Source organism: uncultured Bacteroides sp. (assembly GCF_910578895.1).
Classification (GTDB): domain Bacteria; phylum Bacteroidota; class Bacteroidia; order Bacteroidales; family Bacteroidaceae; genus Bacteroides.
The window spans coordinates 1-57,671 of the sequence record NZ_CAJTSC010000016.1; the positions used below are offsets into that span (position 1 = coordinate 1).

The window sequence follows — 57,671 nt, forward strand, 5'->3', positions numbered from 1 at the left end:
ATCTTGAAAGGTGATTCTCCAGCCTGCTCTTATCCGTTTGTCCGCTTCCGCCTGTCTGTTTACGCGGTTTCTCCGGTCGTGTTCCCCAGTATAACCGTTGGCTTTTAACTCCTGTCCCGAAAGGAGATAACTCCTTCCAACTCCCTTTAACTCTTGCAAATGAAAAAACGTGGCTGCAAGCGGAGAAGCCGTTTGTCAAGTAGGCGGAATCAGGACAGGTCCAATCCCGCCGTAAACACAATCCGTCCGGCAAATTAAGGATTACCAAGCATATCCCTTATGAATCGGCAGTAATCATCCCCCATTACTTGTTTCATCCGCCCCCGTTTGGACAGGAGCCCATGACAGGGTTGTTCCCAACAAGGTGGGGACAAATATGCCATGTAACCCGACCGAGTTCCGCGCGAACTTGGACGAAAAGCGATTAAAACAGAGATAATATAAAAGTTATGAACCTTTAAACAGTAGAGAAAAGCCTATGGAACAATGAAAGACCTTGGAGGAGAATAGCCTATTCTATTCCTTATTAACCCCTCTCTTGCCTATTTTTTTGAGAAAACTATTTTTAATTAACAAATCATCAATCACTTATGAATGAAGATTGCAGAAAAAGAGGATTATTGAACAAGAAAATCCTCACAGCGGTAGCAATCAGTTCCTTGCTTTTTGGCAGTGGAAATGTACTGGCTACTCAGACGGTTGTTGACGGCTCTTTGAGAGTGACGGAACAGTTGCAGACTCAAACGGTCAACGGTCTGGTTATGGATGTAAACGGTGAACCGGTTATCGGTGCCAGTGTGGTAGAAAAAGGTACGACCAATGGCGGCATAACTGACATAGACGGAAAATTCACACTGAATGTAAAGCCGGGAGCGGTTTTGCAAATCTCTTTTGTCGGTTACCGGACGCAAGAAATCAAGGCGGCGAAGTCGCTGAAGATTATATTGAAGGAGGACAGCGAATTGCTTTCGGAAGTAGTAGTTGTGGGTTACGGTACTCAAAAGAAAGCTAATCTGACAGGAGCCGTTGCAACGGTCGATGTGAATAAGACATTGGATAGCCGTCCTATCGCGGATATCGGCCGCGGTCTTCAAGGTTCGGTGCCGGGTGTCAATATTACAATCCCGACGGGTGAGGTCGGTTCGGACCCTTTGATTAAGATACGCGGTCAGATAGGTTCCATTTCGGGAAATAACTCTCCGCTGATTTTGCTGGATAATGTGGAAATCCCAAGTATCCAGATGGTGAACCCCAATGACGTGCAGTCTATCTCCGTGCTGAAAGACGCCGCTTCATCCTCTATCTATGGTTCGAAAGCCGCGTTTGGCGTTATCTTGATTACGACCAAGTCCGGAGCGCAGACAGATAAGTTCGAGGTGAGCTATTCCAATAACTTCTCCTGGCAAGATCCTGCCAAAAGCATTGAAATCGGTGGCATAGAGGCGTTGCAGTATACATTGGACGCTCAGATAAACAGAGGAGAGCCGATGCCGGCAGGCGGTTTCTGGCGCATCAGTCCCGAAAGTCTGGAGAAAGCCATAGAATGGCAGAAGACGTATGGCGGAAAGGTAAAATGGAACGACCCGGTGGTATACGGACGTGACTGGTATTATGATGGAAAGGATAAATACGGATACAGGCTTTACGATGCCGCCAAAGCGATGGTAAGGAACTGGGCGCCGACCATGAGCCATAACTTATCGGTGAATGGCAAGAGCGGAAAGACCAGCTATAACATCGGATTGGGCTATTTGGACCAGAGCGGTATGTCGAAGTCTGCCAAGGAAGATGACTTCAAGCGATATAACGCGTCGGTCAGCGTGACATCGGAAATCAATAAGTGGCTGACGGTGAGGGCCAGCTCCATCTATTCGGACCGCAACAAACGCTATCCGGGCATTGGAAACACGGCTGCCGACCCCTGGCTGTATATGTACCGCTGGAGCCCGTTGTTTCCGATGGGAGTGACGGAGCATGGCAACCCGCTGAAGGAACCGTCGTATGAAATGGCTGCGGCAAATACGGACAATCTGCAAAACAAATACTACAACGTCAATCTGGGCTTCACGTTGAATCTTACCAAGAACTGGGATTTCAAGTTCGATTATACGTATGACAGGCAGACTGCCGAAACGAACTCTTCCGTAACCCAATACGAGGCGGGAGGTACTTGGTATGCGCCCGTTGCCTGGGTGGAGAACGGCAGCCAGGTGTTTGTCAACGAACAGGGCGAGAGGGTGGATACCGATGGTATGCCGGCATATCGTTTCCCTGTGGAGAAGTATTATAACAGTTCCGGTCCCGGAGCGAGCCAGGTCGGTTATCAAAACAGGTCGGCGGACAATAATACATTCAATATGTATACCACTTACAATCTGCAATTGGGTGCCGACAAGGAGCATGCTTTCAAGTTCATGGTCGGAATGAACAGGGTCACCAGCAAATGGAGCATGCACAAGGGTTGGAAAACAAACCTTATCGACTTGGGCAACCCGCAGTTCCCGCTGGCGTCCGGCGACCAGTTCATCGAAGGAGACCGCAACTGGGAGGCGCAACTGGGTTTCTTCGGACGTCTTAATTATGCTTTCCAAGACCGGTATTTCGTTGAAGCGAATATACGCAGGGACGGTTCGTCCAAGTTTCCGAAACATCTGCAATGGAAATGGTTTCCCTCTTTCTCTGCCGGTTGGGTATTTACCAACGAGCGTTTCATGAAACCGGTTGAGGATATCCTGAGTTTCGGTAAGTTCAGGGCTTCATGGGGTAGCATCGGCGACCAGACGGTGTCCAATACTTTGTATAAATCCATCTTGGCAGACAGCCAGTCGTCATGGCTGGACGGCAACGGCAACAAGTTGCCTTTGTACGGCACTCCTTCTTTGGTAGACAGCGATATCAGCTGGCAAGAGATTGAGACGTTGGACTTCGGAGTCGACCTGCGCTTCTTTAACAATAAGCTCGGGGTGACCTTCGACTGGTATCGCCGGGACACGAAGAACATGATTATCGAAGGCGAAAGTCTGCCGGTCACTCTTGGCGCTGCTGCTCCCAAAGGTAATTACGGCAGTTTGAGAACCAAGGGATGGGAACTGTCTGCCGACTTCACCCACCGTTTCTCCAACGGATTGGGCATCAATGCCATGGCTTCTATCTCCGATGCGACTACTTATATCACCAAAGGTGCGGATTATCTGACTCCGTGGGAAGACCGTAAACTGGGAACCATTTATTCTACGGGAAGACGTTACGGTGATATCTACGGTTTTGTGACAGACCGGCTGTTCCAGAAAGAGGACTTTGTGTATGGCGCGGACGGGCAGATAGAGAAAGTCATTGTCGTTTATAACGGAACCGCCCATACCACCAACAAGCAGACTTCTCCTTATCCGGTATATCAGGTGCATTATGAAGATAACAATAAGTTGATTTTCGCGCCGGGCGACGTTAAGTTTGTGGATTTGGACGGAGACGGTTACATCACGCCGGGAACAAGCACGAACGGTAATCCAGGTGACCAGACCGTGATAGGAAATTCCACTCCCCGCTACGAATACAGCTTCCGCCTGGGAGCCGACTATAAGGGGATTGATTTCTCCATCTTCTTCCAGGGCATCGGCAAACGCCAGATTTGGGGTAGCGGACAGTTGGCAATTCCCGGATACAACGCTAAAGAGGGTGCCCTTCCGAAAACTTTCACCACAGACTACTGGACGGAAGAACGTACGGACGCTTTCTATCCGAGAGCATGGAACTTGGGCGGAGCCGACACGGGCTTCAGCATGCAGAAGCAGTCGCGCTATCTGCTGGATATGTCTTATCTGAGAATAAAGAATATAACATTGGGATATACGCTCCCGAAGAATATCCTGTCGAAAGTATATATCTCCAAAGCCCGCGTCTACATGTCGTTGGAGAACTTCTTTACATTTGACAAATTGAACGGATTGCCTATCGATCCGGAGGCTGTGTCGGGTTATTCAATGTTTACTTCCACTAATTATAACTTGGGACGTACGGGTACGGGTACACCTGTGTTCAAGACTTTGTCGTGCGGCGTTCAATTAACTTTCTAAAAAAGAGCAATTATGAGATTTAAGATATATATCATTTTAACCGGAATCATCTTCCTGTTTACGAATTGCAATGATGTGTTGGACCGTCCTTCACTGACTACATCGGAGGATGATGCTTATTGGACCAATGAGGATAGAGTACGCTTGTACGCCAATTCCTTTTATACCAATTTCTTTGTGGGATACGGGTTGAAATATGCAACGACGTATGCCCCCAATGTAAATTATACATTCAATGACGATGCGGTGAGGTTGTCCACCCAAACGCAGTTCGGGCGTACCGTTCCCACCTCGAAAGGCTCTACAAGCCTGGATATAATGTGGCAAAGCGAGTTTACGGGACCCACATGGAATTTCGCCTGGATAAGAAAGGCGAACATCATGATTGACCGCGTGACCGACAGGATGGGCGGCATCCTGACAGAGGAGCAGTACAATCACTGGATAGGCATAGGCCGCTTCTTCAGAGGATTGGAGTATGCCCGTCTGGTCAATGTGTTCGGCGATGTCCCTTACTACGATACTGAGGTGCTGAACACGGACAAGGATGCGTTGTATAAGGACCGCACCCCGAGAAACGAGGTGATGGACGCCGTTTATAACGATTTTGATTTTGCCATGAATAATGTCCGCCTGAGTGACGGGGATGCGCAGTATGTAAACCGTTATGTGGTGGCGGCGTTTGTTTCGAGATGGGCGTTGTTCGAAGCCAGCTGGCAAAAATACTATTATAAGAACGATGAACGTGCCAAGAAGTTCTTTGAACAGGCCGTTGCTGCGGCAGATTTGGTAATGGGAAGCGGGAAGTACGATATTGTGACGGATTTCCGCTCGTTGTTCGGTTCGACGAAAAGCACCAAAGACTGTATTTTGTATCGCACCTACGATGCGGATAAAGGTGTGACACACTCCATTGCATCGACCTGCAACATGAATGACCCTACGGATATTGGTCCGAACCTGGACCTGATCAAGGCATTTATCTGCACGGACGGTAAGGACTGGCAGACCTCTACAGTGGCAAATGCTTCCGATTTTACGTTGAGCAACCTCATCAAGACAAGGGATGCCCGGTTTGAAGCAAGCTTTTACAACAAACCGACTCCCAGAGCCAAAAGCTGCTATCTGTATGTGACTAAGTTCATTCCTCGGAGCGCATTGGACTATATTGAAAAAGGAGGATCGCCGGCACCGGAATTCCAGGGCGAGAAGAACGTGACGGGCTATCCGGTAATCCGTTATGCCGAGGTACTGCTGAATTGGATTGAGGCTAAGGCGGAACTTGCCACATTGGGCGGAGACGCGGTCGGACAGCCCGATATCGATGCGTCCATTAACAAAATCCGCAACAGACCGATTGCCGAAGAGGCAAAGGCATTGGGCGTTGTTAAGACCGCAGATATGTCGTTAGACGCTTTGCCCGACGACCCGAACAGGGATGTGACGGTATCTCCGCTGCTTTGGGAAATCAGACGGGAAAGAAGAATGGAGTTCGCTTTCGAGTTCTCGCGCATCATCGACCTGAGACGTTGGAAGAAACTGGAATACATGGATACCGATAAGAACCAGGACTTGCTGATGGGTACTTGGGTGAACTTCAAGGATGAGGTGCCGGAAGAGCTGAAACCGGAGAACGCCGGCAAAATCAGGGTAGTGGGCAAGGACGGAAACCTGACTGTTTATGATGGCAGTAACGCGGCTTCCGTAAAAGGTTTCTTCTATCCGGAGCAGAACAAGGGACGGTTGCCATTCTTGAATGTGCCCAACATAAATCCGTACCTTTCACCTATTGGAATTAACCAGATTGAAGATTATAAGAGTAGAGGGTATACGCTTACTCAGACAGAAGGGTGGCCGGCAAGTCTGAATTGACGGATGCACTCATGGGTTTATAAAAATGGTTTTAATTAAAACATGAGATTATGTATAAATTGATAAATAAATTAGGATTGATGGCTGTATTGTTAGGAATTGGTCTTGTCTCTTGCGACGAGGATTATCCTAAAAGTCATATAGCCCCTTATGATACGGAACTCCTTTCCATTAAGATAGTCAATGCCGGAGCGGAAGGCAAAACGGTGGTGGAAGGGACAATCGACGAAGCCAATAAGACAATCGGTTTCCCCCGGCTGGATGTTGAAACGGATTTCTCGGCTTTGAACTTTGAAGCGGAACTTTCTGAAGGTGCGGAACTTCAGACTCCCGTCATGGATTTTTCCATGGATGAGGAGACTTCCGAGAAGACCCTGATTCTTCGGATTGTAAATAATAACCGGTATAAGGAGTATTTTATAAAAGTCAGAAAAAGAGTTCCTGTGTATGGTGCCGATTTTGAGAAACCAACGGTGTATAATTTCTCGGGAGACAACATGTACAACGATTATAAGGATGCTGCGTCTACCCGTTGTGCTTCTTACGATGGTGAACATGTATTGGTTGTCAGCAGAGCTACAAAACCGCATCTTCTTAAGGTCGCCGATTTGAAGAAGGGAGAAATCAATCCGATTCAATTGGACTTGACCGGAGTTACCGGCGGTACTTTCCCTTATAATATGGGAGCATTGATTGACGGTCATATCTATCTTTCAAGCCTGTCGGGTGCTAAAGCGTCTCCTTTTAAAATCTATCATTGGGAAACGCCGGATTCGCAGCCGGAGACGATAGCAAATATCAGTGTCGGGGATATTGCCGGAGCCGGAAACAGACATGGTGACAACGCTTCTTATAATATTGACGGAAACGGTAACGGATTTATATTCTTTGGTGATAATGCCTCTACTGAGTTCATGAGAGTTCCTGTAAGTAATTATAATACCGTTGATGCCGGTGCCATTAAGGTATTACCGTCAAACGCCAATGCGACGATGGTGACAAATGTATACAGGATTGGGAACACGGACCAATATTTATGGTCGGGTGTCAGAACTCCTGTGACATTGGTCAATGAGTCTCTTGGCGGAATATATACGTCAGGCATAAAAGGGGAAGCGGTCGCTCCGAGAATAATCAGCTTCAATGAAGAACGCTACCTGTTGGTTTGTACGGCGGGGCAGGGAAGTGCCTCTACTGCCAGCATTGCCTTGGAAATTTATGATTTGAGCAAGGGGGCTACTGTGGAAGAGGCTTTGCAGAAGTTCGATGAAGGAGACAACCATAATCCTTTGTACCAATTTAAATTGGGCGGAAGCGGTAACGGAAACGCCCTGGCTCAGACGGATTATTATATCGAAAAAGATGAAAACGGGAAAGATGCCAAGCTTTGTGTATTCGCATCACGTACAGGGTCGGGATTTGTAATCTGCGAGTTCCCCATCAAGCAGGAAGAGCAGGACTGATTATCCCTCGTATCCGGGTTTGAATAACTGTATTATTAACTTGGAAGCCGTCTGATGAGTTTCAATTGGACGGCTTTCTTATTTTAAAGTGGAAATGAAATATTTGAAATATCTATGTTGGGCTCTTCTTCTTGCCTTTGTGGCTTCATGTAGCAAGGATGACATCATCCCGGAAGAAGGAGAGACAGACCCGCCACAAGGCGGAGGTGACCAAACCTTATCGGCGGTTTTGCCTAAAAAGGAACTGAGAGGGGTGTGGATGACTACCGTATGGGGGATTGATTGGCCTATGGGAGAATACAGTGCCGTTGCGCAGAAGAAACTGTATACCGATTATTTGGATTTGCTGGCAGACTACAATATGAATGCCGTATTTTTCCAGATCAGGGGCATGGCGGATGCTTTCTATGAATCGCAATACGAACCGTGGAGCAAGTATATCACAGGAAATGCCGGAACCAAACCGGCTTATGACGTCTTGAAGTTTCTTATTGAGGAGGCTCATAAACGCGACATCCAGTTTCATGCTTGGTTGAACCCGTACCGCATAGCTACACGTGCAAGCAAGAGTGCGTCTTTTCCGCAACTGGATGCTAAAATTCCTGCGGAATTGGTGAAAGACTATGAGAAGATAAGAGTGTATAATCCGGCTCTGCCGGAAGTGCAAACCCGGATTGCGGATATTGTCAAAGAGATTATCACCAAGTATGATGTCGACGGCATCCACATGGATGATTATTTCTATCCCTCATTAGAGCCTTCTGAAACAATGAATGATGCGGCGGAGTATCAGCAGTACGGGAAAGATGCATTCAAGAGTGTCGAGGAGTTCAGGCGCAACAATGTGAACTCCGTAGTGCGGAATATTCAGAAAACAATCATGGAGACCCGTCCGGAGGTGATTTTCTCTATCAGTCCTGCGGCTGACATAGAGCGCAACTACAATACGTTGTTTGCAGACGTGAAAACATGGGCGAAAGAAGGCTGGGTGGATGTGGTTATTCCGCAACTGTATTTTGCCACCGGTACTGAAGTCACCAGTTTTAACCTGCGGTTGGATTTGTGGTCTCAGTATACTTATGACAATCATTTGCTGATAGGATATGGGATTTACAAGTTCGGCGATCCTCAATACGGAAGTAAGTTCCAGTCGTCCGACGATTTAAAAAAACAGTTTGATTTGGCGGGTGCAAAGTTAAAGGTTAAAGGCAGCGTCTTATACAGCGCCAAGAGTTTGCTGGATAATAAAGTAGGTATTTCCGATGCGGTCGAAGGTATATATAAGCAACCTGTGCTGCTTCCTTATTTAGGAAGAGGCGTGGCGGAATTGCCTGCGACGCCGGTCAATGTCACTTTGAATGGCAGCAGTTTGTCTTGGGAAGCGGTTGCAGGCGTTACTCGTTATGCTATATATAAGGATAACGGGAAAGGCAAAGAAGCGTTGCTGGTAGGAACTACCCGGGAGACGTCCTTTAATTTGTCGGAAAAAGGAACTTATTTTATTACTTCCCTGGCTAAGAACAATGCCGAAAGTAAAGTTTCCGCTTCGGTAGTTTATTGATGCTTTTCCGGGAGAAAGAACAAGGGAAATGTCTCAAAGCTCTGGCGGAATGATACGGCTGCCGGGGTTTTGAGACACCTCCCTCGTAGGTTTATAGCGATATGACGCCGGTTAAAGCGCTTTTTCCTTAATCAGGTATTCTGCAATCTGTACTGCGTTCAATGCGGCGCCTTTCTTGATTTGGTCGCCTACAATCCAGAAAGTCAATCCGTTTTCGTTGCTGAGGTCTTTACGGATACGTCCCACGTATACGGGGTCTTTTCCGGCAAGGAACAACGGCATCGGATATTCTTTCTCTGCCGGATTATCCATTAACACAAGTCCCTCGCTTTTCGCAAAGGCTTCGCGTGCTTCCTCGACAGAGACAGGACGCTCAGTTTCCACCCAGATGCTTTCGGAGTGAGAACGTAGAGCCGGTACGCGGACACATGTTGCGCTGACTTTGATGTCGGAGTGCATAATCTTACGTGTTTCGTTGTACATCTTCATTTCTTCTTTGGTATAGCCGTTGTCGGTGAATACGTCAATCTGGGGAATGAGGTTGAAGGCAAGCTGATAGGCGAACTTCTCCACCGTCACGGGTTCGTTTGCCAACACCTGGCGGTATTGCTCGTACAACTCATCCATGGCGGCAGCACCTGCACCGCTGGCGGCCTGATACGTGGATACGTGTACGGTCTTTATGTGAGACAGCTGTTCGATGGCTTTCAATGCCACTACCATTTGGATGGTAGTACAATTGGGGTTGGCGATAACGCCGCGCGGACGGTCTTTGGCGTCGGCGGCATTTACTTCGGGCACCACCAAAGGTACATCGGCATCCATGCGGAAAGCACTTGAGTTGTCAATCATCACAGCACCGTGCTTGGTGATTGTTTCAAGATACTCTTTCGAGGTGCCTGCGCCTGCGGAAGTGAAAGCGATATCAACCCCTTTGAAGTCATCGTTGTGTTGCAAGAGTTTAACCTCGATCTGTTTACCGCGGAAGGTGTATTTGGTGCCGGCACTGCGTTTGGAACCGAACAATACCAACTCGTCCAACGGGAAATTCCTTTCATCGAGCACTCGCAGGAACTCTTGTCCTACGGCTCCGCTTGCTCCAACAATAGCTACTTTCATTTTTCTTTTGTTTTAATTTAGTTTATAAAATAGTTCTAATTTATCTATAAATGATAGAGTTGACTGCAAATTTATAACAAATTGCTGTATGGCGCCGCATAAAGTGAAAACTTTTTCGTTATTTTGCGGTTAAAATCTAAAACTCTCTACGTATGGACTGGTTCAATCTCAGTTTAACTCTCCCCGTAACAGACCCTACATGGATATTTCTCCTTGTACTCCTTATTATATTATTTGCCCCCATCTTATTGAACAAATTACGCATACCGCACATTATCGGCATGATTTTGGCGGGGCTGGTGATTGGCGAACATGGTTTCAATATCTTGGTGCGCGATAGCAGTTTCGAGTTGTTCGGTAAGGTCGGACTCTATTACATCATGTTTCTGGCGGGGCTGGAGATGAATATGGGAGACTTCAAGAAGAATCGTGGCAAGGCTGTGATGTTGGGACTGCTGGCATTTGTCATTCCGATAGGCATAGGGCTGGTTACCAATATGATGTTGCTGAAGTATAGCCTTGTGACGTCTGTATTGCTGGCGAGTATGTATGCTTCGCATACCTTGGTGGCTTATCCCATTGTGATTCGTTACGGAGTGTCCCGCCATCGTAGCGTCAGCATCGCCGTAGGCGGTACGGCTGTGACGGATACGCTTACGCTGCTGGTGTTGGCTGTGGTGGGCGGTCTGTTCAAGGGAGAATCCGGCGGATGGTTTTGGTTATGGCTGGTGATTAAGGTCGTGTTTCTCGGGGCTTTGATTATGTATTCGTTCCCGCGCATCGGACGTTGGTTCTTCCGTCGTTATGACGACAATGTGATGCAGTTTATCTTCGTGCTTGCCATGGTTTTCCTGGGTGCGGGCTTGATGGAGTTTGTGGGTATGGAAGGCATTTTGGGTGCGTTCTTGGCAGGACTGGTCTTGAACCGCCTGATACCGCATGTGTCGCCGTTGATGAATCACCTAGAGTTTGTGGGCAACGCCCTGTTCATACCTTATTTCCTGATAGGAGTGGGTATGCTGATTGATATTCACGTGATTTTTGGGCAGGGAGATGCTTTGAAGGTAGCTGCCGTTATGATTGTTGTGGCGTTGGTGGGCAAGTGGATTGCCTCTTGGCTGACACAGAAAATCTATAAAATGGCTGCCATAGAGCGTGAGCTGATGTTTGGCTTGAGCAATGCACAGGCCGCGGCTACGCTGGCTGCGGTGTTGGTGGGATATAATATCATCTTGCCCAATGGCGAGCGGTTGTTGAATGAAGATGTGCTGAATGGTACGGTATTGCTCATTCTCGTTACTTGTGTGGTGAGTTCCTTTATTACGGAAAGGGCGGCACGTAAAATAGCCATGTGCGAGGCGCATTTGGAAGAAGAGCGTACGGTTGAGGCGGAAAGAATTCTCATTCCGGTGGCAAATCCGGATACGATTGAATATCTGATGAATTTATCTTTATTGATACGTGATGCCAAACAGAAAGATAATCTGCTGGCATTGAATGTAATCAATGATAACAATACGTCCGAAGGGCTGGAACTTCGCGGCAAGCGGTATCTGGAGAAAGCGGCTATGATTACGGCTTCCGCCGATGTGCCGTTACGCCAGATTACCCGGTATGACTTGAATATTGCCGCAGGCATTATCCATACGGCGAAAGAATATGAGGTGACCGATGTGATTATCGGTTTGCACCGTAAGGTCAATATTGTGGATTCTTTCTTTGGTATGCTGGCAGAGAATTTGCTGAAAGGTCTGCACCGTGAAATTATGATTGCCAAGTTCCTGATTCCTATTAATACGATAAGGCGGATTATTGTGGCTGTCCCTCCTAAGGCGGAGTATGAGGCAGGCTTCCAGAAGTGGGTGGAGCATTTTTGCCGGATGGGCGGCACGTTGGGATGCCGGGTACATTTTTTTGCCAATGAGGAGACGACAGGCAGGTTGCAGGCATTGGTCAAGAAGAAGTACGGGCAGACATTGACGGACTTTTCCCGCTTGGACGATTGGGGAGACCTGTTGATTTTGACCGGACAGGTGAATTACGACCATTTGCTGGTGGTGATAAGTGCCCGCAGGGGGTCTATCTCTTACGACAGTGCTTTCGAGAAACTTCCGGCGCAGTTGGGTAGATACTTCTCCAACAATAGTCTGATCGTGCTTTATCCCGACCAGTTGGGCGAACCTCAGGATGCTGTATCGTTCTCTAATCCGCGTAATGAGGCGCAGCACTACGAGAAAGTAGGAAAATGGGTTTACAAGTGGCTTAACGCGGATTGAGGATTAGGTATAAGTTATTGGTTATGATGGAAGATTGGCAACAGAGGACCCGGCTTCTGCTGGGAGAAGAGAAAATGGAACGCCTGCGGCAAGCGCATGTGCTGGTGGTAGGTGTCGGCGGGGTAGGTGCTTATGCCGCCGAGATGATATGCCGTGCAGGTGTGGGACGGATGACGATTGTGGATGCGGATACGGTGCAGCCTACCAATATCAACCGTCAGTTGCCCGCCTTGCACTCTACAGTGGGAAAAGAGAAAACCGAGGTGCTGGCAGCACGCTTCAAGGACATTAATCCGGATATGCAACTGACGGTGTTGCCCGTATTCCTGAAAGACGGGAATATCCCTGAACTGCTTGATGCCGCCCGGTATGATTTTGTGGTGGATGCCATTGATACGTTGGCTCCCAAATGCCATTTGATAGCGGAAACACTGAAACGGCATATTAAGATTGTGTCGAGCATGGGTGCGGGAGCAAAGAGTGACATTACGCAGATACGTTTTGCCGATATATGGGATACATACCACTGCGGATTAAGTAAGGCTGTGAGAAAACGCTTGCAGAAGCTGGGTATTAAACGCAAGCTTCCGGTCGTGTTCAGTACCGAACAGGCAGACCCGAAAGCCGTGCTCCTTACGGAAGATGAACGGAATAAAAAGTCTACTTGCGGAACCGTAAGTTATATGCCGGCTGTATTCGGTTGCTACTTGGCGGAATATGTCATCAGGAGACTGTAATGGAATTGCCGGATAGTAAAGGCAAGTGAATAATTAATCATTAATCATTAATACTTAAATAGCAGCAATGATACGATTGGAAGGTATAACGAAGAGTTTCGGCGATTTGCAGGTGCTGAGAGGAGTAGACCTTGAGATAGGAAAAGGAGAAGTTGTCAGTATTGTAGGTCCCAGCGGTGCGGGCAAAACTACCTTGTTGCAGATTATGGGAACACTGGACGTGCCTGATAGCGGTTCGGTAACGATTGACGGTACATTGGTGAATCGCCTGAAAGAAAAAGAGCTCTCCGCTTTCCGTAATAAGCATATAGGCTTTGTTTTTCAATTCCATCAGCTGCTGCCCGAGTTCACTGCTTTGGAGAACATTATGATACCCGCTTTCATTGCCGGAACGGGGCAACAGGAAGCCAGAGCGGCGGCAACCGAAATATTGGATTTCATGGGGTTGGCGGAACGTGCTTCGCATAAACCCGGCGAGTTGTCCGGTGGCGAGAAGCAGCGGGTTGCAGTGGCACGTGCGCTGATTAACCATCCTGCGGTGGTGCTGGCGGATGAACCGTCCGGAAGTCTGGACACGCATAACAAGGAAGAGTTGCATCAACTGTTTTTTGATTTACGCAACCGCTTGGGGCAGACGTTTGTAATTGTGACGCACGATGAAGGATTGGCACAGATTACGGACCGTACCATCCATCTTAAAGACGGTGAGATTTGCAAAGGTTAGCAGCCTGTCCGGTTTTTATTCAAAGCAAACATAGTGGCTGAGCCGTTCCAAATCGTTTTCGGTGAACTCCTCGTAGAGGGCAAACGGTTTGAGATTGTGGAGCGTTCCTCTTTTTTTGCGGTATTGCACGAAAGCTTTTGCTTGGTAAAAGTTTATGTAAGGATGGCTGCGAAGTCGCTCTATGCCGGCATGATTCAGGTTGATACGCCGGATTTCTGAAGGTGCCACGGTGAACCATGCCTGCAACGGGCGGTAATCCAGATTAATGTCCTGCAATTGTTCTATTTGGTAAAAGCCGCCTAAACGTTGCCGATAGCCCACTATCAATCGGGCTATCCCGCTACCTATTCCCGGAATCTTTTTTAATTCGGTGGTGTCTGCATTGTTCAGACTGATCATCGTGCCTGCCGGATATTTGTAAATGCTGTCTTTCTTGGCTTGCGGAAGCGTGAGCAGGAATGCCGTTTGCCTGATTGTATCTTCCGTTGTAAAATAGATGTAGGGGGCAAGTGCCCGATATTGTTCTTCCGTCAGCCCGTATACTTTTTTAAAATCCTCTGTCTTGCGGAATTTTCCTCCTTTGCTTCGGTAACGTAGAATGTTTTTTGCCATCCATGCAGGAAGCCCTAACCGGCAGAAAGCAATGGAGTCGGCACGGTTAGGGTCGAAAGGAGCCAATACGACAGTTCTCTTTTTATATGTTTCGGCATAATGTAAGGAGTTGCGGGTGCTTTTCTCTTGCTCCTGTATGGAGCTGATGAAGTTGTCGTACTCTTTTAAGGCAAGGGCTTGCATCCGGATTTCTTCATCGGAAAGGGGCGTGCTGTTACGCAGGAAAGAATAAATATGTCCGGAGAGGAAGACGAGGATAATTGCGATGATGAGTGCAAGGATACCTCGTCTTTCTCCCCGGGAGAAGAATAAGAAATCTTTAAGCGGGTTCTTCATTATATGGACAGCCTATTTGAAAAGGCCTAATTCGTTGATGAAGATAAGTCCGATTCCTATTGGAGCGATGAATTTTAGAATGAATATCAGTAATCGGTATATATGTATGTTTAGAGCGCCGTTGTTGCTGACCTCTTCCCAAACAATCTTTTTGTCCAAAGACCAACCCATAAAGATGGAGATAAACAGGCCGCCCAAAGGCAACATGATTTTGGCAGTGACAAAATCGAACAAGTCGAATAGGGTGAGACCGAAAACCGTATAATCTTTTCCTGCTCCCAATGACAAGGAACATAATACTCCCAGTATGACGCAACCGCCTGTGACCAATCTCGCAGCCTTGGCACGTGTGAATTTGAACTCTTCATGCAGGTATGCCGTCACCACTTCGTGCAAGGAGATGGTGGAAGTCAATGCGGCAAGCGCCAACAGTACATAGAACATGATGGACAAGGCAATTGCCAGCCAGGGGATGTTGCCGAATGCCTGTTGGAATACATTGGGCAGCGTGATGAATAACAAACTTGGTCCTGCGTCCGGCTGGATGCCCACGGAGAAAGCGGCGGGGAAGATGATAAACCCGGCAAGAATGGCAACCAACGTATCGATGCCTGCCACATTGAGCGCGGTTTTAGGCAGGTTGGTATCATTACGGAAATAGGAAGCGTATGTGCAGAGACATCCCATCCCCAGGCTGAGCGAGAAGAATGCCTGCCCCATTGCGCCTAAAAATACGTTACCGTCTACTTTGCTGAAATCCGGTTTCAGCAGGAATTCGATGCCTGCGCTTGCACCCGGCAATGATACGGAGCAGATGGCAAGTACTATCAGCAGGATAAACAGCATGGGCATCATTATCTTGGCGGATTTCTCAATGCCTTTTTCCACTCCTTTCACAATGATGAAGTGAGTACCCAATAGGAATACTATCATCCAGATGACAGGACGCCACGGATGGCTGACAAAACTGTTGAAACCGGCGATGAATTCGGTGGCGGACTTACCGGCAAAACTGTTGGTAGCGGCTTCTCCTATGAATTCCAGTGTCCAGCCGGCCACTACCGAGTAGTAGCCCAAGATAAGAAATCCGGCTAATACGCCCATTCGTCCCACCCAACGCCATTGGGTCCCCGGAGCCAGTTTCTGATATGCCCCGGCTGTGTTGGCGCGTGAACGGCGTCCGATTAGAAATTCCGCTATCATGATAGGGATGCCCAATATCAGTACACACACCAGATAAATCAGAATAAAGGCGGCACCGCCATGATTACCCGTTTCGAAAGGAAATCTCCATATATTGCCCAAACCGACTGCCGAACCTGCTGAAGCGAGTATCACTCCCAGTTTGCTTCCGAAGTTAGCTCTTTCATTTCTTGTCATAAAATGTGGATTTTTCTTACAATTCGTTATTAATACCTCTTAAAACGTACAAATATAGAAAATGTTTGATAGTTTTACACACAGATTGTTTTATAATTTGAGATATGCTGTATTATATTAAGAAATATCCGGTATCGTTAGTCGTGATACTCGCCGTGATTTATCTGTCGTTTTTTAAACCGCCTACTACCGGGTTGGGCACCATCCCCCATCTGGACAAGGTGGCGCATCTTTGCATGTATTCCGGCATGTCCGGTATGTTGTGGATGGAGTTTCTTTGGGCTCACCGGAGAGACAACACGCCTTTGTGGCATGCGTGGATAGGGGCATTCCTCTGTCCGGTGTTGTTCAGCGGCGTGGTGGAATTGTTGCAGGAGTATTGTACCACCTACCGTGGCGGCGATTGGCTGGACTTTGCAGCCAATGCCACAGGAGCAGTGTTGGCGTCATTGATTGCTTATTTCATTCTGCGGCCAAAAATGCAGAAAAACTCATAAAATAAAGGATAGAACTCGTTCTGATACAAAACTAATAGATATTGAGACATAAATACAACTTTGTTGCGGACAATGCGGCTATCTTTAGGGAATTGGAAACCTAAAATCTGTATTATGGGTGTATTGGAGGTCTTATCGAAAATCTATTTGAAGATTTTCTCATCGTTGGCAGGTGTGCCTGATGAGAACTTTTTTATCGGAAATTATTATTTCTCAGTACGAAAATGTGTCTTAATATTGAAAGGCAGAGAGATTCATTGTACTCATCAAGATAGTTTGTTATTAATCGCTTTTATGAAATCTGCGGATAGATTTCTTTCTCATGAGGAAATAGCGGAAGTTTGTTCGTGGTCTTTGGAGACTTGCGGACTTAATGAGCGCCGCAGGACAGCTATGTCACAGTTGAGAAAACTATTTGTGGATTGTTCCGTAGAAATAAAATCGGTAAGGAATAGAGGTGGGTATCAATTGGTCGTTATAAAAGATAAAAAATAATCTCACGTTTATCTCACGTATTTCTCACATTTTTCTCACGTCTTAAATTGCCAGGTTCGCTTGTAACTTTTTAATTTTGTGAAGAACACGCGTGCTTGTCATTTTTTAATCTCGTTGAAATATATGATAGAGACCGATACATCGGATAATTATTTTTTGAGGTATCATCGGGTATGGCAAAAAATGAATGGAATAATAATTTTTATTGTTATTGCCATAGGCTTTATCATGGTGTCATGCGGAACTTTTTTTATTAATTACGAAATTGATGATAATTTTTTCCAGCTTATTCCTTTGTCAATAGGAGTGGTTGGAGTTACGATTATTGCTCTACTGTCATTTATGTTTAAAGAGCATGACTTCAGGATGCAAGCATCTGATGTCTTGTTTTTTATTGTAATATTATATTGTATCATTAGATATGATTATAAACTTCAATTAGCTAATTGGAAAATAATTAATGCTTTATTACTGTTTGCATTGTGGGTGGCCATTCGGACCATATTATCCCATGTTCCGGCAATGAAAAACATATTATGCGGTGTAATTGTCTGTATGGGCGGTGTACTTGCTGCATGGGGATTACTTCAATTGTATGGTATCCTGGAGTCCAATCACCGTATGTTTGCCGTGACAGGTCCATTCCGTAATCCAGGTCCTTATTCAGGATACATTACAATACTCTTTTCTGTAACTTTTGGTTGTATGCTACAGGCAAGAGGGAAAATACGCTATTTATGTTCGGTGGTTTTATTTGTAATGCTTTGCGTTCTTCCTGCCACAATGAGCCGTTCTTCATGGTTGGCTTTGTTTGTAAGTTGCAGTTGGCTGTTGGCGATGTATTATGGTTGGTGGGAAAGATTGATATATTATATAAAGAGGTATCGTGTAATTTCCGCCATAGGTTTTGTTTCTTTTTTGTGCATACTGATGTTTTTTTTATTGCTACTGTTTCACATGAAGGAAGATTCGGCGAAAGGACGGTTCTTCATTTGGAAAAATTCTTATACAGTAATAGAAAACAACCCTTTATTTGGTTCTGGAATAGGTAGCTTTCCATGTGAATATGGGAAAGTTCAGTCTGATTATTTTCAGGCAGGAAATTATACAGAGACAGAAGAGCGAATTGCTGGTTCTCCTAAATATGCTTTTAATGAATATTTGCAAATGGTGATTGAAGGCGGGGTTATATTGTTGTTTTTATTTTTAATATTGGTATATAGCTGCCTTCGAAGTGGAATATCTTCCCAAAAGTATGATGTATGTGCAGGTATTATATCTTTAGCGACTTTCTCTTTTTCGTCCTATCCTTTACAATTGCTACCCTTTACCACTATAGGAGTATTATTGCTTGCCGGTTGCATTTCCGAAACCAATAATATTCCTAAAAATACGGTGAAACAATGTTGGTTGGTTATATCCTTATCTTTTTCATTATTGGTAAGTGCATTTGGGGTATATTTCCTTTATGGAAGCCGGCAGGCAGCCAATGCTTTGAATTACATCTGTTATTTTCGTAGTGAAGGTTTATATGCAGATGCTGTTAAAGAGTGTGGTAAGGCATATTCATATATGAAACATAATCCGGACTTTTTGATAGAGTATGCCAAATGTCTTTCTGCGGAAGAAAAAGATAGGGAAGCGATTAAAGTTTTAGAACGGGCAAAATTAGTGTGTTGTCATCCTGTTATTTGGAATATGCAGGGTAAAATATATCAATCTTTGAGATGTTTTAATGACGCTGAACGGTGTTTCAAGAAGGCGGTTCACTTGTTGCCTGTGCGTATTTATCCTTATTACCTATTGGCTAAATTGTATTCAGAACCTTCTTTTTATCATGAAAAAGAAATGTATGAAATGATAGATAGCGTACTGTTCAAAACACCTAAAGTTCCGTCTGAATTGATAGATGAAATGCGTGTGGAGGTACGCAGATTGAGGAATAGTAAAACTGCGTTGTGAGAGCACAACTGCGTATAAATAATTTGTTAATTTAAAAACTAAAAAGTATGAAGAAGATTTTATGTGTTGCTATTGTTCTTGTATTGGGTACAATAGTTGTATTGAATGTGGAAATTGTGTTGAAATCAAACAGCCTGTATAAGGCTACAGTTGCATCGCTCGATGCAATGGCAGATGATGAGAATGGAGAAGACACAGACCAAGAAAGTAATAATGAAGGTAGTGGTCAATTCTTTTACAAACATCGGTTAGGCAAACCGGATGATTGTATTTTGTATCGTCACGTGAGTATTGATGGTCGGATAGTACATACAGAGAAAGAGCAATCATTGGGAGTAGGTTGGACTACTTTCAAGGTGGAAGGTATAAAAGAATTATGCAAAAAAGAAGGCGATGGATGTACAGCATATACCTGTACAACAACTAACTAAAAGAATGATTATGAAATGGTGTAAATGGATTCTATTGGCTGTAATCTTAGTAAGTTGCAGTAATAGCAAACAGGAAATCGAGCATGATTTGATTACCTTGAAAATTGATTGGGATAATGTGATTGACGAGATAGATTATTCGCCGATGGTGGAGGACGATGTTCTGATGATTCCACTGGAAACTACTGATAAGAGCTTGATTGGAGAAGTCTCTCATTTGATTTATCAGAATGATTTAATCTACATTGCGGATAATCTTAGTAAAAGTATTTTTGTGTTTGACTTATCCGGTAAGTTGAAGACTAAAATTCGTTCGGTAGGTAGTGGCCCGGGAGAATATGTAGAACTTAACTATTTTACAGTGCATGGGAAGGAAATGGTGGTGATGGATATTGCTATTCGGAAACTACTGTTTTATGATGAGAATGGTAACTTTATTCGCGACAAAGATTTTTTAGATATTTGGGGAGAAGACTTATATTGTATCGGTGATAAGCTATTTTTGCCCAATGACAGTCGTTCTAAAAGTGGTTATTATCATTTATTTACTATTGATTTAGCGGATAATGACAAATATGGGATGTTTCTACCCTTTGAGAAACCTAAGGGGGAATATGGTTGGGGAGTTAACAGATATCATTCAAAGTTGAAGGATGAAGCCCTGATTTGGCATTGGCCATACGATACATTATATACTGTAAAAGGTAACGATGTTTATCCAACATACCGAATTGATTTGGGAGATAGGTTACTGCCAAAGGAATATAGGTATAGAAAAGGGCGTGAAGCACTACATATTGCATTTCGGGATAATTATGTTACTGGAATACAAAAGGTGGAGCAATCGGATAAATATCTTTTCCTACTATTTGGGGATTCAGAATCCGACTACATATCTGTTTATAATAAGGTTACGGGAGAATTGTATACTGCAAAACACCTTATAAATAGTATGCTGGGAAAATTATTGTTACAACATGGGAATACTTCCTTTACTATTCAGGACAATAAGATAATCCAATGTTATAATGCCGATTATTGGTCCATGTTTCAACTTGGCGACGTTTTGGAAACCCAATCTTTCTATTCCGAAAGTCTGAAGAAACGGTTTGTTGATTTAGCGAGAAGTGATATGAAAGAAACTAATCCAATCATTTTTATACAAGAACTAAAGAAATGATGAAGGGAAACGGTGGCTGGTACATTATTCTTTGCACCAACCACCGTTTATATAATTGAAATTTATTACAATGAAAAACTCATTTGCTATAATAATAGGACTTGTGCTTTTGGGTGTAGTGGGGATTGCTTTATACATTGCGCAACGAAAACAACAAGAAAAACTACAAACGGTACTTTCGGATTTGAAATATGAATATGAACGGAAAGAGGGTGGTAAGGATTTTGCATTGGCTACGTTGAAAGAAGATATGAGACTTTGTTATAGAAACGAGGGGGTAACTTTATCTCCCGATTTGCAGCTATACGAAAATGGTAAGACGGTGCAAAAGCTTTCGAGTGTATTGCAAGAGAAAACATTGGTGATTCGAATCTCTCAATTGCATTGCCAGGCTTGTATTTCCGTCATGATTCCGATGTTGGAAAAACTGGAAAATAAGAATGTGATGTATTGGATGGATTATACCAATAAAAGATATATGGAAGAATTTAGGAGAAACTATAATGCGCAACATCGTTTTTTCAAAATAAGCCCTTTACCCCTTTCTATAGAAGAACTGAATGTTCCGTTTATGTTTCTACTGGATAAAGACATGAAGACAGACTGTGTCTTTATTCCACATAAGGAACTCCCGAAGCAAATAAAGGAATATTTGGAAATTGTGAAAGATAGAATTTAGTTCTGATTGTTTTATGGAAAGTAAGTTTGCATATCAAATAATTATAGGGTTATTGTTTTTGGTATCTTGCCGGTCTAATCAAGAGCGGCAATTCGATGTTGCAATGCAGATTGCCGAAAATAACAGAAAAGAATTGGAGAAAGTTTTGTTATATTATCAAGACGAACCGCATAAGAAGCAGGCTGCAAAGTTCCTGATAGCCAACATGCCTTTTCATTTTGCTTATGTGGCTAATGAGATAGATAGTTTGAAAGAGGTGTTGAAGGCTGCAAAGAGTACGGACGGAATTGTTGCCGATACCATAAAACGGCATTGGAAAAACTGGAAATATGCAAGTGCCGCCAAAGTGTTCGATGTCAATACTATTACTGCCGATTTACTTATAGAGAACATAGATTTAGCCTTTTCCGCTTGGGAAAGACGTCCTTGGAGTAAACATTATTCGTTTGAGGAATTTTGTGAATACATCCTTCCGTATCGGTTGGATAATGAGCCTTTGGAGCAATGGAGAAAAATATATCATGATAAATATGCCACGGTATTGGATTCACTATATCAAGGAACAGACGTTGTTGAAGCAACTAATTTATTGAAAAATTATATTAAAAAGGAAGGATTTACACATAGTCGAGAATTGACAATACCTCATCAGGGAGCTTGTTTCCTTTACGAAAACAGGATAGGATATTGCAGGGATAAAACCGATTTCCTGTGTTATGCGTTGCGTGCTGCTGGGATACCTGTCGCTTCCGATTACTACTATATTTCAAATATGCACGTAGGTAATCATAATTGGAATGCACTGATTGATACAACAAAACAGGTCATTGCTTTTGATTTTGAGATAGATGATGCGATTACCCGTGAAATAAAACCCGGGAGAAAAAGGGGAAAAGTCTATCGTATGGCATATTCTATCCAACCGGAAAGAATTGAAGGGCAATATACAGACAATACTTTATATGCAAAATTCAAGCAACCTTATCAGAAAGATGTGACAATGTATTATAAGTCTGTTGATAGGGTAGATATAAGGTTGAATGATACGGGAGAATATAAGTACGCTTATCTCTCCATATTCGATGGGCGTAACTATGAGGCGGTAGATGCGACCACAATCGAAAACGGTAAGGTAACTTTCAACTATGTGGAGCCCGGTATCATTTACCAAATTACATATAGACAAAAGGGACGTTTTATTCCGGCAAGTTATCCTTTTCGTTTGGACAGTTTATCTGTTCACTTTTTCTGTCCGGACAAACAGAAAAATGTACGGGTGAGATTAAATCGGAAATTTCCGGATTGGCGTGTAAAAGGACACATGCAAACTGCCATAGGGGCGAGAATAGAGGGGGCGAATAAACGGGATTTTTCGGATGCCATATTGCTTCACCAAGTCGTTGATACCCCTCGAATAAATTATAATGTTGTTTTTTTACCGGAAGATAGTCGGTTCCGTTATGTCCGTTATAAATCAAGTAATGAACGTATATTGGAGTTGGCGGAATTAGGGACCTATAAAGATACCTTGGTACAAGGTAAATGGCAACCTGTAAAGGTAGAGACGGATACGGTATTATTGCGTGAAGAGATGGAAAAGTTACAGGCGGTGAATGATGACGATTGGGTCAGTTTCTATAAAAGCATCAGGAAAGGTAGTGAGGTCGTACTTGATTATGGAAAACCGATATCCATTTCAAGTTTGGTGTATATTCCGCGAAATGATGATAATTATGTGCGTATGGGCGATACCTATGAATTGCTTTATCATGATGGTCAAAAAGGGTGGAGAACACTTGGCAAACAAAAAGCAGTTTCTTCCTCGCTGATATATGAGAACGTACCGGATAATGCTTTGTTATGGTTGAGAAACCATACCCGGGGCAAAGAAGAAAGAGCTTTTTATTATGAATATGACAGGCAGATATTTCCTTGAAAGGTTATATGCCGGTATATTTTATAGATATTCCACTACCGTACCGAGCTTTATCCCGTTCGATCCTTTAATCAGGATTGTTTTCCCGCAAGGCTTTTCCCTTTGCAGTTCTGCTATCAGTGCGGAGGCATCGGGATATGTCTTGAATGCGTGACGGGTGGCTCCAAATAGCTCACCGACCAGAATGACCTCTTCAAAATTACATTCGGCAAGGAAGTCTGCTATTTTCTGGTGTTCCTCGGCACTGTCCTTTCCCAGTTCGCGCATGTCACCCAATATCAGCATCTTGTGTTCCGCCTGCATGTTGCGGAAGTTGCTGATGGATGCCATCATGCTGGTTGGATTGGCGTTATACGCATCGATAATCAACGTATTGTCTGCCGTCTTTTTCAGTTGCGAACGGCTGTTTTGCGGGGTATATTCGCATAGTGCCTTGTCAATCTTGCCGGGTTCTACCTCAAAGAAGTGCCCGATGGCAACTGCAGCAAGCGCATTGGGGAAGTTGTATTCACCGATAAGTTGCGTTTGTATTTCGTGAAGTTCTCCTTCCTTCCCCGCTTTCCATTCGAAAGTGAGAAAAGGGGAGTTCCCCGTAACGTGTCCGTTGATGTAGAGCCCGTCCTCATTTCCGTAGGGCAGCAGTTCCAGTCCCCGTGCCATTTCCCTCAGATAGTGATTGTCGTGGTGGATGAATACGAGCGGATTGTTCCGTTGGCGCAGATAGTCGTACAGTTCTCCTTTGGTCTTGATGACACCTTCGAAAGAGCCGAAACCCTCCAGATGGGCTTTTCCTACATTGGTGATAATGCCGTAATCAGGCTCGGCTATTTCTACCAGTTCCTTAATGTCCCCGGGATGGCTGGCACCCATTTCCACTATGCCGAGTTCGTGCTCCGCCTTCAGGCGCAGCAGGGTGAGCGGCACGCCGATCGGGTTGTTCAGATTGCCCAGCGTGTAGAGTATGTTGTATTTCTGAGCCAGCACGGCGGATATCAGCTCTTTGGTCGTTGTTTTGCCGTTGGTACCCGTGATGCCTATGATGCGTGTGCCCAGTTGCCGGCGGTGATAGTTGGCAAGCTGCTGCAAGGTGTGCAGGCAGTTGTCCACCAATATATAATGTGTGTCTCCTGCAGGGGCGTATGCGGCTTCGTCCACAACGGCGTATGCGCTGCCCGCTTCCAGCGCTTTGGCCGCAAAGGCGTTGCCGTTGAACGTGTCGCCTTTCAAGGCGATAAACAGTGAACCTTCGGGGCAGTTGCGACTGTCGGTGGTGACACCGGTGCAGCTTAGAAACAATTGATAAAGAGCAGCTATATCCATGTTGTTTTTCCTCTTTTGAAATATAATCCGAAAAATGCTTGATGCGCTTGCAAAGATATGGCTTAATTCGCTACGTTGCATGGACGGCAATAAAAAAAGAGTGGAAAAAAGTATATTTTGAACTTACTTTGTTTACATTTGCAGATGTATAAGTAAAAAAGAACTATCCATGAAAGCTCTGCAACCCAAATATATAAATGTCAACGGTTCCCTGTTAGACCTTTCCTCTCCCTGCGTCATGGGCATTCTCAACGTCACTCCCGATTCCTTTTATGCCGGCAGCCGCATGCAGACGGAAGCCGACATAGCGCATCGCGTACAGCAGATTATGGCAGAAGGGGCCGCTATCATTGATGTCGGTGCCTATTCCTCACGTCCCAATGCGGAGAATATTTCTCCCGAAGAAGAGATGGAGCGTTTGCGCACAGGGCTGGCTGTGCTGCGGAAGGTGTGTCCCGACGCGGTTGTCTCGGTAGATACCTTCCGGGCGGATGTGGCAAGGATGTGTGTCGAGGAATACGGGGTGGCAATCATCAATGACATTGCCGCCGGCGAAATGGACGATGCCATGTTTCGTACGGTTGCCGAATTGAACGTGCCTTACATTATGATGCACATGCAGGGCACTCCGCAGAACATGCAGCAACATCCCCACTACGACAACCTGCTGAAAGAGGTGTTCATGTACTTTGCCCGCAAGGTGCAACAACTGCGCGATTTGGGCGTGAAGGACATTATCCTCGACCCTGGATTCGGTTTTGGCAAGACCGTTGCGCACAACTACGAGCTGCTCGCCCATCTGGAAGAGTTCCGCGTGTTCGGGCTTCCGCTGCTGGCAGGCGTATCGCGCAAGTCGATGATATACCGCCTGCTGGGCACTACTCCGCAGGAGGCGCTGAACGGCACTACCGTGCTGGATACCATCTGCCTGCTGAAAGGCGCCGACATCCTCCGCGTGCACGATGTGCGCGAGGCGGTGGAAACGGTGAAAATCGTGGAAGCCATGCGGAAAGAGGGTGCGAAGCCGTTGGAATGAAACGCCGGGGTGAGAATTGATACCTGATTAGTTACTGTTTTAATATTTAGAGAACCGTGTTTTTCGAGTTTGGCATAAAAGATTTTATAGATATCCTGCTGGTGGCTTTCCTGCTCTACTATACGTACAAGCTGATGAAGGCGTCCGGGTCTATCAACGTGTTTACGGGCATCCTTGTGTTTATCCTGATTTGGCTGGTGGTGTCCCAGGTGCTGGAAATGAAGTTGCTGGGTTCTATCTTCGACAAACTGGTCAGCGTGGGGGTGCTGGCGCTCATCGTGCTGTTCCAGGACGAGATACGGCGTTTCCTGCTCACGCTCGGGTCGCATCAGCATGCCAGCGCATTGGTGCGCTTTCTTACGGGTAATAAGAAAGAGGGTATGAAGCACGATGAAATCATGCCCGTCGTAATGGCTTGCATCAGTATGGGCAAGCAGAAGGTGGGCGCATTGATTGTGGTTGAACGTGGCGTGCCGCTGAACGATGTGGTGCGTACGGGAGAGGTTATCAATGCCGATATCAACCAACGGCTGATAGAGAACATCTTCTTCAAGAACAGCCCGCTGCACGATGGGGCAATGGTCATCAGCAAGAAACGCATCAAGGCGGCGGGATGTATCCTGCCCGTGTCTCACAACCTGGACATCCCGAAAGAACTGGGGTTGCGCCACCGTGCGGCAATGGGGATATCGCAGGTGTCGGATGCGCATGCGATTATCGTATCCGAGGAGACAGGCTCCATTTCGGTGGCTTACAAAGGGCAGTTCTATCTGCGCCTGAGCGCCGAAGAATTGGAGAGCCTTTTGACAAAAGAAATTTAAAAGCCATGAGGATTATCCGGGTTTTTGTACCTGCCTGATTGTCACGGATGAAAATAGAGCCGCATTCAGTCGTATACTGAATGCCATTCAGTATACGACTGAACCTATTTCAGTATACGACTGAATAGGGTTCGATATGGGACGTGATTTGCGTCTGAAAACTGCTTTCGTTTTCTTATAAGGATAAATGACTAATTTTTATAAACTGGATAAAAATGGATAGACGAAACTTTTTACGAACCGGCGGTATGGCGGTTCTCGGTTCATTGGCAATGCCTTCGCTGGCAATGCCGGAGTCTGTGCGCGGAGCATTGGGCGGGGCGGATAGCAAAACTGCCGTGGCTGCTGCCATCAACCATTTTGGCGTGACGGAAGCCGATTTAAGGAAAGTGATGGCTGCCGCTTTGGAGAAAGGCGGCGACTATGCGGACCTCTACTTTGAGCACACGTTCAACAACAGTGTGAGCCTGACGGACGGCAAGGTGAATAATTGCGGCTCCAATATCGATTTCGGTATGGGAGTGCGCGTGCTTGCCGGAGACCAGAGCGGCTATGCATACGTGGAAGGCGTCACGCTGGAAGAAATGTTGCGTGCCGCCCGCACCGCTGCCCGCATCGCCTCTTCGGGCAAGAAGGTGAAACCTGTGGCACTGAAGGAACAGGCGATTGCCCGGAACCGCTATACCGTGACCACTCCGTGGGAAGATATAAGCGTAAAGGAGAAGATACCTTATCTGGAGAAGCTGAATGAGAAAATCTTTGCCTTGGACAACCGTGTGCGTAAGGTGCAGGCATATCTGCAAGACAGCACGTCGCATGTGCTGTTTTGTAATTCCGAGGGCATCAGCTACTACGATTATCGCCCGATGGTCTCTTTCATGGCGGTCTGCATCATGGAGGAGAACGGCAAAATGGAAAACGGCTATGCCGGCAGGTCCTATCGCAGAGGTTTCGAGTTTATGACGGACGACATTGTAGACGTGGTTGCCCGCGAAGTGGTGGACCGGACAGCCGTCATGTTCAAGGCTATCAAGCCCAAAGGCGGTGAAATGCCTGTCGTAATGGGTGCGGGCGGTTCGGGTATCCTGTTGCACGAGGCTATCGGACACGCTTTTGAGGCTGACTTCAACCGTAAGGACATTTCCATATTCTCCGGACAGCTGAATAAGAAGGTATGCAACGAGCATATCAATGTGGTGGACGACGGTACCATTCCTTTCAATCGCGGCTCCGTGAATTTCGATGATGAGGGCGTGGAGGGGCAGAAGACGTACATCATCCGCAACGGTGTGCTCACCAGCTACCTGCACGACCGTATCAGTGCCAAGTACTACGGTGTAAATCCTACCGGAAACGGTCGTCGCGACACCTTCCGCAACCTGCCTATCCCTCGCATGCGTGCCACGTACATGGAAGCCGGAGACATGAAGGAAGCGGATATCATCTCTACCGTGAAGAAGGGTATTTTTGTGGACACGTTCACCAACGGCCAGGTGCAGATTGGTGCCGGTGACTTTACGTTCTTTGTGAAGTCCGGTTACCTGATTGAGGACGGCAAACTGACGCAGCCCGTCAAGGACATCAACATCATAGGCAACGGTCCGAAGGCGCTGGCAGATATCACAATGGTTGCCAACAATGAAAAAATCGACAACGGCACATGGACTTGCGGCAAGGACGGGCAATCTTGTCCGGTGACATGCGGCATGCCGTCGGCATTGGTCAGCAAACTGACGGTAGGTGGAGAAAGTTAAATTCAATTGCATAAAGAAATGATTACAGACAATAATAAGAAACTGGCACAATGGGCAATGGATTATGCCCTGAAGAACGGATGCCAGGCAGCGCAGCTGGCGCTGTATTCCAATTCCAACGCTTCGTTCGAACTGCGTGATGCCAAAATGGACCGGTTGCAGCAGGCATCGGAGAGCGGGCTCAGCATCAGCCTGTATGTAGACGGCAGGTACGGTTCTTACTCAACCAACCGGTTGGACAAGAAAGAGTTGGAGTCGTTTATAAAGAACGGTATCGAGTCCACGCGTTACCTGGCTGTGGACGAGGCACGCGTATTGCCCGATGCTTCCCGCTACTACAAGGGCGGAAAGCCGGATTTGCAACTGTTCGACAAACGTTTCGAGAGTATCAATCCGGACGATAAGGTAGCCGTTGCGCGTGCCGCCGCCGAAGAGGTTTTGGGCAAGGACAGCCGCATCATATCCGTAAGCACGTCGTATGGTGACGGTGAGAGTTCTTCTTACCGCCTGGCAAGCAACGGCTTCGAAGGGGAATCCAAGTCTACTTGGTTTTCGGTCTCTGCCGATGTGGCATTGCGGGGCGAGGGAGAGGCGCGCCCGTCTTCCTATTGGTACGAGTCGGCGCTGTTCTACGACAAACTGGTGAAGTCGGGGATAGGCACGAAAGCGCTGGAACGCGTGTTGCGGAAACTCGGGCAGAAGAAGGCGGCTTCCGGTAAATACACGATGGTGGTAGACCCTATGAATGCGGGCAATTTGCTTAATCCGTTGCTCGGTGCGTTATATGGTTCCGCATTGCAGCAGAAGAACTCGTTCCTGCTGGACAAACTGAATACGAAAGTCGGTGCGGATTTGCTGAACCTTATGGACGAGCCTCACATAATAGGTGCAAGGGGTGCCCGTTATTTCGATAACGAAGGGGTGGCTACGGAACCGCGTCCCATATTTGAGGGCGGAGTGCTGAAAACATACTTTATCGGTACTTACAATGCCAAGAAAATGGGAGTGGAACCCACAGTCAATTCTCCTTCCCTGCTGATACTCAAACCGGGAAACAAGGATTTGGACGGTCTGGTGGCAGATGTGCGGAAAGGCATCCTGGTTACGGGATTTAACGGTGGCAATTGCAACAGCAGCACCGGCGATTTCTCTTACGGCATCGAGGGCTTCCTGATTGAGGACGGCAAACTGACACAGCCGGTCAGCGAGATGAACGTTACGGGCAATATGATCACGCTCTGGGCGTCTTTGGCGGCTGTGGGCAACGATGCCCGTATCACCTCGTCCTGGCGTATTCCCTCGTTGGTGTTCGAGGGTGTGGACTTCACCGGATTGTAAAGTAACTGTTAATTCAGCATCAGGCTCATGTAGGGGCTTGACGGTGATAATATCTTTTCGGCAAGTTCGCCGATAGTGAGTGCCAAGTGGCTGCCCGGCAGACGCTTGGCACTGTTCATACATATACCGTTGCTCAAGTAGTAATAGCCGTTGTTGGTGCTGATTTGCCGGTCTGTAAGGGCGATATTCATTTCCTGTTCCGGATGTTCGGCGGCATAGAGCTGCAATATCGCTTTGGCGTTGAGGATGCGTGCCATGCCCAATGCCTGTGTGTCCGGACCGGTGGCGGGCGGGGCGATAACCCGGATGGACGGAATGCCTAATTGCCGGCAAATACGTTGCAATAACAGCGAACGCATGCCGGGTGTGTCCGCAACGGCTTCTCCCGCATGCCAGGTGTTGTCTGCTGCCGGATATACAACGGCTAAAGCCGTAATCCTGTCGCCTTGGCTGAGGGTATAGACGCATCCTTTGCTCAGTTGCAAATCGGCAAGGATTACCTGGAAGTCCGTTGCCGTGTGCTGGATGCAATAAGGGCGCTCGCGCAGTTTCCGGTTTAAATAGCGGTAGGTTTCTTCTTGATAGACGTCCGTCTTGTTCAAGGCAACCGTGTCGTGGATGCCGGCTGTTTCCGAAACCGTAAAAGTGGTTGGGGCATACTTGAATACGGGCGCATAGCCTGCATCGGCATAATATCCGAACAACCGTGGCTCTGCCGGGATGAGGGTGGAAACCGCCATGCCGTTGTGCAGCATGCGGGCAAAGGCTTGCGACAGCAGTTCGCGCATGACTCCACGGTTGCGGTAATCGGGATGCGTGCAGGCTCCCGATATGTAGCCGGTCTTGATTTCTTGCGTGCCGAACGTCATGGGATAAGGCAGCATTTGCAGGGCGGCAATCACTTCATCGCCGCTTTGGATGGCGATGTTGACATCGTTGCTGTAGCGCAAGCGGAAATACATGTCCGTAAATTCGTCACTGTCGTCAAAGCACAGTTTCCATAAATTCTTTACCTTTTCCTGCATCGTCTTACCTCGCATTATTGTTTTTGTACGCTTTGTTGCTTTTGTGCGCTTTCTTTCTTTATTTAAAAGGACACTCTCCGTCGTTCGCCATTTGTCCGTTTACCATTTGATGGCCTCCACCGGTTGCTCTTTCAGGCAAGCGATGTATTTTTCCAGGATAATGGCGGGCTGGTAAGAGAGTTTCGCTTTCCGCAATCCTTCGATGCCCAAATCTTCTTCCCGGTTGATATAGGTGTATTGTTCGGGAATGTGGTTGGCAAATTCATAATTGATCATGGCGTATGCGCCGTCTATGCGGGTGTCGGCTTTCTCTACATGTATTCCGAACGTATCCCGGTTGATAGGCATGCCGAATGTGAAAGCCGCAATCTTGCCCTCTACATGGAGAATGCCGCCCGTCAGTCCCAACGCATCGAAATTGTGCAAGGCGTATATCAGTGCGCGGCGTTCGTTGCCTGTGCCTTCGTGCTGGTCGCATTTGTTGGCTTTACACCATTCCGCTTCCAGGTCAAGGCATTCTTGGATACGGTCGGCTGTAATCGGGGTATATTCGTACCGGTAAGTCTTTTTGAATTTGTTGATATGGTTTCGTTTTGCCTGGAACCTCTTGCCGGACAGGGTGGCAAGGTCCGAGCGCAGGTATATATAGTCGGCATAGTCCCGGTCTGCTGTAAAACGGAACCTGCCGGGCATGAAGGTTTCCAGCTTGGAACACATTTCGTCACAGATGCCCAGCAGGCAGAAAGGCGCTCCTTCGCGGTTGGCATCTTCTGCCAGCGCATCCAGCACGTTGTTTAAATGGCCGTTGCCCACGGGCATCATGTATACAAGTTCTCCGTCTGCCCAGAATTTCAATAACAGGAAACCGTCCATGACGGCAAACTTCGTGTTGTATAGGAAGCGCCAGCTGCACAGGTTGGAGAACGAAAGGTCGCAGTTCCGTTGCGGGCTGTTCAGGGTGAGGGAAGTAATAAGTTCTTTGTCTGTAAGTTCGATATCTTTGAATGAAATCATAAATCGTTTCTATTGGTTTAGGAATATAATAACAAAAACGGGGGGATTTTGTTAGAGTAGTCCTAACAGTCGTAAGATGGTGGGGGTTAATAACGCGGTGAAAATCCCGTTCAGTGTCAGCCCCAGACCGGCAAACGCACCGTATTTGCTGCTGACGTCCATTGCGGTGGATGTGCCGACCGCATGGGCGGCGGTGCCCAATGAGAGCCCTTGCGCCATGGGACTGCCGATATGGGTCAATTGCATTGCCTTGAAGCCGAATATCCCGCCCAGCAACCCTACGCATACCACCACGGCGGCGGTCAGTGCGGGGATGCCGCCTATCGATTTCGTCACTTCCATGGCTATCGGGGTAGTGACGGATTTGGGAGCAAGCGAATAGACAATCTCGTCGGAAGCGCCCATCAGCTTGGCTATCAGGACCACGGAAATGACACCTACGATACATCCTGCCAATTGTGAAAGCAGGATAGGCAGCAGTTGCTTCTTGATGGTCTCCAGTTGCAGGTACAGGGGGACGCCCAGTGCCACCACTGCCGGCTTCAGCCAAAATTCAATCAGGTGCCCGCCTTTGTGATAAGTCTCGTAACTGATATCCGTCATTTTCAGGAAAATGATGAGCAGGGCGATAGTCAGCAGGATGGGATTAAGCAGCATTATTCCCGTTCTCTTCTGGAGAAGTTTGGCTAAGAAGAATATCCCGAACGTGATAGCCAGCAGGAAAAATTCGTTTTCTAAGAAGTTCATTTGATTTTACGTGTTAATTGGTGAACCCAACCTGTCACCACCAATACCAGCAGTGTACTGGCTGTTGAGGCGATGACGATAGGCAAGAACTCGGCAGCGATAATGTCGAAATAAAGCATAAGGGCTACGCCGGGCGGAATAAAGAAAAATCCCAGGTTGGCAACCAAGAAGTCGGACATCCCCTGCACCCAGTGCAGTTTTATCCAACCCAATTTCAAAAAGAGGGTGAGCAGCAGCATGCCGATGATGCTTGACGGGAGTTTAACACCCGTTAAGAATACAATCAGTTCACCCAAAGCCAGACATCCGAAAAGAATGGCGCATTGACGAATCATAATACCTGATTATTAAATGATATCTACCTGTTTGGAGCCTGTTTGAATCTTGCTTCAAAAAGTTCTTATCCGACCTCTTGCCAACTTCCTTTCAGTCCTCTCTTTCTCTTTTTTATTTTGTTGCATAGCCCGCTATGCTCCTCATGAAAAAGCAGGAAAATATCCTCGGAAAAGACTCTTAAAAGACTCTCAAAAGCCTATGCCGGGAATAAAAGATGTTCTGGGCAAAGCCAATGCCGGACAAGACCTGAACAGGCTCTGAAATATTGAAAACGGTGCAAAGTTAGCTATTTGGAGCGAGGAACTGTTCAATGAAGCATCTGTTAGTGTTAAATATTATAATAATTCTTGTTTGGCATAGAAAAACCCTCTGAATTGCAATGTGTATATTGCAAAATTGTGTACTTTTGCGGCGTGAATAACACAAACTACCGATCTTATACACAATTAAAAATATCATGCAAAGATTAATTAACGAAATTTTAGAGCGTGCGAAAGCCGATCGCCAACGCATTGTTCTTCCCGAAGGTACGGAAGAACGCACATTGAAAGCTGCCAATCAAATTTTGACAGACGGTATTGCAGACCTTATCCTTTTGGGTAATCCTGATGAAATCAACGCTTGTGCCACGGAGTGGGGACTTGGAAATATCTCCAAGGCAACCATTATCGACCCGGAGAACAATCCGAAGCTGGAGGAGTACGCACAGTTGCTGTTCGAATTGCGTAAGAAAAAAGGCATGACTATCGAGGAAGCCCGTAAGTTGGCAACCAATCCGCTTTACCTGGGCTGCTTGATTATCAAGAACGGCGATGCCGACGGTCAGTTGGCAGGTGCTCTTAATACTACCGGTGATGTGCTTCGTCCGGCTTTGCAGATTATCAAGACTGCTCCCGGCATCACTTGTGTTTCCGGTGCGATGCTGTTGCTGACGCATGCTCCCGAATATGGTAAGAACGGTATTTTGGTGATGGGCGATGTTGCCGTTACTCCGGTGCCCGATGCTTCCCAATTGGCGCAAATCGCCGTTTGTACCGCACGCACGGCTAAGGCTGTTGCCGGTCTTGACCCGAAAGTGGCATTGCTGAGCTTCTCTACAAAGGGTTCTGCAAAGCACGAAGTGGTAGACAAAGTGGTGGAAGCTTTGAAGATTGCCAAAGAAATGGCTCCCGATATCGCTATCGACGGCGAATTGCAGGCCGATGCCGCATTGGTTCCCGAAGTAGGTGCAAGCAAAGCTCCGGGTTCTGCCATTGCAGGTAATGCCAACGTACTGATTGTGCCGAGCCTTGAGGTAGGTAATATCTCTTACAAACTGGTGCAGCGTTTGGGACATGCCGATGCTGTCGGTCCGATTTTGCAAGGTATTGCGCGTCCGGTGAACGACTTGTCACGCGGTTGCTCTATCGAAGACGTTTATCGTATGATTGCAATTACTGCAAACCAGGCTATTGCCGCCAAACACAATAAATAATTTTGAATTATGGATTATGAACCGGGAGGCTTTCCCTGTTCATAATTCATGGTTCGCGGTTCATAGTTCGGAGTTCATAATTCATAATTTATAATTCAAAATTACATAAAATGAAAGTTTTAGTATTGAATTGCGGTAGCTCGTCCATCAAGTACAAACTGTTTGACATGGACCATAAAGAGGTTATCGCGCAAGGTGGTATTGAAAAAATCGGGTTGAAGGACTCTTTTCTGAAATTGACCTTGCCCAACGGCGAGAAGAAAGTTTTGGAAAAAGACATTCCGGAGCATACGGTAGGTGTGGAGTTCATCCTGAATACACTGACCAGTGCCGAATATGGTGCAATCAAGTCGTTGGATGAAATCAATGCGGTAGGCCACCGCATGGTGCACGGCGGCGAAAAGTTCAGCGAATCCGTATTGCTGACCGAGGAAGTGCTGGAAGCGTTTACTGCCTGCAACGATTTGGCTCCGCTTCACAATCCTGCCAACTTGAAAGGTGTGAATGCCGTTTCTGCCATTCTGCCGAATGTTCCGCAAATCGGTGTGTTTGACACCGCTTTCCACCAGACAATGCCCGATTACGCATATATGTATGCCGTTCCTTACGAACTGTATGAGAAGTACGGCGTCCGTCGTTACGGCTTCCACGGAACTTCCCACCGTTATGTATCGAAGCGTGTGTGTGAGTTCCTGGGCGTACAGCCGGAAGGAAAGAAAATCATTACCTGCCACATCGGCAACGGTGGTTCCGTTTCTGCCATCAAAGACGGCAAATGTATGGATACCAGCATGGGTCTTACTCCGTTGGAAGGTTTGATGATGGGTACCCGCAGCGGTGATATCGATGCAGGTGCCGTTACCTTCATCATGGACAAGGAGAACCTGGATGCAACCGGCGTGTCCAACCTTCTGAACAAGAAGAGCGGCGTAATGGGCATTTTCGGTGAGTCGAGCGATATGCGCGATTTGGAGAATGCCGTAGCAGCCGGCAATCCGAGAGCTATTCTGGCGGAAAAGATGTACTTCTACCGCATTCAGAAGTATGTAGGCGCTTATGCTGCCGCGCTGGGTGGCGTGGACATCATCGTATTTACGGGCGGTGTCGGCGAGAACCAGTGCAACTGCCGCAGCGAAGTGTGTGCAGGTCTCGAATTCATGGGTGTCAAGGTCGATTTGGAAAAGAACAATATCCGTGGCGAGGAAGCTGTGGTTTCGACAGACGACTCTAAGGTGAAGGTAGTGGTTATCCCCACCGACGAGGAGCTGATGATTGCTTCTGATACAATGGCTATCTTGAACAAATAACAGCATTGAAATAAGGGTTTGATAAGAGTGCCGGAAGCAGCCAACGCTGTTTTCGGCACTCTCTTTTTGATGATATCGTTCTATATGAATGAGTTAAAATCCCTATCTTTCCTCTAAAGAAAAAACATAATCTTTGTCCTGCCGGTGTGAGATTCCCACGATTTTCATTTATCTTTGTTTCCGCGTTAAGCAGAGATATTGAAACAGGACAGATAATTTTTTAAATGATACAAGTTTATGAAACGATTGATGTATGTATTGCTTTTTGTGTTGCTGGCAGGCACATCGTATGCACAGCAGGCAAAATATGTATTCTATTTCATCGGTGATGGAATGGGAGTGAACCAGGTGAATGGCACGGAGATGTATCTGGCAGAACAGGAAGGACGTATCGGCGTGAAGCCGCTTCTGTTCACTACATTTCCGGCAGGCACTATGGCTACGACTTTCTCTGCCACCAATTCCGTGACCGATTCTTCGGCAGCCGGCACGGCTCTTGCCACCGGCGCAAAGACATACAATGGGGCTATCGGCATGGACGATGATAAGAACGTGCTGCAATCGGTTGCCGAGCAAGCCAGAAAATCCGGGAAGAAAGTGGGGATTGCCACCAGTGTCAGCGTGGACCACGCCACTCCGGCGGCCTTCTACGCCCACCAGCCTCAGCGCAGCATGTATTACGAGATAGCGCTTGACTTGCCGAAAGCCGGTTTTGACTTCTATGCAGGCGGCGGTTTTCTGAAACCTGCCACGACAGCCGATAAGAAAGAAGCGCCGAGCATCTTTCCCATCATGGAAGATGCAGGCTATACGATTGCCCGGGGCTTGGACGAATACAAGGCTAAAGCGGCGGATGCAAAGCGGATGGTGCTTATCCAGAAAGAGGGTGCCGAGCCGTCCTGCCTGCCTTATGCCATCGACCGTGAAGCGGGCGACCTGACCCTGCCGGAGATAACGGAAAGCGCCGTTTCTTTCCTGACGAAAGGAAACCGCAAAGGCTTCTTCCTGATGGTGGAAGGCGGCAAGATAGACTGGGCTTGCCACAGCAATGACCCCGCCACTACTTTTGAGGAGGTGATTGATTTGGACAATGCCGTCAAGGTTGCCTACGAGTTCTACAAGAAACATCCGAAAGAGACCCTGATTGTTGTGACTGCCGACCACGAGACAGGCGGTGCGGGGTTGGGCACCGGAAAGTATGCACTTCGCTTGAAAGCGTTGGCAAATCAGAAGCAATCGCAAGACCTTCTCTCCAAGGCGATTACCGACCTGAGGAAAGAGAAGTCCGGCAAAGCTTCCTGGGAAGAGGTAAAGGCGCTGCTTACCGATAGAATGGGCTTTTGGAAAGAGTTGCCCTTGACTTGGGAGCAGGAAAAGCTGCTGCGTGACGAATACGAAACGTCTTTCGTGAAGAACAAGGTTGTTTTCGAGGAGAGCCTTTATGCCAAGACCGAGCCTTTGGCTGCCGCTGCCAGAAAGGTGATGAGCCAGATAGCAATGGTGGGATGGACCTGCTCCAACCATACTGCCGGATATGTTCCCGTCTTTGCGATAGGTGCAGGTTCCGACCTGTTCACCGGGAAGATGGATAATACGGAAATTCCGAAACGCATTGCGAAAGCGGCAGGATATAAATGAGTGTGTGTTGAAACACCCCCAATATATAAATCAGCCCTGCCATAGATGTCTGCGACAGGGCTGATTGTTTCATCAGCTATCTCCCCATTTCATTAAAATTAGTTCCAAATCGTTTTTTAAGAGGTTGCAATCATATTCGATTTTCTTTTTCTGCAGTTTATCAGCAACACATTGCATATAATACAAGAAATCGCTTATGATTGTTTTCTTCTGCTCCAACAGCGGTAATTCACCGAATTTACGGCTAAAATGACGTTCTACCTTTATGTGATACACTCCGTTCTGATTTGTCAAACGTCCCCATTTGTACTTAGGACGAATGTAATATTTGCCATTAAATCCTTCCGGCACTTCATTCTCAGAATGAAAGTATTCATACCTGACAGATTCATTTTCGTCATCGTGATGACTGAAAAACATTGAAATGCCAAGATAAGAGAAACTGTCGCCATACTCTTCCGGTCTAAGCCCATGCGCGACCAAATCTTTTAGTCTGTCAAGGCTTTCATAGAGCGGTTCAACTGATTTTTGATGGTTTCCCGACTTCTGCCACCGAATAGGCGATTTGGGCAATAAGTTTCGTTGCGACTGAAATTCATAGCCGGAATAATAGGTTTTATCACTACCGTTTTCCAAAACATAGGAATCCTTTAATTTATTCCATCCTCGCTCATCCTTGATTTCAAAGTATTGGTTCATCAATGACGTATAGAAACTGCCGTTTATCCAACGTTGGGCTTTCGCTTCCAAAGGCTCTCTATCTCCCCAGCCGATAATTTTTAAAGCCTCACACACTCTCACAAGTTCATTCCATTCCTTAATGTTTGCGTAGTGGTATAGCTTGTCAAACCGGTTGAAAAGCCAGTTCCTGGCTTTTTCTTGTTCCTGTTTGCTTAAATGAACGGACAGTTCATCAAGATTCTCTATGTTGAAAATTTCAATCATTTCCTTGTTTCATTTTTCCTCACGTCGATATAAAGCAAATCATCGTGGTCTGTTATGCTATACAGCTCCATAAAATCCTCTGTCACCAGGTAATATTCATCAAGTCCCTCACAGTCACCGATAAATTTATGTATATCGGACATTCTTGCTTTATAAACGACGAAATCCCTGTTCCAATAGTCAATGAAGAAGTAGAGAACGGTGTTCTTGTCAATTATATCCAACAGATGAAAATAAGGGTCTTCCATGTTGCAATCTATACTATATGGCACATATTTAAAGCTCAGCCATAATGCACGGGGATTTCCAATTACAAATGTGTCATATAGCTTTTGCGTCAAAATCTCTTTATCGGCATCTTCTATTTTCTGGAATGGAAGATGATTGTCTTTGACTGTCCGTTCTATTTCTTTATAATCAAACATGGCATTTTGCTTTGGTTGATAACCTTATGCCGACAGCGAAATCGGCTGTTGTCCTCTTTAAGTATATCACTTTGCGAGCAAATATAGAAAAAGTGCGGTACACCACGAACGGTGCACCGCACTTTTTTCGGCAAATCGGGCAGGAGTATTTATTGCTTGAACCCCTTGCTTGTTCTTTTTCACTTTTACAACCTGGTTTCCCCTTCGACGAACTCTTCCAGAAACAGGTTTTCGCCATCGAATACGGCATACGAGAAGTAGTTTATCCAATCTCCGAGGATAAGGACGCGGGCGGTGGCGCTCAGCATCAGGTCCAGCTCGATGTGCCGGTGCCCGTAGATGAAGAAGTTTATATTCGGATGGTCTTTCAGATAATCTTTGGTATACAACACCAGGTGTTCGTTGTTTTCGCCCATGTATTCGGGCTCTTTGCCGTCCACTCTTTTCAGGCGGCTGTGCTTTGCCCACGTCAGCCCGAAATCCACGCTCCAGCGGGGATGAAGGGCGGAGAACAGCGTCTGTAGCGTGCGGCTGTGGAACATGGCGCGCAGCAACTTGAATTTCTTGTCCGGGTCGCCCAGCCCGTCGCCGTGGGCAAGATAGAACTCTTTTCCGTAGATTTCCGTGGTAAGCGGTTCGCGGTGGATGGTTACGCCGCATTCCCGGGTCAGATAATCCCCGCACCAGATGTCGTGGTTGCCGGTAAAGAAGTGAACTTCCACGCCCATGTCCGTCAGTTCGGACAGCTTGCCGAGAAAGCGGGTATAGCCTTTGGGCACCACCGTGCGGAACTCGTACCAAAAGTCGAACATGTCGCCCAGCAGATATACGGCAGCCGCCTTGTGTTTGATACTGTCGAGGAAGTTGACCAACCGCCGCTCCTGTGTCCGTCCGTGCTCAATGGCACGCGACCCCAAGTGTGCGTCCGACAGGAAATATACGTTCTTCATCATATACGCCGTTCCGTTTATCCGTTAAAGAAAACCCAGTTCCAGTTTGGCCTCTTCGCTCATCATGTCCTTGTCCCATTCGGGCTCGAACACCAGGTTGATGGTGGCGCAAGCCACCCCGTCTATCGACTCTATCTTTTGGCGGACATCCTCCATGATGAAATCCGCGGCAGGGCAGTTGGGTGCTGTCAGGGTCATGTCGATGATTGCCTCGCCATTGTCGGCAACGTCTATCTTGTAGATAAGCCCCAGGTCGTACACGTTCACCGGTATCTCCGGGTCGAATACGGTTTTCAGCATGGCAACGATTTTCTCTTCTATCTCAAATTTGGTCATATTCGTACGGTTGTTGGTTTAGCGAAGCAAATCTAAAGATTTTAATTGAAACTGCAAAGAATGTGCGTGCCGGATTACAGCCGTGCATTACAGCACTCCCTCGTCATTGAAACTGTAATATGTGCCGTCGGTGACTATAACGTGGTCTATCAGCCGGATGTTCATGGTCTGCGCTCCTTTCTGTATGGATTGCGTCAGTTGGCGGTCGCTGGCGCTGGGACGTGCGTTTCCCGAGGGGTGGTTGTGTATCAGCGCAATCTGTGTGGCGCGTTGCAACAACGCTTCGCGCAGGATGCTCCTTACGTCGGCACTGGTCTGGTCGATGCCGCCCCGGCTGATGCGCACCTTGTCGATGACGCGTGCCGCCTGGTTGAGCAGGAGCACCCAGAACTCTTCCACGGTGAGGTCGCACAACAACGGGTGAAAAATTTCGTAGATATCGCCGGACGAACGTATGACGGCACGTTCCGGACGCTCTTGCAGCTTTCGGCGCTTGCCAAGCTCAAGTGCCGCCATGATGGTGATGCTTTTGGCAGGTCCGATGCCTTTGAAGCGGGAGAAGTCGCGCACTTCCCATTTCCCCAGTTGGTTCAGGTCGTTGTTGCAGCAGGCAAGTGCGCGTTGCATAAGTGCCACGGCGCTCTCTTCCGTGTTTCCCGAGCCGATAAGTATCGCCAGCAGTTCCGCGTCGCTGAGGGCTTCCGCGCCTTTGAGCATCATTTTTTCCCTTGGGCGGTCTTCTGCCGCCCACCGGTTTATTGTTAACTTCTCCATATTGTCTGTTCTTTTTTTGCGGCCCGTTTGTTGCTCTGCCGTTGTCCTGTCTTCGCTTGCCTTTCTTTCCTCGGGAGAGACATTCTCCGCTTTTAACCCCCGTGAATGAAAAAGCCGCCCCGTTTCCGGCCTCTTGCCCCTTTCCGCGTCATTTGTAGAAGTTCTTCTTGAACGCTTCGAACTCCTCTTTGCCGAGTATGCAACGGTTCCACCAGGCGCGCCAAAAGCCGGTGCCGTATCCGGTAAGCTGGATGAAGGATGCGGCGATGGAGTAGATGCCGATGCGCAGGCTCCTGTTGCGCACGGCGGAGTCTGTGCAGACAAGCAATGCGTACAGCGCGACGGGCAACAGGCTGTACGGGCAGAAGAGTGCTCCCGCCGCCAATGCCGCCACTCCTGCCGTGAATGCCGCCGGCAGCAGATGCACTATCTTCAGCGATTCGGGATATTTCTTGTAGAGGTTGATGCGTGCGATGCCGGAGTTGTGCACCTGCTTGAAGAACTTCTTCAGGTCTGTCCGCCGCTTATGATATACCCATGCGCCGGGCAGCAGCCTGCATCCGTATCCGCCTTTGAAGATGCGGATGCTGAAGTCGATGTCTTCCCCGAAACGCATCCGGGAGAATCCGCCGAGCGCTTCATAGACTTCGCGGCGCACTCCCATGTTGAAACTGCGCGGATAGAACTTGTCCATCTTCTTCTTCCCGCCGCGGATGCCGCCGGTGGTGAAGAACGAGGTCATGGAATAGTTGATGGCTTTCTGTATGTCGCTGAACGAAGCGTGCGCGCGGTCCGGTCCGCCGAAAGCGTCGGCGGGGGCTTTCCGCAGCTCCTCTTCCACCGCCGCGAAATAGCCTTCGGGAAGGATGCAGTCGGAGTCCAATATAATCAGGTATTCCCCCCGGCTGCGTTCGGCGCCGTAATTGCGCGTCTGTCCCGGACCGGAGTTGGGTTTGGCATGGTAGCGGATGTCCAGCATGTCCCGATAACGGTCGGTGACATCCTTGCAGGGAACGGACGACCCGTCCTCCACGACGATGACTTCAAAATCCTTGAAACTTTGCCGGGCAAGGCTTTGCAAGAGTTCGTCCACTTCATCGGGACGGTTGTATACGGGGATGATGACGGAGTATCGCATGTCTGTCTCTTTCTTTTATCGGGTTACGTGAGTTGCTGTGTGCAAAGATACATTTTTATTTGGTGTATCGCGTGAATGGGCGGTGAATATCCGTTTTATGACAAAAAGACGGGAAAACCGCCTTTTTGCTTACTGCCGTCCATCTCTCTTCCTGCCGGAATAGAGAGCCGTTGCATAAAGTGCGGATGAATATGCTCCGGTTTTCGATAAAAATGCGCCGTTTATGCAGAAATAGGCTCTTCGCGCCGTTGGATGCAGGTGTTTCCGGTGTCGGATACAAGCGTTTCAGCCGACAGACATTAACATCTATCGTGAGAGACATTAATGCCGCTCATGACAGACACTAATGTCTATCACGAGCGGCATTGATATCCCTTGCCACAAACACCGATATCCGGCAAACGGGATGCCCGCACGCGGCATTTCCGGTGCCTTTTTTCGCTGGTTGGTTTGTAAATATTTCGCTATTCCGCTGGTTGTCGGCAAGATGGGCGCATCCCGTTTCGTTTTTTTCCGCCGGCAGTGCATAAGGGCGGAAATAAACGATTCTGCGCCGGCGGGAAATACAGATTGTCAGGAAATGCGGGTGTAAATGAAACAGCCGTGGCATAAGGGCAAACGGCGCGGGGGAGATAAAAAAAAGAGGATGGCTTTCGCGCCATCCTCTTCCTCCGGGTTGGTCCGGCAGATGATTTATGCTTTTACGCGACCTACGTAAGAACCGTCGCGTGTGTCGATTTCGATTGTCTCGCCTTCGTTGATGAACAACGGAACACGTACCGTAGCGCCCGATTCCACAGTTGCAGGCTTCAAGGTGTTGGTAGCCGTGTCGCCTTTCAGTCCCGGTTCGGTATAGGTAACCTTCATCTGAACCTTGATGGGCATGTCGGCATAAAGTACGGTTTCGGTAGAGGCATCGGAAACCACGTCCACTACCATGCCTTCGAGCAGGAAGTCTACACCGTTGATAAGGTCGTGGGCGATGGGAATTTGGTCGAATGTCTCCTGGTTCATGAACAGGAAGTCATCGCCTTCCTTGTAGAGGAATTGGTGGGGACGACGTTCTACGCGTACGTCTTCCAGCTTTTCGCCGATGTTGAAGCGGCGTTCCAATACATAGCCGTTTACTACGTCTTTCAGCTTCGTACGCATGAAAGTGTTGCCTTTTCCCGGTTTTACGTGCAGGAAGTCGATACAGAAATACAATTTGCCATCCATGCGGATGCAAGTTCCGATTTTAATGTCTTGGGCATTAATCATACTTATAGTCTTTATAATATTATTATGTTAGTATTTACTTCTTTGGATATCGGTTTGCGAGTGCAAAAGTAATGGAAATCGGTAAAAAACACAAAAAGTTTTGAGATAAAAAGAGTTATCTCTTGGTTATTTTAGAAAAAGTCTCTATTTTTGCAGCCCGATTACGTGGAATAATAACATAAAACAAGATACAGTAATGAAAAGAACATTTCAACCCTCTAACAGAAAGAGAAAAAACAAACACGGGTTCCGTGAGAGAATGGCTACAGCCAATGGTCGTAGAGTATTGGCCGCACGTCGTGCCAAAGGCAGAAAGAAACTGACTGTTTCTGACGAGTACAACGGAGTGAAGGCATAAGTCATTCCTTCTTTGAAGAAATAAGAAAGCCGCAAAGGACTGGTGACAGTGTTTTGCGGCTTCTCTTTTGTCACGGCTTTTTGTGAAACTTTCAAGGAAACGGCATTGCAATGCACCCAAATTGCATTATCTTTGCAGGAAAAGCGGAGATAAGTTGCGCCTCGGCATAAAAAATGACCCCGTTCGTTTTATTCTGCTCCCGGTTTGCATTATCTTTGCACCAAATTGTAGTGATTATGACTATAAAGGATTTTTTTTCTTTCCGGCAGAACAAGTACTTCTGGATAAACATCATGGCAATGATTGCGGTGGTAGTTCTGTTGCTGTTCGGGACATTAAGGGGAATAGACCGATATACCCGCCACGGCGAGGCTGTGGTAGTGCCCGATGTAAAAGGCATGGCAGTGGCCGAAGCCGGAGCGGCATTCGCCAATCGGGGGTTGTCTTGCATTGTTTCCGACTCTACATACGTCAAGGACAAGCCTGCGGGCTCTATTCTGGACTATCATCCGGCTGCCGGTCAGAAGGTGAAGGAAGGCCGTATCGTTTATCTGACAATCAATTCCAACAGCATACCCTTGCAGGTGGTGCCGGATGTGGCGGACAACAGTTCGTTGCGTCAGGCGGAAGCGCGCATCCTGGCTTCGGGCTTTAAACTGAACGATATCCAATACGTGGCAGGCGAGAAGGACTGGGTGTATGGCGTAAAGTATAAGGGGCGCATGCTGGCTATCGGCGAAAAAGTGCCCATGGGGGCAACGCTGACATTGATGGTTGGCAATGGCGGTGGCGGAGAATCGTCGGGCAACGGCTCTTTGTCCGTGGACGACGATGCGGAGACGCAGGCGCCGGTTGCTTCCGAAAGTTCTTCGGCTGCCGATGAATCTTGGTTTTGAAATGAAACATGGAGTGGGGTGTACGGGAAAGAAGTTGCCTTTAATGCTTAACAAGGACAAGCGATGATTGAAGAGTTACCGGACGATATAGAGAACGATGCACTGGACGATATAGAGCCTGTGGGCGATGAATCGCAACTTTATGAGCACTTCCGCGTGGTGGTGGATAAGGGGCAGGAGCTGATGCGTGTGGACAAATATCTGTTCGACCGCCTGACCAATGCTTCGCGCAACCGTATACAGAAATCCGCCGATGCCGGGTTTGTGATGGCAAACGGCAAACCGGTGAAAAGCAGTTACAAGGTAAAACCTCTGGATGTGATAACGGTGATGATGGACCGTCCCCGCTACGAGAACGAGGTTATCCCCGAAGACATTCCTTTAGACATCGTTTATGAGGACAGGTACCTGATGGTTGTCAACAAGCCGGCAGGGCTGGTGGTGCATCCCGGACACGGGAACTACCGGGGCACGCTTGTCAATGCCATTGCCTGGCACATGAAGGATATTCCCGATTATGATGCCAACGACCCGCACGTGGGGCTTGTGCATCGTATCGACAAAGATACATCCGGCTTGCTGGTGATTGCCAAGACGCCGGATGCCAAGACCAATCTCGGCATTCAGTTTTTCAACAAGACCACCAAGCGCCGTTACCGTGCCCTCGTCTGGGGAAATGTGGAACAGGACGAAGGCACAATCGTAGGTAACGTGGGGCGTAATCCTAAAGACCGTATGCAGATGACCGTCCTTCCCGACGACCAGGGCAAGCATGCCGTTACCCACTACCGGGTACTGGAACGATTGGGGTATGTGACGCTCGTGGAGTGTGTGCTTGAGACAGGGCGCACCCACCAAATCCGTGTGCACATGAAGCATATCGGGCATATCCTCTTCAACGATGAACGCTACGGCGGCAATGAAATCCTGAAAGGCACTCACTTTGCCAAATACAAACAGTTTGTAAACAATTGCTTCGATACTTGTCCGCGGCAGGCATTGCATGCCATGACGCTGGGCTTTGTGCATCCCGTCAGCGGAGAGGAAATGTATTTCACCTCGGAGTTGCCGGATGACATGAGCCGGCTGATTGACAGGTGGAGGGGCTATATCAGTAATAGAGAATTAGAATGAAACGCACAATCGCTATTGTATGCGGAGGGGATACTTCCGAATTTGAAGTCTCCCTGCGCAGCGCACAAGGAATCTACTCCTTCATCGACAAGGAGAGATACACATTATATATTGTAGAGATGCACGGACCGGACTGGCATGTGCAACTGCCCGACGGGACGAAAGCGCCGGTAGACCGTAACGACTTCAGTTTCCGGCTGGACGGCGGAAAGGTGGTATTCGATTTCGCATATATCACCATCCACGGCACGCCGGGCGAGGACGGGCGCCTGCAGGGATATTTCGACATGCTCCGTATCCCTTACTCCTGTTGCGGGGTGCTTGCTGCTGCGCTGACGTATGATAAGTTTGCCTGCAACCAGTATCTCAAATCGTTTGGCGTGCGCATTGCCGATTCGTTGCTGCTTCGCCAGGGGCAGTCTGTCACCGACGAGGATGTAATCGGGAAGATAGGCTTGCCTTGCTTCATCAAGCCCAGCCTGGGCGGCTCCAGTTTCGGCGTGACGAAGGTGAATGCGAAAGAGCAGATACAACCTGCTATCGCAAAGGCTTTCGCGGAAGCGAAAGAGGTTTTGGTAGAGGCTTTTATGGACGGCACGGAGATTACTTGCGGTTGTTACAAAACCAAAGAGAAATCCGTGGTGTTCCCTATTACGGAAGTGGTGTCGCACAATGAGTATTTCGACTATAAAGCCAAATATAACGGCGAGTCGGACGAAATCACCCCGGCGCGTATTCCCGACGAACTGCGCGACCGTGTGCAGCAGCTCACTTCCGCCATTTATGATATTCTCGGGGCTTCCGGCATTATCCGCGTGGACTATATCATTACCGAAAGCGGAAAGATAAACCTGCTGGAAGTGAACACCACTCCGGGCATGACCGCCACCAGTTTCATCCCGCAACAGGTGCGTGCGGCAAACCTGGACATTAAAGATGTAATGACAGATATAATAGAAAACCAATTTTAGATATTAACTATTAGGTATCAACCGGCTGCCGGATGCCCGTTTGGCAGTCTTGAAACCAAATACTTATTGTTTGAAATTTAAAATTGCATATCATGGAATTTGAAGAAATCCGCCCTTATCATGACGAAGAATTACCTCAGATTTTTGAGGAATTAATTGCCGACCCGGCTTTCCAACAAGTGGCTTGTGCCGTTATGCCGGGCGTTCCTTTTGAGGCTATCGCGCAGAAAATGCGTGCAAGCAAGACCAAGCAGGAGTTCCAGGAAAACCTTTGCTACGGCATCTTGCATAAATTGGCCAAAGATACTACAGACGGACTGATACTGGAAAGTATGGGTGTATTGGACAAGCAGTCTGCCTATACCTATGTCTCCAATCACAGGGATATCATCCTCGACTCCGGATTCTTGTCGGTTCTTCTGGTAGAACAGGGGCTGGACACCGTGGAAATCGCTATCGGCGATAACCTGCTGATTTATCCCTGGATCAAGAAACTGGTGCGTATCAATAAATGTTTCACCGTGCAGCGTGCGCTCACCATGCGCCAGATGCTGGAGTCGTCCATCCGCATGTCGCGCTACATGCACTATACCATTGCGGAGAAGAAGCAGTCTATCTGGATTGCCCAGCGTGAAGGACGTGCGAAGGATTCGAACGATGTCACGCAGGACAGTGTCCTGAAGATGCTGGCGATGGGCGGCAACGGGGATATCATTACGAATCTTCAGGAGCTGAATATCGTTCCGCTTTCCGTTTCGTACGAGTATGATCCTTGCGACTACCTGAAGGCGCAGGAATTCCAGCTGAAACGCGATATGCCCGATTATAAGAAAACTACGGATGATGATTTGCTGAATATGCAAACCGGGCTTTTGGGATATAAAGGCCGCGTATGCTTCCGCATGTCGTCTTGCATCAATGATGATTTGGCGGCATTGGACAGGACATTGCCTAAGCCGGAACTGTTCGTGGCCATCTCTGCTTTGATTGATAAGCGCATCCATGCCAATTACCGAATATTTGCCAATAATTACGTGGCGCACGACTTGCTGCACCATGCGGAAGAATTCACCGGACACTATACGGCGGAGGACAAGAAGCGCTTTGTGAGCTACATTGACGGCCAGCTGGACCGTATTGCCATTCCCGGCAAGGATGTGGACTTCTTGCGCGAAAAGATGTTGCTGATGTATGCCAATCCGTTGACGAATTATTTGGCTGCAACCAAATAAGGCTTTGCCGGACGGCTGCGCTAAAGAGAAATTGTAATGGTGCATAAAGTAGGTATGAAAAAATACTGCTGTGGCTTGTTTGCCGTCATCGTGTCGTGGCTGCTGGTGTCGTGTGGCGGTGATGATTATCATTATCCTTCCGTGAAGCAGGATTTCCTTACGGCATTTCCCGGGACGGATGGGCGGCTGGAGTCGGTGCTGACTGATGAAGGCGATACATTTTGTGTCGTTGAAGACATGTCGGGGCTGTGTGCGGATGCGCCTGTCCGCATTGTTGCCAATTACGAGACGTTGGCGGCCGATGGCGGCAAGGTGGCGGGTGTGAAGTTGTATGGCGTGTTGCAAGCGGTTTCGCCTGTTCCTTTGGTTGCGGATGAATTTAAAGAGGGCGTGAAAACGGAACCTTCGGAGATACAGAGCATCTGGTTGGGGCATGATTACCTGAATATTATTTTAAAGGTAAGGCAGCAGGGCAAGCATCTTTTCCATTTTGTAGAAGACGAGGTCTCTGCCGACGAAGAGAGCGGACGCGTCAAGGTGCGGCTGACCTTGTATCATGATGTAAGCAGCAGCGTGCAGGATTATGGCAAGCGTGCTTATCTGTCTGTCCCCTTGCGGCAATATATGACCGAAGGCGTGCAGGGGGTGGATGTTTCTTTCAATGTTTATACTTATTCCGGTTCCTTGAAGACCTATGTTTTGGATGAAACGGGGTTTTATGTAGAGGAAAGCTGATTTTATGCGTTGATGGGCAGGTGTCGAAATTATTAAAGCCGTGACATAATCCACGGCTTTTTCATTTACAGGAGTTGTGGGAGTTGTCATTTCGCTCCGCTCCGTGCAATGGTTAAAGAAGTCAGAGCCGATACGCTTGTGTATGTATTCACGGAAGTATCGGCTTTTAACTGTCAAGCCGGCTTGTCGGCTGGTCATTTCCTTTAGTTTTCTCTGACTCCGGAAAGAAAAAAAACGTTCAATCTGTGTCCGGAAGATAGTGTATAAGTTGTTCCGGAGTGTTTGCCTGTTTCCTGTTTAGATGCCATTGTGATAGCCTGCATCGGCAATTGTCAATTCAATGCCCATCTCCTCTATGCGCGCTGCGGTGGAAGGTGGAATGCGGGAGTCGGTAATGATATGGTCGATGTCTTCCATGTCGGCAATTTTGCTGAAGCCGCGCCGTCCGAACTTGGAGGAGTCCGCAAGTACGATTGTCTTTTGGGCGGTCTGCATCATGACGCGGTTGAGGCTTGCTTCCATCATATTGGTGGTGGTGATGCCGAAATCAAGGTCGATGCCGTCTACGCCGATGAATAGCTTGCTGCATGAAAAATCGGTCAGTATGCTCTCCGCATATTTCCCTACTACGGACAGGCTGCTGTGCCGTAAGATGCCGCCAAGCTGGATGATATATATGTTCTTCTCGCTTGCCAGGATGTTCGATACTTCCATGGAGGCGGTGATGACGGTCAGCTCATCTATCGGTGCTATGCTGCGGGCAAGTGCGTGCATGGTAGTTCCCGATGCTATTAGTATGGAGTCTTTGGGTGTGATAAGGCTGGCGGCTTTCATTCCGATCAGCCTTTTTTCTTCGACAAATAGTTTTTCCTTCTCGCTGACATTCCTGTTGTCAATATAAGGGTCTATTAAAATGGCTTTTCCGTGGTTTCGGTATAGTTTCTTTTCTCTTTCAAGATCAGTCAGATCCTTTCGTATCGTAACTGATGAAACGTTAAGATGTGTAGCCAAGTCTGTTACCAGGATGGAATTGTGCTGTATCAGCAGTTCCAATATGATAGACTGTCTCTCTTCTTTTGTCATAATAGGCTTGAAATTATATGAATGCGCTAATGTACTTGAAAAAAATAGCATAACGAAACTGTTGATGCTAAGAAATGATAAAACAGGCATTTGATGATAGCTGCTTTTGAAACGTAAGTCTTATTGCCTGTTTTTTGCATGAAATTTCCCTTCTGAAGATGTTTTTTCTGCTTTTTAGTAAAACAATTGCTTGAAAGTTTCGTTATTATAAAAATAGAATTTATATTTGTTGCGAAATGAAACCGATGTTGTTTTGATAAGAAAGCTTTAGACATTGTTTACCGGTCTTTCAATCAAACGGCGTTAACTAATATTATAAGAGACATGATACTGAATGGCGAAATTAACGAATTTGATATCATCATTATTGGTGGAGGTGCGACCGGAGCAGGGACGGCAAGAGATTGCGCCTTGCGTGGGATGCGTGTCCTGCTTGTGGAACGTTTCGATTTTGCTGCCGGTGCCACCGGGCGAAACCACGGGCTGCTTCATAGTGGCGCCCGTTATGCGGTGACAGATAGAGAATCGGCAGCCGAGTGTATCAAGGAGAATATGATTCTCCGGAAGATAGCACGCCATTGTGTAGAGGAAAACGGAGGCTTGTTTATTTCCCTTCCGGAAGACGACCTTTCCTATCAAAACTTGTTTGTAGAATCATGCCGGGCTGCCGGCATTGATGCGCAGGTAATCGATCCTGCCGAGGCAAGACGGATAGAACCTTCTGTAAATCCTGCGATAACAGGTGCGGTGAAAGTACCCGACGGGTCGATAGATCCTTTCAGGCTGACTTTGGCAAATGTAATTGACGCCAAGGCACACGGCGCGAAAGTGCTGGTCTATCATGAGGTAACCGCATTGCTCCAAGAGCAGGGGCGGGTTATCGGAGTCACCGTGTTTAATTATAAAACAAAGACCAAACATAATTATTATGCACCTCTGACCGTCAATGCGGGAGGAATTTGGGGACATGGCATTGCTGCGAAAGCAGGTGTAAGGGTGGACATGTTCCCGGCAAAAGGCTCGTTATTGATTTTTGGGCATCGAATCAATAATGTGGTGCTTAACCGTTGTCGTAAACCTGCCAATGCGGATATTCTTGTTCCTGGAGATACCATCTGCTTGATAGGGACGACATCCAGCCGCGTGGGCTTTGACGAGGTGGATGATGTGCGGGTTACATCGGAAGAGGTCGATTTGTTACTGTCGGAGGGCGAGAAACTGGCGCCTGCTTTGGCGGCAACCCGTATTTTGCGTGCATATGCGGGCGTTCGTCCGCTGGTAGCGGCAGATAACGACCCTTCCGGCCGCAACATCAGCCGCGGCATCGTGTTGTTGGATCATGAGGTGCGGGACGGTGTTGCGGGATTTATTACCATTACCGGTGGAAAGTTGATGACTTACCGGCTGATGGCGGAATGGACTGCCGACCTGGCATGCAAGAAGCTCGGCATCGACAAGCCTTGCACTACCATGAACGAACCGCTTCCCGGTTCGCGCTTGGAAGAGAACCGGGCGGATGGCAAGCAGGTGGCGGTGAATCGGCCTAAACGTTCTTCGGTGGGGCGCCACGGCGAAATGGCTGCCAAGATTGCATCGGAGAGCAAGTACGACAACAGTTTGGTTTGTGAGTGTGAAGACGTCACCGTAGGTGAGGTGAATTATGCCATGAATGAGCTTGACGTGCATAACCTGATAGATTTGCGCCGTCGTACGCGCGTCGGTATGGGCACGTGCCAGGGAGAACTCTGTGCCTGCCGTGCGGCAGGACTGCTCGGCGAGGCGCATAATTGTTCTCAAAAGGCGAAAGCCGATTTGGTTTCGTTCCTGGATGAACGTTGGAAAGGATTGTATCCTGTGGCGTGGGGCGAGGCATTGCGTGAGAGTGCATATACCCAGTGGGTATATAGCGGAGTTTGTGGAATGGAATAAAATGAATGGCGATGAAATTTGATACTTTAATAATAGGCGGAGGACTTGCCGGCCTGACGTGTGGAATCCGTTTGCAGAAGAGTGGTGTGAAATGTGCTATCGTTTCTACCGGACAAAGTGCCTTGCATTTTTCTTCCGGTTCGTTCGATTTGCTCAACGAACTTGCCGACGGGACAAAGGTGGATAGTCCGCTGGCTGTCGTTGGCAAGGTTGGTGCCAATCATCCGTATGCCAAGTTGGGCGACAGTTTTGCCCATTACGCCCGTGAGGCAAAACAGCAGTTCCTTGATTGCGGCATTGAAGTGAACGGCGATGCGGGTCATAACCATTTACGTATAACTCCAATGGGCACGTTGAAACCGACTTGGCTGACATTTTCCGACTTTGAACCGCTCTCGTCGGCAAATGACATGGCAGGCAAGAAAGTGCTGGCGGTCAATATCGCGGGATTCCTTGATTTCAATACGAAATTCGTTGCCGACGGTTTTGAGAAGTATGGTGCCGAATGCCGCATATCCTCTATCAACCTTCCCGAACTGGAAAGGCTGCGGATTAGTCCGACGGAGATGCGCTCGACCAATATTGCCCGGGTTCTGGAGAATGAAAAGACGCTGGAGGCGTTGATTCGGGCATTGGCGGCAAAGATATCCGGTTTCGATATCGTTGCTCTGCCGGCCGTATTCGGGCTGTCGTCTGCGGCTCCGGTCAGGAAATTGAAAGAGTCGTTGGATATTCCGGCATGGCTGGTTCCTACGATGCCGCCCTCTGTTCCGGGCATTCGTGCACAGCAGCAGCTCCGCCGTTCTTTCGAAGAGTTGGGAGGAGTCTATATGTTGGGCGATACGGTGGTGAAAGCCGGCTTCAAAGGCAACAGGGTGGAGGTTGTATATTCTGTCAATCACGGAGACATTCCGTTTGTGGCGGAAAACTTCATCCTTGCTTCGGGCAGTTATTTCAGCAACGGATTGGTGGCGCGCCCGGATAGCGTTGTCGAACCGGTTTTTGGCAGTGATGTCGATTTCACTCCCGGACGCGACAGTTGGTATGACCGGTCTTTCTTCAATAAACAGAACTATATGACATTCGGTGTGGCAACCGACGACAAGTTGCGGATAAGGATTAAGGGCGATGTGCAACAGAACCTGTTTGCCGTAGGCTCGGTATTGGGCGGATCTGATACAATACATGAAGGTTGTGGTGCCGGTATTTCCATGCTTACGGCATTATATGTAGCGGATAACTTAATAAATGGATGACGTCATGAATATGCAGCAGAATAATATAAGCGAGAACAATTTCGAGCAATGTTTCAAGTGCACGGTTTGTACGGTATATTGCCCGGTTATCCCGGTAAATCCCGAATTTCCCGGACCGAAACAGGCAGGACCGGACGAGGAGCGTCTTCGCTTGAAAAGAGGCGAATACTTTGACGAAGCGTTGAAGTACTGTTTGAACTGTAAACGTTGTGAAGTGGCTTGTCCGTCGAATGTGAAAATCGGTGACATCATTCAACTGGCACGTATCAAATATAGCAAGAAGAAACCGGCGTTGCGCGATATGATGTTGGCAAATACGGATTTCGTAGGCACCATGGCGTCCGCCTTTGCTCCTGTGGTCAATACTACATTGTCGCTGAAGCCGGTAAAGGCGGTGATGGACGGCATATTGAAAATAGACCATCACCGTGTGTTTCCGAAGTACTCCTCGCAGACATTCGAAAGCTGGTTCAAAAAGCATGCGATGGCTTCGCAGGACAATTACAAGAAGCATGTAAGCTTCTTCCACGGCTGTTACATCAACTATAACTTCCCTCAGTTGGGCAAAGACATGGTGACTGTACTCAACGCGATAGGCTATGGAGTGCACCTGCTCGAAAAAGAGAAATGTTGCGGAGTGGCTCTGGTGTCCAACGGCTTGATAAACCAGGCTCGCAGGCAAGCCGAGGCAAACCTCCGTTCTGTCCGCAAGTCGGTTCTTGAAGATAAGCGCCCGGTGCTCGGGGCTTCGTCAACCTGTATTTTTACCATGCGTGACGAATATCCGCATCTGCTCGGCATTGAAAATGCAGACGTGCGCGACAGCATAGAACTCGCCACTCGTTTCATTTTCCGCCTGCTCGAGGAAGGGGATGTGAAACTGAAATTCCGCGATGACGTAAAGATGAAGATTGCCTACCACACTCCTTGCCACATGGAGAAACTCGGTTGGGCATATTATTCCATCGCTTTGTTGCGCAGTATTCCCAACGTAAACCTTACCGTGCTCAATTCCCAATGCTGTGGAATTGCGGGTACATACGGTTTTAAAAAGGAGAACTACGAGACGTCACAAGGCATCGGCGCTCCACTGTTCCGCCAGATAGAAGAGGTGGCGGCAGACTTTGTAGCGACGGATTGCGAAACCTGCAAATGGCAGATTGAGATGTCTGCTCCGGCAAAGGTAAAACACCCCATTTCGGTGCTTGCCGAAACTTTGGACCTGGAAGAAACCCGAAAACTGAATAGCAATAAATAGTATTATTCTTAAAATCTTAGTACCATGTGGAATTTTTTAGCACCTCCTGCTCATAAGCAGGAATTACCGGCAGAGAAGATCGATGCGGCGTATAAGAGTTACCGTTGGAAAGTCTTCTTGGGTATATTTATCGGTTACGCAGGTTTTTATATCGTGCGTAAGAACTTTTCGATGGCCATTCCGGAACTTGCCCAGTTTGGTTTTGAAAAGGGCGAGTTGAGTATCGTCCTTTCTATGAATGCTGTAGCTTATGCCTTGTCCAAGTTTCTGATGGGGAGCGTGTCCGACCGCAGCAATGCGCGTGTATTCCTTCCGTTGGGATTGGTTTTGGCGGCTGTCTCCATGATGTTTATGATTGTGCCGGTGCAGTATTTCGGTCCGGAACAGAAATCGCTGGCTATTATCGTGATGGCTGTCTTGAATTTCCTGGTAGGTTGGTTCAACGGCATGGGCTGGCCTCCTTGCGGACGTGTCATGACCCATTGGTTCTCGGTGACCGAGCGCGGAACGATGATGTCCATCTGGAACTGTGCCCACAACGTAGGCGGCGCGCTGGTCGGCCCGATGGCTGTTTACGGTGCGTTGTGGTTCGGTTCCTGGTTCTATGGCGCCGATGCTTCCCGCTACTTCCTCATCGGTACGTATGTGTTTCCGGCAGCAGTGGCTATCCTTGTGGCATTAGTGGCATACTGCCTGATTCGCGACACTCCCCAGTCGTGCGGGCTTCCCACCATTGAGAAATACCGTAACGACTATCCTAAGAACTATAGCGAGAAGCAGGAAGAAGTGCTTACCGCCAAAGAGATTTTCTTCAAGCACGTATTCAACAACAAGATGCTTTGGTACATTGCCATTGCCAATGCTTTTGTCTACATGGTGCGTTACGGCTGTCTCGACTGGGCGCCTACCTTCCTGAAGGAGGCCCAAGGATATGATATCAAGCAGGCAGGTTGGGCATATTTTGCCTATGAATTTGCAGCGATACCCGGAACGTTGGTTTGCGGCTGGCTCAGCGATAAGGTGTTCAAGGGCGGGCGTGCCATGACTACCATCATCTTTATGGCTATTGTAGCGGTGTTCATCTTCCTCTACTGGCACTTCTCCGATAATTATGTAATCGTAACCTTGTCTCTGATTGCCATCGGCTTCTTCATCTACGGCCCGGTGATGCTGATTGGAGTCCAGGCGCTCGACCTCGCTCCCAAGAATGCCGCAGGCACGGCTGCCGGACTTACCGGCTTCTTCGGGTACTTCTTCGGAACCGCCATCCTTGCCAACGTTGTCCTCGGCTACGTCGCCGAAATGGCGGGTTGGGACTGGACCTTCATACTCCTGCTCATAGCCTGCGCCTTGTCCATCCTTTTGATGTCCTTTACCTATAAGGACGAAAAGGCGTTGCTTGCAGAGAGAAACAAGGAATAATCTTTTTAAGATAATATAGAATGACATTAAACCAGTATTTACCTTAAAAATTGAACTATGTTGAGAAATTCTATCAGATTAAGCGCAACCTTGCTGGGTATTGCCTTAGTGACTTTCACTTCCTGTGAAAACCAAGATTTTACAGATGTGAACAACGATGCAACACGTGTTGAAGTAAACACAATCTCCGCCGAAATGGCAAAAGTACGCGACTACGTGCCCCCTTACGCTGTAATGGCTCACCGCGGCTCTACCTTCTGGGCTCCGGAAGAGACGGAGTCTGCCTGGCGGTGGGCACGCGAAATGGGTGCGGACTATCTGGAATCCGACCTCCAGTGCACGAAAGACGGTGTCATCCTTGCCAATCACGATGACAATCTGAAACGCACCACCAACATTGAAAATGTATATAGCGAACTGGTTCCGGCAACCCGTAAGGCGTTTTATATGCGTCATGGCATGAGTGAAGAGGAAGCGGAAAAGCTTGTTGCGGCAGATAAGGCAAGTTTCCGTCCTTACTATGCAATGTCCTATATGTACGAAGAGCTGCTTGCGCTCGATGCCGGCAGCTGGTTCAATGAAACAAGCATCGAGCAAGCCCGTGAGGAGTTTACAAAACAGCACCAGTATGTTTCTGCCCTTGAAGACCAGATCCGCTATGCCGAGGGAAAGATGCTGAAGCGTGGTGCCGATGGTGAGCGCGTATATACCGTTACCGGCACGTGGAACCCCGAGAAACCCCGGGATTGCCTGAAGTATGAGTTCCAGTATGTAGACGACCCCGCAGATACAGGCAACCGTCCGGGAGTCTATATCGAATTCAAAGAGTCGTGGCTGAATCCTTCGGACTTTGAAAAGCGCGTTTATGACAAACTTGACGAACTCGGCTGGAACATTATCACCAAGCCTTGCGACGGAGTGCCGTTCTATACTGCGGATGGCAAGGTCAACGTTGGCAATACCAACGGCAAGGTTGTTCTCCAGACATTCTCTCTCGAAAGCCTTCGCCGTACGGCAGACGAGTTCAAGGGCAAAATTCCGATGTGCTTCCTGTTGTGGGAAGGCAATGGCGCTACCGATTTGAAACACGACACGCCTCAAGGGTATGCCTCCTTCATCAACCTCGGTCTGGAATACAAGGCTCACATCATCGGTCCCTGCATTGCGGGCGCTCCCAACAACTATCCCGAAATGAATGCTCCGTGGCAGGCTTACCTCATCAAGAAGTCGGGCATGCTCAACCATCCGTATTCGTTCGACTCTTATGCGCAGATGGGAAAATACTTCGGCCAATACAACTGGGGAAATACCGTACAATACGATGATGTCCTGCACGGAATCTATGGCGACGGCCTGTTTACCAACCGTTCCGAAATGAGCCTGAAATACCTCATTGACAACGGGCTGCGCAAGGCACCGACTCCCCAGGAAGTTCCGGATGCGGTTGAAACCCTTATAAGACTTGGTTACTAATTGATTTATTAACACTAATAATACAGATTACATTCTATGAAAAAGTATATTTTAATGCCGGTATTGGCTGCATTGTCACTGTCAGCATCGGTTGCCCAAGCCCAGGACTTCGATAATAAGCCGGTTGTCAATGTTAGCAACGCCAAGGAAAACCTGAACTTCACGATTGGCGCGCGTTTTATGATGGACGGTGCATATTACCATTCGGACTTCACTCCCGTGAAGTCGGGAGCTGCCATCACCGATGCGCGTATCCGTACCTCAATGAGCTATGAGGACTGGTATTTCTATGCCGATTTTGATTTCTCTAAAGGCAAGTTCTCCCAGAAGAATATCTTCCTGCAATATTCGTTGGAAGGCAACAAAGGCACGCACCGTTTTAAAGCGGGCTACTACAACAACCCCATGAGCATGGCAAACAATACCAGCCGCGGAAGCCTGCACTTCATTTCACGTTCGGCGGCAGCCAATGCTTTTGCACCCACCCGCGAACTGGGCCTGAGTTACATTTTCTACAACGACCATTTCTTCGCCAACCAGGGCGTGTTTGCGGAAAACAAATACAATGACCAGCCGGCAGGCTATCAGGGCATGTCGTTCGGTGGCCGTTGGGTATGGCGTCCCGTCAATAATGATGACAATACCTTCCACATAGGCGCCGCTTTCCGCTATGCCAACATAGCTACGGGCGTGGTGGAGAACAACGTGCTGAAAACGGAGTTGGAAATGGGTTCCTCGCTCGAAACCTATGTGGACCCTACCAAGGAATTCGTGTCGGCAAAGCTGCCCTGGGCAAAAAACGTATTTGATGTAGGCGCCGAGTTCTTGTACAAGACGGACAATTTCTTTACCCGTGGCGAGTACATGTACAAGCATGTCACCAAAGAACGTGACGACCGGGCGCTGTTCGAAGCCAATTTGGGTTCCATCGACTCTTGGGGCACACTCGAGTC

General features: G+C 47.8%; 50 protein-coding genes (1 of these 50 running past the window's edge). 34 read left to right on the top strand and 16 right to left on the bottom strand.

Features of this window, described 5'->3' with window-relative positions; genetic code table 11:
- Window positions 1-590 precede the first annotated feature (590 nt).
- The 4 genes from QZ327_RS05855 (at window position 591) to QZ327_RS05870 (ending at window position 8,969) form a co-directional block, all read left to right on the top strand.
- Window positions 591-4,073, top strand: coding sequence for a TonB-dependent receptor (locus QZ327_RS05855; protein WP_294617919.1), 3,483 nt, complete (start codon window positions 591-593; stop codon window positions 4,071-4,073).
- Between the two features lie 12 nt (window positions 4,074-4,085).
- The gene (locus QZ327_RS05860) at window positions 4,086-5,945 is read left to right on the top strand and encodes a RagB/SusD family nutrient uptake outer membrane protein (protein ID WP_294617921.1); all 1,860 of its coding nucleotides are present in this window, start codon (window positions 4,086-4,088) and stop codon (window positions 5,943-5,945) included.
- 50 nt (window positions 5,946-5,995) lie between these two features.
- Entirely contained in the window at window positions 5,996-7,408 is a 1,413-nt protein-coding gene (locus QZ327_RS05865) for a DUF4623 domain-containing protein (RefSeq protein WP_294617922.1), read from the top strand.
- A 94-nt stretch (window positions 7,409-7,502) separates the two neighbouring features.
- On the top strand, window positions 7,503-8,969 hold the full coding sequence (locus QZ327_RS05870; protein WP_294617924.1) for a family 10 glycosylhydrolase: 1,467 nt from the start codon (window positions 7,503-7,505) through the stop codon (window positions 8,967-8,969).
- A 111-nt stretch (window positions 8,970-9,080) separates the two neighbouring features.
- Here the strand turns inward: QZ327_RS05870 and QZ327_RS05875 are convergent, their stop codons facing one another.
- Window positions 9,081-10,088 carry an aspartate-semialdehyde dehydrogenase gene (locus tag QZ327_RS05875; protein WP_294617925.1) on the bottom strand — a complete coding sequence of 336 codons (1,008 nt, stop codon included), beginning with the start codon at window positions 10,086-10,088 and terminating at the stop codon, window positions 9,081-9,083.
- Window positions 10,089-10,240: 152 nt separating this feature from the next.
- Between QZ327_RS05875 and QZ327_RS05880 the strand changes: the two genes are divergently transcribed.
- From QZ327_RS05880 to QZ327_RS05890, 3 genes are all read left to right on the top strand, one after another.
- A complete protein-coding gene (locus QZ327_RS05880; RefSeq protein ID WP_294617927.1) occupies window positions 10,241-12,364 on the top strand; it encodes a cation:proton antiporter in 2,124 nt (707 codons plus the stop codon).
- Window positions 12,365-12,390: 26 nt separating this feature from the next.
- Window positions 12,391-13,101, top strand: coding sequence for a tRNA threonylcarbamoyladenosine dehydratase (locus tag QZ327_RS05885; protein ID WP_294618000.1), 711 nt, complete (start codon window positions 12,391-12,393; stop codon window positions 13,099-13,101).
- A 67-nt stretch (window positions 13,102-13,168) separates the two neighbouring features.
- Window positions 13,169-13,825 carry an ABC transporter ATP-binding protein gene (locus QZ327_RS05890; RefSeq protein ID WP_294617929.1) on the top strand — a complete coding sequence of 219 codons (657 nt, stop codon included), beginning with the start codon at window positions 13,169-13,171 and terminating at the stop codon, window positions 13,823-13,825.
- A gap of 15 nt (window positions 13,826-13,840) precedes the next feature.
- Here QZ327_RS05890 and QZ327_RS05895 read toward each other — a convergent pair whose 3' ends face one another.
- Together QZ327_RS05895 and QZ327_RS05900 are read right to left on the bottom strand one after the other, a co-directional pair.
- Window positions 13,841-14,773: a helix-hairpin-helix domain-containing protein gene (locus QZ327_RS05895; RefSeq protein WP_294617931.1), complete on the bottom strand. Its 933-nt coding sequence runs from the start codon at window positions 14,771-14,773 to the stop codon at window positions 13,841-13,843.
- Between the two features lie 12 nt (window positions 14,774-14,785).
- Window positions 14,786-16,153 carry a sodium-dependent transporter gene (locus QZ327_RS05900; RefSeq protein WP_294617932.1) on the bottom strand — a complete coding sequence of 456 codons (1,368 nt, stop codon included), beginning with the start codon at window positions 16,151-16,153 and terminating at the stop codon, window positions 14,786-14,788.
- Window positions 16,154-16,257: 104 nt separating this feature from the next.
- Here QZ327_RS05900 and QZ327_RS05905 point away from each other — a divergent pair, with 104 nt between their 5' ends.
- From QZ327_RS05905 to QZ327_RS05935, 7 genes are all read left to right on the top strand, one after another.
- Window positions 16,258-16,650, top strand: a complete 393-nt coding sequence (locus QZ327_RS05905) for a hypothetical protein (protein ID WP_294617934.1) — start codon at window positions 16,258-16,260, stop codon at window positions 16,648-16,650.
- Between the two features lie 114 nt (window positions 16,651-16,764).
- Window positions 16,765-17,145: a hypothetical protein gene (locus QZ327_RS05910; protein WP_294617935.1), complete on the top strand. Its 381-nt coding sequence runs from the start codon at window positions 16,765-16,767 to the stop codon at window positions 17,143-17,145.
- A gap of 123 nt (window positions 17,146-17,268) precedes the next feature.
- Complete coding sequence (locus tag QZ327_RS05915) at window positions 17,269-19,107, top strand: O-antigen ligase family protein (protein ID WP_294617938.1); 1,839 nt, start codon at window positions 17,269-17,271, stop codon at window positions 19,105-19,107.
- 47 nt (window positions 19,108-19,154) lie between these two features.
- Window positions 19,155-19,538: a hypothetical protein gene (locus QZ327_RS05920; RefSeq protein ID WP_294617939.1), complete on the top strand. Its 384-nt coding sequence runs from the start codon at window positions 19,155-19,157 to the stop codon at window positions 19,536-19,538.
- Window positions 19,501-20,718, top strand: a complete 1,218-nt coding sequence (locus QZ327_RS05925) for a 6-bladed beta-propeller (protein WP_294617940.1) — start codon at window positions 19,501-19,503, stop codon at window positions 20,716-20,718. The genes QZ327_RS05920 and QZ327_RS05925 overlap by 38 nt, the downstream gene beginning before the upstream one ends.
- Before the next feature lie 70 nt (window positions 20,719-20,788).
- Window positions 20,789-21,397: a hypothetical protein gene (locus tag QZ327_RS05930; protein ID WP_294617942.1), complete on the top strand. Its 609-nt coding sequence runs from the start codon at window positions 20,789-20,791 to the stop codon at window positions 21,395-21,397.
- A gap of 103 nt (window positions 21,398-21,500) precedes the next feature.
- Complete coding sequence (locus QZ327_RS05935) at window positions 21,501-23,333, top strand: hypothetical protein (RefSeq protein WP_294617944.1); 1,833 nt, start codon at window positions 21,501-21,503, stop codon at window positions 23,331-23,333.
- A 21-nt stretch (window positions 23,334-23,354) separates the two neighbouring features.
- On the opposite strand, the gene murF is transcribed toward QZ327_RS05935, so the two are convergent.
- The gene (gene murF / locus QZ327_RS05940; protein WP_294617946.1) at window positions 23,355-24,653 is read right to left on the bottom strand and encodes a UDP-N-acetylmuramoyl-tripeptide--D-alanyl-D-alanine ligase; all 1,299 of its coding nucleotides are present in this window, start codon (window positions 24,651-24,653) and stop codon (window positions 23,355-23,357) included.
- A 169-nt stretch (window positions 24,654-24,822) separates the two neighbouring features.
- Between murF and folP the strand changes: the two genes are divergently transcribed.
- The 4 genes from folP to QZ327_RS05960 all read left to right on the top strand — a co-directional run bounded on the left by folP (window position 24,823) and on the right by QZ327_RS05960 (window position 29,602).
- Window positions 24,823-25,689 (top strand): dihydropteroate synthase, encoded by an 867-nt coding sequence (gene folP / locus QZ327_RS05945; RefSeq protein ID WP_294617947.1) that lies wholly within the window; start codon window positions 24,823-24,825, stop codon window positions 25,687-25,689.
- Between the two features lie 56 nt (window positions 25,690-25,745).
- A complete protein-coding gene (gene cdaA, locus QZ327_RS05950) occupies window positions 25,746-26,510 on the top strand; it encodes a diadenylate cyclase CdaA (RefSeq protein ID WP_294617948.1) in 765 nt (254 codons plus the stop codon).
- Window positions 26,511-26,725: 215 nt separating this feature from the next.
- On the top strand, window positions 26,726-28,264 hold the full coding sequence (locus QZ327_RS05955; protein WP_294617949.1) for a TldD/PmbA family protein: 1,539 nt from the start codon (window positions 26,726-26,728) through the stop codon (window positions 28,262-28,264).
- Window positions 28,265-28,282: 18 nt separating this feature from the next.
- Window positions 28,283-29,602, top strand: a complete 1,320-nt coding sequence (locus tag QZ327_RS05960; protein WP_294617951.1) for a TldD/PmbA family protein — start codon at window positions 28,283-28,285, stop codon at window positions 29,600-29,602.
- An 8-nt stretch (window positions 29,603-29,610) separates the two neighbouring features.
- Here QZ327_RS05960 and QZ327_RS05965 read toward each other — a convergent pair whose 3' ends face one another.
- The 4 genes from QZ327_RS05965 to QZ327_RS05980 all read right to left on the bottom strand — a co-directional run bounded on the left by QZ327_RS05965 (window position 29,611) and on the right by QZ327_RS05980 (window position 32,723).
- Window positions 29,611-30,627 carry a GNAT family N-acetyltransferase gene (locus QZ327_RS05965; RefSeq protein WP_294618002.1) on the bottom strand — a complete coding sequence of 339 codons (1,017 nt, stop codon included), beginning with the start codon at window positions 30,625-30,627 and terminating at the stop codon, window positions 29,611-29,613.
- Between the two features lie 99 nt (window positions 30,628-30,726).
- On the bottom strand, window positions 30,727-31,641 hold the full coding sequence (locus tag QZ327_RS05970) for a DUF2156 domain-containing protein (protein WP_294617952.1): 915 nt from the start codon (window positions 31,639-31,641) through the stop codon (window positions 30,727-30,729).
- Between the two features lie 51 nt (window positions 31,642-31,692).
- A complete protein-coding gene (locus QZ327_RS05975; RefSeq protein ID WP_294617954.1) occupies window positions 31,693-32,388 on the bottom strand; it encodes an LrgB family protein in 696 nt (231 codons plus the stop codon).
- Complete coding sequence (locus QZ327_RS05980) at window positions 32,385-32,723, bottom strand: CidA/LrgA family protein (protein ID WP_294617955.1); 339 nt, start codon at window positions 32,721-32,723, stop codon at window positions 32,385-32,387. Before QZ327_RS05980 ends, QZ327_RS05975 begins: the two co-directional genes overlap by 4 nt.
- A gap of 458 nt (window positions 32,724-33,181) precedes the next feature.
- Between QZ327_RS05980 and pta the strand changes: the two genes are divergently transcribed.
- The 3 genes from pta to QZ327_RS05995 all read left to right on the top strand — a co-directional run bounded on the left by pta (window position 33,182) and on the right by QZ327_RS05995 (window position 37,143).
- Window positions 33,182-34,198 (top strand): phosphate acetyltransferase, encoded by a 1,017-nt coding sequence (gene pta, locus QZ327_RS05985; protein ID WP_294617956.1) that lies wholly within the window; start codon window positions 33,182-33,184, stop codon window positions 34,196-34,198.
- Window positions 34,199-34,308: 110 nt separating this feature from the next.
- The gene (locus tag QZ327_RS05990) at window positions 34,309-35,505 is read left to right on the top strand and encodes an acetate kinase (RefSeq protein ID WP_294617958.1); all 1,197 of its coding nucleotides are present in this window, start codon (window positions 34,309-34,311) and stop codon (window positions 35,503-35,505) included.
- A gap of 237 nt (window positions 35,506-35,742) precedes the next feature.
- Window positions 35,743-37,143 carry an alkaline phosphatase gene (locus QZ327_RS05995; RefSeq protein WP_294617960.1) on the top strand — a complete coding sequence of 467 codons (1,401 nt, stop codon included), beginning with the start codon at window positions 35,743-35,745 and terminating at the stop codon, window positions 37,141-37,143.
- Window positions 37,144-37,215: 72 nt separating this feature from the next.
- On the opposite strand, the gene QZ327_RS06000 is transcribed toward QZ327_RS05995, so the two are convergent.
- The 6 genes from QZ327_RS06000 to QZ327_RS06025 all read right to left on the bottom strand — a co-directional run bounded on the left by QZ327_RS06000 (window position 37,216) and on the right by QZ327_RS06025 (window position 41,711).
- A complete protein-coding gene (locus tag QZ327_RS06000; protein WP_294617961.1) occupies window positions 37,216-38,088 on the bottom strand; it encodes a hypothetical protein in 873 nt (290 codons plus the stop codon).
- On the bottom strand, window positions 38,085-38,513 hold the full coding sequence (locus tag QZ327_RS06005; protein WP_294617962.1) for a DUF6756 family protein: 429 nt from the start codon (window positions 38,511-38,513) through the stop codon (window positions 38,085-38,087). Before QZ327_RS06005 ends, QZ327_RS06000 begins: the two co-directional genes overlap by 4 nt.
- A 185-nt stretch (window positions 38,514-38,698) precedes the next feature.
- Window positions 38,699-39,463, bottom strand: a complete 765-nt coding sequence (locus QZ327_RS06010) for a UDP-2,3-diacylglucosamine diphosphatase (protein ID WP_294618004.1) — start codon at window positions 39,461-39,463, stop codon at window positions 38,699-38,701.
- A 24-nt stretch (window positions 39,464-39,487) separates the two neighbouring features.
- Window positions 39,488-39,799, bottom strand: coding sequence for an iron-sulfur cluster assembly protein (locus QZ327_RS06015; RefSeq protein WP_294617963.1), 312 nt, complete (start codon window positions 39,797-39,799; stop codon window positions 39,488-39,490).
- An 87-nt stretch (window positions 39,800-39,886) separates the two neighbouring features.
- Window positions 39,887-40,573 (bottom strand): DNA repair protein RadC, encoded by a 687-nt coding sequence (gene radC / locus QZ327_RS06020; RefSeq protein WP_294617965.1) that lies wholly within the window; start codon window positions 40,571-40,573, stop codon window positions 39,887-39,889.
- Between the two features lie 148 nt (window positions 40,574-40,721).
- A complete protein-coding gene (locus QZ327_RS06025; protein ID WP_294617967.1) occupies window positions 40,722-41,711 on the bottom strand; it encodes a glycosyltransferase in 990 nt (329 codons plus the stop codon).
- A 346-nt stretch (window positions 41,712-42,057) separates the two neighbouring features.
- Between QZ327_RS06025 and QZ327_RS06030 the strand changes: the two genes are divergently transcribed.
- The gene (locus QZ327_RS06030; RefSeq protein WP_294617968.1) at window positions 42,058-42,303 is read left to right on the top strand and encodes a hypothetical protein; all 246 of its coding nucleotides are present in this window, start codon (window positions 42,058-42,060) and stop codon (window positions 42,301-42,303) included.
- A 101-nt stretch (window positions 42,304-42,404) separates the two neighbouring features.
- Here QZ327_RS06030 and efp read toward each other — a convergent pair whose 3' ends face one another.
- Window positions 42,405-42,971: an elongation factor P gene (efp, locus tag QZ327_RS06035; RefSeq protein WP_294617970.1), complete on the bottom strand. Its 567-nt coding sequence runs from the start codon at window positions 42,969-42,971 to the stop codon at window positions 42,405-42,407.
- Window positions 42,972-43,167: 196 nt separating this feature from the next.
- Here efp and rpmH point away from each other — a divergent pair, with 196 nt between their 5' ends.
- The 6 genes from rpmH to QZ327_RS06065 all read left to right on the top strand — a co-directional run bounded on the left by rpmH (window position 43,168) and on the right by QZ327_RS06065 (window position 48,297).
- The gene (rpmH, locus tag QZ327_RS06040; protein WP_004292199.1) at window positions 43,168-43,329 is read left to right on the top strand and encodes a 50S ribosomal protein L34; all 162 of its coding nucleotides are present in this window, start codon (window positions 43,168-43,170) and stop codon (window positions 43,327-43,329) included.
- Window positions 43,330-43,565: 236 nt separating this feature from the next.
- Window positions 43,566-44,225: a PASTA domain-containing protein gene (locus QZ327_RS06045; protein ID WP_294617971.1), complete on the top strand. Its 660-nt coding sequence runs from the start codon at window positions 43,566-43,568 to the stop codon at window positions 44,223-44,225.
- Window positions 44,226-44,288: 63 nt separating this feature from the next.
- The gene (locus QZ327_RS06050) at window positions 44,289-45,359 is read left to right on the top strand and encodes an RluA family pseudouridine synthase (protein ID WP_294617973.1); all 1,071 of its coding nucleotides are present in this window, start codon (window positions 44,289-44,291) and stop codon (window positions 45,357-45,359) included.
- Window positions 45,356-46,330, top strand: a complete 975-nt coding sequence (locus tag QZ327_RS06055) for a D-alanine--D-alanine ligase (RefSeq protein ID WP_294617975.1) — start codon at window positions 45,356-45,358, stop codon at window positions 46,328-46,330. The genes QZ327_RS06050 and QZ327_RS06055 overlap by 4 nt, the downstream gene beginning before the upstream one ends.
- Before the next feature lie 92 nt (window positions 46,331-46,422).
- The gene (locus tag QZ327_RS06060) at window positions 46,423-47,562 is read left to right on the top strand and encodes a 1-acyl-sn-glycerol-3-phosphate acyltransferase (protein ID WP_294617977.1); all 1,140 of its coding nucleotides are present in this window, start codon (window positions 46,423-46,425) and stop codon (window positions 47,560-47,562) included.
- A 54-nt stretch (window positions 47,563-47,616) separates the two neighbouring features.
- Window positions 47,617-48,297, top strand: a complete 681-nt coding sequence (locus QZ327_RS06065) for a NigD-like C-terminal domain-containing protein (RefSeq protein WP_294617979.1) — start codon at window positions 47,617-47,619, stop codon at window positions 48,295-48,297.
- Between the two features lie 297 nt (window positions 48,298-48,594).
- Here QZ327_RS06065 and QZ327_RS06070 read toward each other — a convergent pair whose 3' ends face one another.
- Complete coding sequence (locus QZ327_RS06070; protein WP_294617980.1) at window positions 48,595-49,380, bottom strand: DeoR/GlpR family DNA-binding transcription regulator; 786 nt, start codon at window positions 49,378-49,380, stop codon at window positions 48,595-48,597.
- 324 nt (window positions 49,381-49,704) lie between these two features.
- Here QZ327_RS06070 and glpA point away from each other — a divergent pair, with 324 nt between their 5' ends.
- The 6 genes in view from glpA to QZ327_RS06100 are tightly spaced (at most 57 nt apart) and all read left to right on the top strand, a layout consistent with a single transcriptional unit that may run on beyond the window.
- Complete coding sequence (gene glpA, locus QZ327_RS06075; protein ID WP_294617981.1) at window positions 49,705-51,309, top strand: anaerobic glycerol-3-phosphate dehydrogenase subunit A; 1,605 nt, start codon at window positions 49,705-49,707, stop codon at window positions 51,307-51,309.
- Between the two features lie 11 nt (window positions 51,310-51,320).
- Window positions 51,321-52,565: a glycerol-3-phosphate dehydrogenase subunit GlpB gene (glpB, locus tag QZ327_RS06080; RefSeq protein ID WP_294617982.1), complete on the top strand. Its 1,245-nt coding sequence runs from the start codon at window positions 51,321-51,323 to the stop codon at window positions 52,563-52,565.
- 4 nt (window positions 52,566-52,569) lie between these two features.
- Complete coding sequence (gene glpC / locus QZ327_RS06085) at window positions 52,570-53,823, top strand: anaerobic glycerol-3-phosphate dehydrogenase subunit GlpC (protein ID WP_294617983.1); 1,254 nt, start codon at window positions 52,570-52,572, stop codon at window positions 53,821-53,823.
- 24 nt (window positions 53,824-53,847) lie between these two features.
- The gene (pgtP, locus tag QZ327_RS06090) at window positions 53,848-55,245 is read left to right on the top strand and encodes a phosphoglycerate transporter protein PgtP (RefSeq protein ID WP_294617985.1); all 1,398 of its coding nucleotides are present in this window, start codon (window positions 53,848-53,850) and stop codon (window positions 55,243-55,245) included.
- A gap of 57 nt (window positions 55,246-55,302) precedes the next feature.
- Entirely contained in the window at window positions 55,303-56,718 is a 1,416-nt protein-coding gene (locus QZ327_RS06095; RefSeq protein ID WP_294617987.1) for a glycerophosphodiester phosphodiesterase family protein, read from the top strand.
- A gap of 36 nt (window positions 56,719-56,754) precedes the next feature.
- A protein-coding gene (locus QZ327_RS06100) for a porin (RefSeq protein WP_294617988.1) crosses the window boundary here: on the top strand, window positions 56,755-57,671 show its 5' portion. It continues 427 nt past the right edge of the window; the window shows 917 of its 1,344 coding nt (coding positions 1-917); it begins with the start codon at window positions 56,755-56,757; its stop codon lies beyond the right edge, outside the window.

What these genes read in the sequence shown, in the direction of transcription:
- QZ327_RS05855 (WP_294617919.1), top strand. Translation starts at nt 591, where the DNA reads ATGAATGAAGATTGCAGAAAAAGAGGATTATTGAACAAGAAAATCCTC.
- QZ327_RS05860 (WP_294617921.1), top strand. Translation starts at nt 4,086, where the DNA reads ATGAGATTTAAGATATATATCATTTTAACCGGAATCATCTTCCTGTTT.
- QZ327_RS05865 (WP_294617922.1), top strand. Translation starts at nt 5,996, where the DNA reads ATGTATAAATTGATAAATAAATTAGGATTGATGGCTGTATTGTTAGGA.
- QZ327_RS05870 (WP_294617924.1), top strand. Translation starts at nt 7,503, where the DNA reads ATGAAATATTTGAAATATCTATGTTGGGCTCTTCTTCTTGCCTTTGTG.
- QZ327_RS05875 (WP_294617925.1), bottom strand. Translation starts at nt 10,088, where the DNA reads ATGAAAGTAGCTATTGTTGGAGCAAGCGGAGCCGTAGGACAAGAGTTC.
- QZ327_RS05880 (WP_294617927.1), top strand. Translation starts at nt 10,241, where the DNA reads ATGGACTGGTTCAATCTCAGTTTAACTCTCCCCGTAACAGACCCTACA.
- QZ327_RS05885 (WP_294618000.1), top strand. Translation starts at nt 12,391, where the DNA reads ATGGAAGATTGGCAACAGAGGACCCGGCTTCTGCTGGGAGAAGAGAAA.
- QZ327_RS05890 (WP_294617929.1), top strand. Translation starts at nt 13,169, where the DNA reads ATGATACGATTGGAAGGTATAACGAAGAGTTTCGGCGATTTGCAGGTG.
- QZ327_RS05895 (WP_294617931.1), bottom strand. Translation starts at nt 14,773, where the DNA reads ATGAAGAACCCGCTTAAAGATTTCTTATTCTTCTCCCGGGGAGAAAGA.
- QZ327_RS05900 (WP_294617932.1), bottom strand. Translation starts at nt 16,153, where the DNA reads ATGACAAGAAATGAAAGAGCTAACTTCGGAAGCAAACTGGGAGTGATA.
- QZ327_RS05905 (WP_294617934.1), top strand. Translation starts at nt 16,258, where the DNA reads ATGCTGTATTATATTAAGAAATATCCGGTATCGTTAGTCGTGATACTC.
- QZ327_RS05910 (WP_294617935.1), top strand. Translation starts at nt 16,765, where the DNA reads ATGGGTGTATTGGAGGTCTTATCGAAAATCTATTTGAAGATTTTCTCA.
- QZ327_RS05915 (WP_294617938.1), top strand. Translation starts at nt 17,269, where the DNA reads ATGATAGAGACCGATACATCGGATAATTATTTTTTGAGGTATCATCGG.
- QZ327_RS05920 (WP_294617939.1), top strand. Translation starts at nt 19,155, where the DNA reads ATGAAGAAGATTTTATGTGTTGCTATTGTTCTTGTATTGGGTACAATA.
- QZ327_RS05925 (WP_294617940.1), top strand. Translation starts at nt 19,501, where the DNA reads ATGGATGTACAGCATATACCTGTACAACAACTAACTAAAAGAATGATT.
- QZ327_RS05930 (WP_294617942.1), top strand. Translation starts at nt 20,789, where the DNA reads ATGAAAAACTCATTTGCTATAATAATAGGACTTGTGCTTTTGGGTGTA.
- QZ327_RS05935 (WP_294617944.1), top strand. Translation starts at nt 21,501, where the DNA reads ATGCAGATTGCCGAAAATAACAGAAAAGAATTGGAGAAAGTTTTGTTA.
- murF (WP_294617946.1), bottom strand. Translation starts at nt 24,653, where the DNA reads ATGGATATAGCTGCTCTTTATCAATTGTTTCTAAGCTGCACCGGTGTC.
- folP (WP_294617947.1), top strand. Translation starts at nt 24,823, where the DNA reads ATGAAAGCTCTGCAACCCAAATATATAAATGTCAACGGTTCCCTGTTA.
- QZ327_RS05955 (WP_294617949.1), top strand. Translation starts at nt 26,726, where the DNA reads ATGGATAGACGAAACTTTTTACGAACCGGCGGTATGGCGGTTCTCGGT.
- QZ327_RS05960 (WP_294617951.1), top strand. Translation starts at nt 28,283, where the DNA reads ATGATTACAGACAATAATAAGAAACTGGCACAATGGGCAATGGATTAT.
- QZ327_RS05965 (WP_294618002.1), bottom strand. Translation starts at nt 30,627, where the DNA reads ATGCAGGAAAAGGTAAAGAATTTATGGAAACTGTGCTTTGACGACAGT.
- QZ327_RS05970 (WP_294617952.1), bottom strand. Translation starts at nt 31,641, where the DNA reads ATGATTTCATTCAAAGATATCGAACTTACAGACAAAGAACTTATTACT.
- QZ327_RS05975 (WP_294617954.1), bottom strand. Translation starts at nt 32,388, where the DNA reads ATGAACTTCTTAGAAAACGAATTTTTCCTGCTGGCTATCACGTTCGGG.
- QZ327_RS05980 (WP_294617955.1), bottom strand. Translation starts at nt 32,723, where the DNA reads ATGATTCGTCAATGCGCCATTCTTTTCGGATGTCTGGCTTTGGGTGAA.
- pta (WP_294617956.1), top strand. Translation starts at nt 33,182, where the DNA reads ATGCAAAGATTAATTAACGAAATTTTAGAGCGTGCGAAAGCCGATCGC.
- QZ327_RS05990 (WP_294617958.1), top strand. Translation starts at nt 34,309, where the DNA reads ATGAAAGTTTTAGTATTGAATTGCGGTAGCTCGTCCATCAAGTACAAA.
- QZ327_RS05995 (WP_294617960.1), top strand. Translation starts at nt 35,743, where the DNA reads ATGAAACGATTGATGTATGTATTGCTTTTTGTGTTGCTGGCAGGCACA.
- QZ327_RS06000 (WP_294617961.1), bottom strand. Translation starts at nt 38,088, where the DNA reads ATGATTGAAATTTTCAACATAGAGAATCTTGATGAACTGTCCGTTCAT.
- QZ327_RS06005 (WP_294617962.1), bottom strand. Translation starts at nt 38,513, where the DNA reads ATGTTTGATTATAAAGAAATAGAACGGACAGTCAAAGACAATCATCTT.
- QZ327_RS06010 (WP_294618004.1), bottom strand. Translation starts at nt 39,463, where the DNA reads ATGAAGAACGTATATTTCCTGTCGGACGCACACTTGGGGTCGCGTGCC.
- QZ327_RS06015 (WP_294617963.1), bottom strand. Translation starts at nt 39,799, where the DNA reads ATGACCAAATTTGAGATAGAAGAGAAAATCGTTGCCATGCTGAAAACC.
- radC (WP_294617965.1), bottom strand. Translation starts at nt 40,573, where the DNA reads ATGGAGAAGTTAACAATAAACCGGTGGGCGGCAGAAGACCGCCCAAGG.
- QZ327_RS06025 (WP_294617967.1), bottom strand. Translation starts at nt 41,711, where the DNA reads ATGCGATACTCCGTCATCATCCCCGTATACAACCGTCCCGATGAAGTG.
- QZ327_RS06030 (WP_294617968.1), top strand. Translation starts at nt 42,058, where the DNA reads ATGTCTATCACGAGCGGCATTGATATCCCTTGCCACAAACACCGATAT.
- efp (WP_294617970.1), bottom strand. Translation starts at nt 42,971, where the DNA reads ATGATTAATGCCCAAGACATTAAAATCGGAACTTGCATCCGCATGGAT.
- rpmH (WP_004292199.1), top strand. Translation starts at nt 43,168, where the DNA reads ATGAAAAGAACATTTCAACCCTCTAACAGAAAGAGAAAAAACAAACAC.
- QZ327_RS06045 (WP_294617971.1), top strand. Translation starts at nt 43,566, where the DNA reads ATGACTATAAAGGATTTTTTTTCTTTCCGGCAGAACAAGTACTTCTGG.
- QZ327_RS06050 (WP_294617973.1), top strand. Translation starts at nt 44,289, where the DNA reads ATGATTGAAGAGTTACCGGACGATATAGAGAACGATGCACTGGACGAT.
- QZ327_RS06055 (WP_294617975.1), top strand. Translation starts at nt 45,356, where the DNA reads ATGAAACGCACAATCGCTATTGTATGCGGAGGGGATACTTCCGAATTT.
- QZ327_RS06060 (WP_294617977.1), top strand. Translation starts at nt 46,423, where the DNA reads ATGGAATTTGAAGAAATCCGCCCTTATCATGACGAAGAATTACCTCAG.
- QZ327_RS06065 (WP_294617979.1), top strand. Translation starts at nt 47,617, where the DNA reads ATGAAAAAATACTGCTGTGGCTTGTTTGCCGTCATCGTGTCGTGGCTG.
- QZ327_RS06070 (WP_294617980.1), bottom strand. Translation starts at nt 49,380, where the DNA reads ATGACAAAAGAAGAGAGACAGTCTATCATATTGGAACTGCTGATACAG.
- glpA (WP_294617981.1), top strand. Translation starts at nt 49,705, where the DNA reads ATGATACTGAATGGCGAAATTAACGAATTTGATATCATCATTATTGGT.
- glpB (WP_294617982.1), top strand. Translation starts at nt 51,321, where the DNA reads ATGAAATTTGATACTTTAATAATAGGCGGAGGACTTGCCGGCCTGACG.
- glpC (WP_294617983.1), top strand. Translation starts at nt 52,570, where the DNA reads ATGAATATGCAGCAGAATAATATAAGCGAGAACAATTTCGAGCAATGT.
- pgtP (WP_294617985.1), top strand. Translation starts at nt 53,848, where the DNA reads ATGTGGAATTTTTTAGCACCTCCTGCTCATAAGCAGGAATTACCGGCA.
- QZ327_RS06095 (WP_294617987.1), top strand. Translation starts at nt 55,303, where the DNA reads ATGTTGAGAAATTCTATCAGATTAAGCGCAACCTTGCTGGGTATTGCC.